The 57,455-nt window shown below is 60.2% G+C and carries 50 protein-coding genes (2 of these 50 running past the window's edge); 23 read left to right on the top strand and 27 right to left on the bottom strand.

The features are described 5' to 3' along the window. Positions 1-1,581: the 5' portion of a choline transporter BetT gene (gene betT, locus AC3ITY_RS01035; RefSeq protein ID WP_223532864.1), read on the bottom strand. It extends 375 nt beyond the left edge of the window; 1,581 of the gene's 1,956 nt are visible here — the first part of the coding sequence; it begins with the start codon at positions 1,579-1,581; its stop codon lies beyond the left edge, outside the window. A 370-nt stretch (positions 1,582-1,951) separates the two neighbouring features. Then, positions 1,952-2,878, bottom strand: a complete 927-nt coding sequence (epsC, locus tag AC3ITY_RS01030) for a serine O-acetyltransferase EpsC (protein ID WP_489307158.1) — start codon at positions 2,876-2,878, stop codon at positions 1,952-1,954. 190 nt (positions 2,879-3,068) lie between these two features. On the opposite strand from epsC, the gene AC3ITY_RS01025 reads away from it, so the two are divergent. The 13 genes from AC3ITY_RS01025 (at position 3,069) to AC3ITY_RS00965 (ending at position 16,053) form a co-directional block, all read left to right on the top strand. Then, positions 3,069-4,067 carry a D-cysteine desulfhydrase gene (locus AC3ITY_RS01025; protein WP_489307157.1) on the top strand — a complete coding sequence of 333 codons (999 nt, stop codon included), beginning with the start codon at positions 3,069-3,071 and terminating at the stop codon, positions 4,065-4,067. Between the two features lie 298 nt (positions 4,068-4,365). Continuing rightward, the gene (gene tcyJ, locus AC3ITY_RS01020) at positions 4,366-5,166 is read left to right on the top strand and encodes a cystine ABC transporter substrate-binding protein (protein ID WP_489307156.1); all 801 of its coding nucleotides are present in this window, start codon (positions 4,366-4,368) and stop codon (positions 5,164-5,166) included. Further along, positions 5,166-5,831 (top strand): cystine ABC transporter permease, encoded by a 666-nt coding sequence (tcyL, locus tag AC3ITY_RS01015; protein WP_046040764.1) that lies wholly within the window; start codon positions 5,166-5,168, stop codon positions 5,829-5,831. Before tcyJ ends, tcyL begins: the two co-directional genes overlap by 1 nt. 4 nt (positions 5,832-5,835) lie before the next feature. Next, the gene (tcyN, locus tag AC3ITY_RS01010) at positions 5,836-6,591 is read left to right on the top strand and encodes an L-cystine ABC transporter ATP-binding protein TcyN (protein WP_223457335.1); all 756 of its coding nucleotides are present in this window, start codon (positions 5,836-5,838) and stop codon (positions 6,589-6,591) included. A gap of 485 nt (positions 6,592-7,076) precedes the next feature. Further along, positions 7,077-7,841, top strand: coding sequence for a hypothetical protein (locus tag AC3ITY_RS01005; protein ID WP_489307155.1), 765 nt, complete (start codon positions 7,077-7,079; stop codon positions 7,839-7,841). Between the two features lie 258 nt (positions 7,842-8,099). Beyond that, positions 8,100-9,332 carry an SfnB family sulfur acquisition oxidoreductase gene (locus AC3ITY_RS01000; RefSeq protein ID WP_489307153.1) on the top strand — a complete coding sequence of 411 codons (1,233 nt, stop codon included), beginning with the start codon at positions 8,100-8,102 and terminating at the stop codon, positions 9,330-9,332. 23 nt (positions 9,333-9,355) lie between these two features. Continuing rightward, on the top strand, positions 9,356-10,549 hold the full coding sequence (locus AC3ITY_RS00995) for an SfnB family sulfur acquisition oxidoreductase (RefSeq protein ID WP_489307152.1): 1,194 nt from the start codon (positions 9,356-9,358) through the stop codon (positions 10,547-10,549). Continuing rightward, positions 10,549-11,901 carry an LLM class flavin-dependent oxidoreductase gene (locus AC3ITY_RS00990; RefSeq protein WP_489307151.1) on the top strand — a complete coding sequence of 451 codons (1,353 nt, stop codon included), beginning with the start codon at positions 10,549-10,551 and terminating at the stop codon, positions 11,899-11,901. The genes AC3ITY_RS00995 and AC3ITY_RS00990 overlap by 1 nt, the downstream gene beginning before the upstream one ends. Positions 11,902-11,963: 62 nt before the next feature. Next, the gene (locus AC3ITY_RS00985; RefSeq protein WP_489307149.1) at positions 11,964-12,773 is read left to right on the top strand and encodes a MetQ/NlpA family ABC transporter substrate-binding protein; all 810 of its coding nucleotides are present in this window, start codon (positions 11,964-11,966) and stop codon (positions 12,771-12,773) included. A gap of 2 nt (positions 12,774-12,775) precedes the next feature. Next, positions 12,776-13,897, top strand: a complete 1,122-nt coding sequence (locus AC3ITY_RS00980) for a methionine ABC transporter ATP-binding protein (RefSeq protein WP_489307148.1) — start codon at positions 12,776-12,778, stop codon at positions 13,895-13,897. Next, on the top strand, positions 13,887-14,531 hold the full coding sequence (locus AC3ITY_RS00975) for a methionine ABC transporter permease (protein WP_046040756.1): 645 nt from the start codon (positions 13,887-13,889) through the stop codon (positions 14,529-14,531). The genes AC3ITY_RS00980 and AC3ITY_RS00975 overlap by 11 nt, the downstream gene beginning before the upstream one ends. 362 nt (positions 14,532-14,893) lie before the next feature. After that, positions 14,894-15,250, top strand: a complete 357-nt coding sequence (locus AC3ITY_RS00970) for a DUF6124 family protein (protein WP_489307146.1) — start codon at positions 14,894-14,896, stop codon at positions 15,248-15,250. A gap of 173 nt (positions 15,251-15,423) precedes the next feature. Then, the gene (locus tag AC3ITY_RS00965; RefSeq protein ID WP_489307145.1) at positions 15,424-16,053 is read left to right on the top strand and encodes a class I SAM-dependent methyltransferase; all 630 of its coding nucleotides are present in this window, start codon (positions 15,424-15,426) and stop codon (positions 16,051-16,053) included. 95 nt (positions 16,054-16,148) lie between these two features. On the opposite strand, the gene AC3ITY_RS00960 is transcribed toward AC3ITY_RS00965, so the two are convergent. From AC3ITY_RS00960 to AC3ITY_RS00950, 3 genes are read right to left on the bottom strand one after another with little or no spacing between them, the layout of a single operon-like run. Beyond that, positions 16,149-19,199 carry an efflux RND transporter permease subunit gene (locus AC3ITY_RS00960; protein WP_489307143.1) on the bottom strand — a complete coding sequence of 1,017 codons (3,051 nt, stop codon included), beginning with the start codon at positions 19,197-19,199 and terminating at the stop codon, positions 16,149-16,151. Then, a complete protein-coding gene (locus AC3ITY_RS00955) occupies positions 19,196-20,260 on the bottom strand; it encodes an efflux RND transporter periplasmic adaptor subunit (protein WP_223536351.1) in 1,065 nt (354 codons plus the stop codon). Before AC3ITY_RS00955 ends, AC3ITY_RS00960 begins: the two co-directional genes overlap by 4 nt. Next, complete coding sequence (locus tag AC3ITY_RS00950; protein WP_489307140.1) at positions 20,257-21,360, bottom strand: efflux RND transporter periplasmic adaptor subunit; 1,104 nt, start codon at positions 21,358-21,360, stop codon at positions 20,257-20,259. The genes AC3ITY_RS00955 and AC3ITY_RS00950 overlap by 4 nt, the downstream gene beginning before the upstream one ends. Positions 21,361-21,537: 177 nt before the next feature. Here AC3ITY_RS00950 and AC3ITY_RS00945 point away from each other — a divergent pair, with 177 nt between their 5' ends. Further along, entirely contained in the window at positions 21,538-22,734 is a 1,197-nt protein-coding gene (locus AC3ITY_RS00945; protein WP_489307139.1) for an AAA family ATPase, read from the top strand. Positions 22,735-23,105: 371 nt separating this feature from the next. Here the strand turns inward: AC3ITY_RS00945 and AC3ITY_RS00940 are convergent, their stop codons facing one another. The 8 genes from AC3ITY_RS00940 to AC3ITY_RS00905 all read right to left on the bottom strand — a co-directional run bounded on the left by AC3ITY_RS00940 (position 23,106) and on the right by AC3ITY_RS00905 (position 31,702). Then, positions 23,106-23,888, bottom strand: a complete 783-nt coding sequence (locus AC3ITY_RS00940) for a MetQ/NlpA family ABC transporter substrate-binding protein (RefSeq protein ID WP_007972924.1) — start codon at positions 23,886-23,888, stop codon at positions 23,106-23,108. A 267-nt stretch (positions 23,889-24,155) separates the two neighbouring features. After that, complete coding sequence (locus AC3ITY_RS00935) at positions 24,156-25,079, bottom strand: sigma 54-interacting transcriptional regulator (protein ID WP_489307137.1); 924 nt, start codon at positions 25,077-25,079, stop codon at positions 24,156-24,158. Between the two features lie 55 nt (positions 25,080-25,134). Next, positions 25,135-25,716 (bottom strand): alpha/beta hydrolase, encoded by a 582-nt coding sequence (locus AC3ITY_RS00930; protein WP_046040744.1) that lies wholly within the window; start codon positions 25,714-25,716, stop codon positions 25,135-25,137. 328 nt (positions 25,717-26,044) lie between these two features. Continuing rightward, positions 26,045-26,446 carry an ExbD/TolR family protein gene (locus AC3ITY_RS00925; RefSeq protein ID WP_489307136.1) on the bottom strand — a complete coding sequence of 134 codons (402 nt, stop codon included), beginning with the start codon at positions 26,444-26,446 and terminating at the stop codon, positions 26,045-26,047. A 1-nt stretch (position 26,447) separates the two neighbouring features. Continuing rightward, complete coding sequence (locus tag AC3ITY_RS00920) at positions 26,448-27,173, bottom strand: MotA/TolQ/ExbB proton channel family protein (RefSeq protein WP_489307135.1); 726 nt, start codon at positions 27,171-27,173, stop codon at positions 26,448-26,450. A 44-nt stretch (positions 27,174-27,217) separates the two neighbouring features. Continuing rightward, complete coding sequence (locus AC3ITY_RS00915) at positions 27,218-28,027, bottom strand: energy transducer TonB (RefSeq protein WP_489307133.1); 810 nt, start codon at positions 28,025-28,027, stop codon at positions 27,218-27,220. A 259-nt stretch (positions 28,028-28,286) separates the two neighbouring features. Next, positions 28,287-30,647: a TonB-dependent receptor gene (locus AC3ITY_RS00910; protein ID WP_489307132.1), complete on the bottom strand. Its 2,361-nt coding sequence runs from the start codon at positions 30,645-30,647 to the stop codon at positions 28,287-28,289. A gap of 134 nt (positions 30,648-30,781) precedes the next feature. Further along, positions 30,782-31,702 carry a TauD/TfdA dioxygenase family protein gene (locus tag AC3ITY_RS00905; protein WP_150755914.1) on the bottom strand — a complete coding sequence of 307 codons (921 nt, stop codon included), beginning with the start codon at positions 31,700-31,702 and terminating at the stop codon, positions 30,782-30,784. A gap of 183 nt (positions 31,703-31,885) precedes the next feature. On the opposite strand from AC3ITY_RS00905, the gene AC3ITY_RS00900 reads away from it, so the two are divergent. Further along, positions 31,886-32,806: a LysR family transcriptional regulator gene (locus tag AC3ITY_RS00900; protein ID WP_489307130.1), complete on the top strand. Its 921-nt coding sequence runs from the start codon at positions 31,886-31,888 to the stop codon at positions 32,804-32,806. A 94-nt stretch (positions 32,807-32,900) separates the two neighbouring features. On the opposite strand, the gene AC3ITY_RS00895 is transcribed toward AC3ITY_RS00900, so the two are convergent. Beyond that, entirely contained in the window at positions 32,901-33,914 is a 1,014-nt protein-coding gene (locus AC3ITY_RS00895) for an ABC transporter substrate-binding protein (protein WP_489307129.1), read from the bottom strand. 279 nt (positions 33,915-34,193) lie between these two features. Between AC3ITY_RS00895 and AC3ITY_RS00890 the strand changes: the two genes are divergently transcribed. The 3 genes from AC3ITY_RS00890 to AC3ITY_RS00880 are packed head-to-tail and all read left to right on the top strand — an operon-like array spanning position 34,194 to position 38,229. Next, entirely contained in the window at positions 34,194-35,792 is a 1,599-nt protein-coding gene (locus AC3ITY_RS00890) for an ABC transporter permease (RefSeq protein WP_489307128.1), read from the top strand. Further along, the gene (locus AC3ITY_RS00885; RefSeq protein ID WP_489307126.1) at positions 35,789-36,604 is read left to right on the top strand and encodes an ABC transporter ATP-binding protein; all 816 of its coding nucleotides are present in this window, start codon (positions 35,789-35,791) and stop codon (positions 36,602-36,604) included. The genes AC3ITY_RS00890 and AC3ITY_RS00885 overlap by 4 nt, the downstream gene beginning before the upstream one ends. 14 nt (positions 36,605-36,618) lie before the next feature. Beyond that, positions 36,619-38,229 carry an arylsulfatase gene (locus tag AC3ITY_RS00880; RefSeq protein ID WP_489307125.1) on the top strand — a complete coding sequence of 537 codons (1,611 nt, stop codon included), beginning with the start codon at positions 36,619-36,621 and terminating at the stop codon, positions 38,227-38,229. Between the two features lie 124 nt (positions 38,230-38,353). On the opposite strand, the gene AC3ITY_RS00875 is transcribed toward AC3ITY_RS00880, so the two are convergent. Continuing rightward, the gene (locus AC3ITY_RS00875; RefSeq protein WP_489307124.1) at positions 38,354-39,427 is read right to left on the bottom strand and encodes a fatty acid desaturase; all 1,074 of its coding nucleotides are present in this window, start codon (positions 39,425-39,427) and stop codon (positions 38,354-38,356) included. A gap of 100 nt (positions 39,428-39,527) precedes the next feature. On the opposite strand from AC3ITY_RS00875, the gene AC3ITY_RS00870 reads away from it, so the two are divergent. Then, entirely contained in the window at positions 39,528-40,532 is a 1,005-nt protein-coding gene (locus tag AC3ITY_RS00870) for an AraC family transcriptional regulator (RefSeq protein WP_489307123.1), read from the top strand. On the opposite strand, the gene AC3ITY_RS00865 is transcribed toward AC3ITY_RS00870, so the two are convergent. From AC3ITY_RS00865 to AC3ITY_RS00855, 3 genes are all read right to left on the bottom strand, one after another. After that, complete coding sequence (locus AC3ITY_RS00865; RefSeq protein WP_489307122.1) at positions 40,533-41,765, bottom strand: type II toxin-antitoxin system HipA family toxin; 1,233 nt, start codon at positions 41,763-41,765, stop codon at positions 40,533-40,535. Continuing rightward, positions 41,758-42,006 (bottom strand): helix-turn-helix domain-containing protein, encoded by a 249-nt coding sequence (locus tag AC3ITY_RS00860; RefSeq protein ID WP_489307120.1) that lies wholly within the window; start codon positions 42,004-42,006, stop codon positions 41,758-41,760. The genes AC3ITY_RS00865 and AC3ITY_RS00860 overlap by 8 nt, the downstream gene beginning before the upstream one ends. 115 nt (positions 42,007-42,121) lie before the next feature. Beyond that, entirely contained in the window at positions 42,122-42,808 is a 687-nt protein-coding gene (locus AC3ITY_RS00855) for a Crp/Fnr family transcriptional regulator (RefSeq protein WP_489307119.1), read from the bottom strand. 83 nt (positions 42,809-42,891) lie between these two features. Between AC3ITY_RS00855 and AC3ITY_RS00850 the strand changes: the two genes are divergently transcribed. After that, entirely contained in the window at positions 42,892-43,416 is a 525-nt protein-coding gene (locus AC3ITY_RS00850) for an Mpo1 family 2-hydroxy fatty acid dioxygenase (RefSeq protein ID WP_489307117.1), read from the top strand. Between the two features lie 133 nt (positions 43,417-43,549). Further along, complete coding sequence (locus tag AC3ITY_RS00845; RefSeq protein ID WP_223460745.1) at positions 43,550-44,578, top strand: IS110 family RNA-guided transposase; 1,029 nt, start codon at positions 43,550-43,552, stop codon at positions 44,576-44,578. Between the two features lie 282 nt (positions 44,579-44,860). On the opposite strand, the gene AC3ITY_RS00840 is transcribed toward AC3ITY_RS00845, so the two are convergent. The 6 genes from AC3ITY_RS00840 to dibA form a co-directional block, all read right to left on the bottom strand. Then, positions 44,861-45,850, bottom strand: a complete 990-nt coding sequence (locus tag AC3ITY_RS00840) for a sulfate/molybdate ABC transporter ATP-binding protein (protein ID WP_489307116.1) — start codon at positions 45,848-45,850, stop codon at positions 44,861-44,863. A 3-nt stretch (positions 45,851-45,853) separates the two neighbouring features. Then, positions 45,854-46,723 (bottom strand): sulfate ABC transporter permease subunit CysW, encoded by an 870-nt coding sequence (cysW, locus tag AC3ITY_RS00835; protein WP_007972954.1) that lies wholly within the window; start codon positions 46,721-46,723, stop codon positions 45,854-45,856. Positions 46,724-46,735: 12 nt separating this feature from the next. Continuing rightward, a complete protein-coding gene (gene cysT / locus AC3ITY_RS00830) occupies positions 46,736-47,554 on the bottom strand; it encodes a sulfate ABC transporter permease subunit CysT (RefSeq protein WP_007972956.1) in 819 nt (272 codons plus the stop codon). Positions 47,555-47,623: 69 nt separating this feature from the next. Beyond that, complete coding sequence (locus AC3ITY_RS00825) at positions 47,624-48,637, bottom strand: sulfate ABC transporter substrate-binding protein (protein ID WP_223457271.1); 1,014 nt, start codon at positions 48,635-48,637, stop codon at positions 47,624-47,626. 74 nt (positions 48,638-48,711) lie between these two features. Further along, entirely contained in the window at positions 48,712-48,894 is a 183-nt protein-coding gene (oscA, locus tag AC3ITY_RS00820; protein WP_007975618.1) for a sulfur starvation response protein OscA, read from the bottom strand. 225 nt (positions 48,895-49,119) lie between these two features. After that, a complete protein-coding gene (gene dibA / locus AC3ITY_RS00815; protein WP_489307115.1) occupies positions 49,120-51,039 on the bottom strand; it encodes a phosphodiesterase DibA in 1,920 nt (639 codons plus the stop codon). Between the two features lie 147 nt (positions 51,040-51,186). Between dibA and desA the strand changes: the two genes are divergently transcribed. Beyond that, entirely contained in the window at positions 51,187-52,371 is a 1,185-nt protein-coding gene (gene desA / locus AC3ITY_RS00810) for a delta-9 fatty acid desaturase DesA (RefSeq protein ID WP_489307114.1), read from the top strand. 306 nt (positions 52,372-52,677) lie between these two features. Continuing rightward, positions 52,678-53,667 carry a GGDEF domain-containing protein gene (locus AC3ITY_RS00805; protein WP_489307113.1) on the top strand — a complete coding sequence of 330 codons (990 nt, stop codon included), beginning with the start codon at positions 52,678-52,680 and terminating at the stop codon, positions 53,665-53,667. Between the two features lie 111 nt (positions 53,668-53,778). Here AC3ITY_RS00805 and AC3ITY_RS00800 read toward each other — a convergent pair whose 3' ends face one another. The 3 genes from AC3ITY_RS00800 to gabD all read right to left on the bottom strand — a co-directional run. After that, positions 53,779-54,990, bottom strand: a complete 1,212-nt coding sequence (locus tag AC3ITY_RS00800) for an HDOD domain-containing protein (RefSeq protein ID WP_489307111.1) — start codon at positions 54,988-54,990, stop codon at positions 53,779-53,781. 135 nt (positions 54,991-55,125) lie between these two features. Continuing rightward, positions 55,126-56,403, bottom strand: coding sequence for a 4-aminobutyrate--2-oxoglutarate transaminase (gene gabT, locus AC3ITY_RS00795; protein WP_108219752.1), 1,278 nt, complete (start codon positions 56,401-56,403; stop codon positions 55,126-55,128). A 196-nt stretch (positions 56,404-56,599) separates the two neighbouring features. Then, positions 56,600-57,455: the 3' portion of an NADP-dependent succinate-semialdehyde dehydrogenase gene (gene gabD, locus AC3ITY_RS00790; RefSeq protein WP_489307109.1), read on the bottom strand. It continues 587 nt past the right edge of the window; only the last 856 of its 1,443 coding nucleotides appear in the window; its start codon lies off the right edge, out of view; its stop codon occupies positions 56,600-56,602.

Below are 57,455 nucleotides of genomic sequence, written 5' to 3'. Positions count from 1 at the left end.
CCGCGATGGGAAATGCACTGCCTGACTCAAACGCTGACGCCAGCCGCCCCGCCGTGAACCGGACACCGGTGCCAAGGAATGCATCTGCGCAATCTGCTTCTGCGATTCCAGATAAAACGCCTTGTGCAGCCCCCACATCATCAACAGCAAGATCAGCGAGAACGGCAGCGAGGTCAGGACCACCGCCGACTTCAACGCATCGATGCTGCCGGAAAACAGCAGCGCGCTGGTCACCAATGCGGTCATCGCGCCCCAGAACACCCGCAGCCATTTCGGCCCGTCTTCATCAGGGTTGCCGCCCTTGGCGGACAGCGTCGACAGCACCACGGTGCCGGAGTCGGCGGAGGTGACGAAGAACACGAAGCTGATGAACACCGTGACCGCGATGACGGTTTTGCTCCACGGGTAGGTTTCCAGCAGCAGGTAGAGCGTCATCGACGGATTGTCGATGGCCGACATGCCGAGCGCGCTCATGCCGTGGTTGAGCACTTGATCGATCGCGCTGTTGCCGAAGATCGACATCCACGCCAGGGTGAAGCCCAGCGGAATCAACAGTACGCCGAAGACGAATTCGCGGATGGTCCGGCCACGGGAAATCCGTGCGATGAACAGGCCCACGAACGGCGACCATGCAATCCACCAAGCCCAGTAGAACACTGTCCAGCCACCCAGCCAGTCGCTGGGTTTGTCGTAGGCATAGAGGTCGAAACTCTTCATCGGCAAGGCGCCGAGGTAATCGCCGAGGTTCTGGATCAGGGTGTTGAGCAAGTGCTGCGTGGGGCCGGCGAACAACACAAACAGCAGCAGCGCGCAGGCCAGCAGCATGTTGATGTCGGACATGACCCGCACGCCCTTGTCGACGCCGGATACCGCAACGATGATCGCAGCTCCCATCATCAAGGTGATCAGGCCGACCTGAATCCATTGGGTGTGGGCGATGCCGAACAGATAGTCCAGGCCCGAGTTGAGGTGCAGCACGCCGAAGCCCATATCCGCGCCGAGGCCGAACACCGTGGCGATGATGCCAAAGCCATCCACCGCGTAGCCGATGGGGCCATTGATGCGCTTGCCGATCAGCGGATACAGCGCCGAGCGCAGGGCCAGTGGCAGGTTATGCCGGTAGGCGAAGTAGGCCAGCGCCATGCCGACAAAGGCGAACACGCCCCAGCCATGCAGGCCCCAGTGCAGAAACAGAATCTGCATCGCCTGACGCGCCGCATCCGCCGTACCGGCCTCGCCTTGGGGCGGTTGCAGCATGTGGGTCAGCGGCTCGGACACGCAGAAGAAAAACAGGGTGATGCTGATCCCGGCGGCGAACAGCATGCCGGCCCAGGACAAATAGCTGAATTCGGGCTCGTCGTGGTCGGCACCGAGCTTGATCTTGCCGTAGCCGGACAAGGCGGTGACCACCACGAAGACCAGATACAGGGTCATCGCCAGCAGGTAATACCAGCCGACCGTGTTGGCCGCCCAGTTTTGCGCCGCCAGCAACCAGGCACCGGCCTGCTCGGGCATGGCGATGACAACGACACCAAACAACAGAATGAAACTCGCCGAGAACCAGAACACCGGCGGATTCATGCGGATCAGACCGCTTGGAGGGATGGACGATGCACTCATGTTCGGTGCACCTCGAAGGGGTAAAACGTGGCTGTAGAAATCGGACTCAGCAAAGGCAAGCCTCCTGTTGTGAGCGGGCAGCGAACCGCCTGTTTAACTTGAATGAACGTTCAAGTTAAACATGGATAGGGGGCTAAGGACTAATCGCAGGGCTCGGCGGTGGTGTTCTTACGCTAGCTCAAGGGAGGAAGTAAGTAGGATTTAAAAGCTTCGCGAGCAGGCTCGCTCCCACAGGGTTCTTGGTCGGCCACAACGTTGTGTGCACCAGAGATCCATGTGGGAGCGAGCCTGCTCGCGAAGAGGCCAGAACAGTCAGCGAAGATTCAGGAGACTACTTCTGCGCCCCATCATCATGCTGCAGATTCGCCTGGGTCAGGTTGCTGCCCGCCGGCACGCTACGGGTCAGCCAGACGTTGCCGCCAATGGTCGAGCCCTGGCCGATGGTGATCCGCCCGAGAATCGTCGCCCCGGCATAAATCACTACGTCATCCTCGACAATCGGATGCCGAGGCTGGCCTTTCTGCAGTTGACCGTCTTCGTCCGCCGGGAAGCGCTTGGCCCCCAAGGTCACGGCCTGATAAATCCGTACACGCTCGCCGATGATCGCGGTTTCGCCAATCACCACACCCGTCCCGTGGTCGATGAAGAAACTGCGGCCGATCTGCGCACCGGGGTGAATGTCGATGCCGGTGGCCGAGTGAGCGATTTCCGCGCTGATCCGCGCCAGCAGCGGCAATCCGGCGCGATACAAATGGTGGGCCAGACGATGGTGAATCACCGCCAGAATCCCCGGATAGCACAACAACACTTCATCAACACTGCGGGCCGCCGGGTCGCCGTGATAGGCCGCCAGTACGTCGGTGTCCAGCAGGCTGCGCAACCCTGGCAGGGCGAGGGCGAAGTCCTGAATGATCTGGATGGTCCGGGCTTCGACTTCAGTCTCGGCCTGGGCACTGTGGCGCGCGGCGTAGCGCAATTCGAGCCGCGCCTGGGCCAACAGTGAATTCAACGCCACATCCAGGGTGTGGCCGACGTAGAAGTCTTCGCTCTCCTCACGCAAGTCCACCGGCCCCAGGCGCATCGGGAACAATGCACCGCACAGGGCTTCGAGAATGTCCGCCATGGCTGCGCGGGACGGCAATTCGCGACCGCCCTGCTCGCCGGTGGCCCGGCCGTTTTGTGCACGCCACTGCTCACGTGCCGTGCGCAGCTGGCTGACGATGGTCTGCAATTGCCAATGGCTGGAACGCTCACTCACGGTAAAAACTCCTCACGGGCGACCGGACTGTCTGGCCGCACTGACGGCGATTACTTTACGGCAAGGGCCGCGAGGCAAATTAAGAACCAATAGTGCTGTGCTCAGTTCGATTGGCTATAAGCGATTGACGGTTGCCCCAACTTTTTGGCGTGCCTATAGTCCTGAGATCTTCAACCGCCAGTACGGACTCATGATCAAACAACAGCTCGCCCGCTTTAACCGCCTCGACCTGCTCGGTCAGCCCACCGCCCTGGAAAAACTCGAACGCCTGTCGACCTGGCTGGGCCGCGACCTGTACGTCAAGCGCGATGACCTGACGCCGCTGGCAATGGGCGGCAACAAGCTGCGCAAACTCGAATACCTGGCCGCCGATGCCTTGGCCCAGGGCGCCGACACCTTGATCACGGCGGGCGCGCTGCAATCGAACCACGTTCGCCAGACAGCCGCCATTGCCGCCAAGTTGGGTCTGGGTTGCGTAGCCCTTCTGGAAAACCCCCTCGGCACTGACGACAGCAATTACACCGGCAACGGCAACCGGCTGCTGCTCGACCTGTTCGATGCCAAGGTCGAACTGGTGGAAAACCTCGACAACGCCGACGAACAATTGCAAGCCCTGGCCAACCGACTGCGCAGCAACGGCAAGAAGCCGTACCTGGTGCCGGTCGGTGGCTCCAATGCGCTGGGCGCCTTGGGCTACGTGCGCGCCGGGCTGGAACTGGCCGAGCAGATCAAGGACACCGGCCTGAAGTTCGCCGCCGTGGTCCTGGCCTCGGGCAGCGCCGGTACCCACAGCGGCCTGGCACTGGCCTTGAGTGAAGCACTGCCGGATCTGCCAGTGATCGGCGTGACGGTTTCGCGCAGCGATGAAGATCAGCGGCCAAAGGTTCAAGGCCTGGCCGAACGCACGGCCGAGTTGCTGGGCGTCAGCCTGCCGGACGCTTTCAAGGTCGAGTTGTGGGACGAGTATTTCGCCCCGCGTTATGGCGAGCCGAATGCCGGCACACTGGCAGCGGTGAAGCTGCTGGCGAGTCAGGAAGGCTTGCTGCTGGACCCGGTCTACACTGGCAAGGCCATGGCGGGCTTGCTGGACGGGATCGGCCGTCAGCGTTTCGACGAGGGTCCGATTATCTTCCTGCACACCGGCGGGGCGCCGGCTTTGTTTGCCTATAAGGATTATCTGACGGGTTGACGCGCTTGAGCGGCAGAGAGCTTGCCTGTGGCGAGGGAGCTTGCTCCCGCTCGGTTGCGCAGCAGCCGAGCGGGAGCAAGCTCCCTCGCCACAGATGGATCGCGGCATATTCAATATAAGAATAACAAATAGTATATTTATTATTTTCCTATCTAACGGCATCATCTTATAGTCACGCCGCAGGCGAATTTGCAGCGAGACGCATAAGCTGCATTAGGGCAGGATATCGCAGTCGTCCAAATCCCGAATTTGCCAACTTTCCTAAAGCGTCTTCCATAAGAAAACACAGGGGCTTGTCATGAATTTTTCCGCATTACGTCGCAATCTGCTGATGGGCTCGCTGGGCCTGGCACTGAGCGCCGGCCTGATTGGCCAGGCGGTTGCCGGTGAGCAACTGCAAAAAATCAAAGACGCCGGCGTGATCAACGTTGGCCTGGAAGGCACCTACCCACCGTTCAGTTTCGTCGATGCAGACGGCAAACTGACCGGCTTCGAAGTCGAGTTCTCCGAAGCCCTGGCCAAAGAGCTGGGTGTCAAAGTCAAACTGCAACCGACCAAATGGGACGGCATCCTCGCGGCCCTGGAATCCAAGCGTCTGGACGCAGTGATCAACCAGGTGACCATCTCCGAAGAGCGCAAGAAGAAGTATGACTTCTCCGAGCCGTACACCGTTTCCGGGATTCAGGCGCTGGTGCTGACAAAGAAGGCCGCCGAGCTGAACATCAAGTCCGCCGCTGACCTGTCTGGCAAGAAAGTCGGCGTAGGCCTGGGCACCAACTACGAAGAGTGGGTGAAAGCCAATGTGCCGACCGCTGACATCCGCACCTACGAAGATGATCCGACCAAGTTCCAGGACCTGCGTGTCGGCCGTATCGACGCCATTTTGATCGACCGCCTCGCCGCGCTGGAATACGCCAAGAAGGCCAAGGACACCACCGCCGCCGGTGATGCGTTCTCCCGTCAGGAAGCCGGTATTGCCCTGCGTAAAGGCGAGCCTGAACTGCTGGCCGCGGTGAACAAGGCAATCGATAAGCTGCGCGCCGATGGCACCCTGAAAAAGCTCTCGGAAAAATACTTCAACGCAGACGTCACTCAATAATGGGAGAAGCTTTCCAACTCGCACTGGACTCCGCGCCCTTTCTGCTCAAGGGCGCGTACTACACGGTGATCCTCAGCCTCGGCGGGATGTTCTTCGGCCTGGTGATGGGCTTCGGCCTGGCGCTGATGCGCCTGTCGCGCTTCAAACTGGTGAGCTGGATCGCCCGCATCTACGTGTCGTTCTTTCGCGGCACGCCGTTGCTGGTGCAACTGTTCGTGATCTACTACGGCTTGCCGCAATTGGGTCTGGAACTGGATCCGCTGCCGGCGGCCCTGATCGGCTTCTCGCTGAACATGGCCGCCTACGCCTGTGAAATCCTGCGTGCCGCGATCAGCTCCATCGAGCGCGGCCAGTGGGAAGCGGCTGCCAGTATCGGCATGACCCGCGCGCAAACCCTGCGCCGGGCCATCCTGCCGCAGGCGATGCGTACCGCATTGCCGCCGCTGGGCAACAGCTTCATTTCGCTGGTCAAGGACACCGCGCTGGCCGCTACCATCCAGGTGCCGGAACTGTTCCGTCAGGCGCAGCTGATCACCGCCCGTACTTTCGAAATCTTCACCATGTATCTTGCCGCCGCACTGATCTACTGGGTCCTGGCCACGGTGCTTTCGCACCTGCAGAACCAGCTGGAAGCGCGGGTCAATCGGCACGACCAGGAGTCCTGACCCGATGATTGTCGTGGAAAAACTGACAAAGCAGTTCAAGGGTCAAGTCGTGCTCAACGGCATCGATCTTGAGGTCAAGGAAGGCGAGGTGGTCGCGATCATCGGCCCTAGCGGTTCGGGCAAGACCACCTTCCTGCGCTGCCTGAATTTTCTGGAAGAACCCACCAGCGGCCGGATCAAGGTCGGCGATATCGAAGTCGATACCAGCCGTCCCCTGAACCAGCAGCAGAGCCTGGTGCGGCGTTTGCGCCAGCACGTAGGTTTCGTGTTCCAGAACTTCAACCTGTTCCCCCATCGCACCGCCCTGGAAAACGTCATCGAAGGCCCGATCGTGGTCAAGAAGACCCCACATGCCGAAGCCGTTGCCCTGGGTAAAAAACTGTTGGCCAAGGTCGGTCTGGCGGGCAAGGAGGACGCTTACCCGCGTCGCCTCTCCGGTGGCCAGCAACAGCGCGTGGCGATTGCCCGGGCGCTGGCGATGGAGCCGGAAGTGATCCTGTTCGATGAGCCGACCTCGGCCCTCGACCCGGAACTGGTGGGCGAGGTATTGGCAACCATCCGCGGCCTGGCCGAAGAGAAGCGCACCATGGTGATCGTCACCCACGAAATGGGCTTTGCCCGGGACGTGGCCAACCGTGTGGTGTTTTTCGACAAGGGTGTGATCGTCGAGCAAGGCGAAGCGAAGGCGTTGTTTGCCAACCCGAAAGAAGAACGAACCAAACAGTTCCTGAGCAAGTTCCTGAATAACGCTCACAACTAATAATCCTGCGCAACAACGGTAATCTTCCACGGATGGAAGTTACCTACCCCCTCGAAATACGCGTCATTAATATCAAACTAAACTTATCTATTCGAGATGCATATCTTGTGCGCGCACGCGGCACATACATATGCATCTCCACAATTAAAAATCTCTAATCCAATCAGATCACCCATCGCAAGACAGTGCTTGTGACTTGCACAAACCCGCCCGTATCCCCCCGATTTCAGCAGATAAATTCGACGCAACGGCGTGGTTTACTTACTTGTGATCGTAGGAACTTTCTGAATAGCACCACGCACCACCCACAACTAACAAATCTTATTGACACCTGATCTTCCTGGCTCTTATCTAGTCTCCAGCCAGCGATACTCATCACGCTTCAATCATTATTTAAACTCAAAGTAATGAACGGTTTTCTGTTCGACTATTAGTTTTTTGATATTCCAGAAACGGACTTCGTTGCAAAACCTCAAGGAGACCTCATGAAAAGCACCTCGAACAAATCCGGGCTTGTGGCCCCGACCCTGGCGCAATCCAACAAGACCGGCATCAACGTCACTTGTGCGGCTCACTTGCTGATCGAGGTAGCGCCCTACCCCGCCATGGACGAAGGCGACCTGATCGAACTGTTCTGGGACAACTGCTACGTGGCCTCCCGCGTGCTGACGGCCAGCGATGTCGGTCGATCGGTGCAGTTGCGCGTGCCTGAAAGTTTTGTCGCCAACGGTACTTCGCGCATTTACTACCGGGTCATGCAGATTGGTCGAGACCCGGTGGTTTCGGCCAGTCGAAACGTGCAGATCAAACTCGACTGCCCTGGCGGCCAACCCTCCGCGCTGTGCGGCGATGAAAACCAGTGCCTGGCACCGGTGAGCATTCCCGAGGCGATTCGCCGTCAGGGGGTCAATCCGAGTCAGGTCAAACGCGGTGTGCCCTTGACCATCGAGCCGTACCTGAACATGGCCGTCGACGACGAAATCACCCTGCGCTGGGGCGATGTGCGCATGGATCTGCCACGGCTCAAGTCCGCCGATGTGGGCCAGCCGATTCAGGTCTGGATACCGCCGGCCATCATCCTCGAAGCCGGCGAAGACCTGCGGCTGGAGGTGACGTACTGCATTCTCGACCGGGTGGGCAACAACTCCCGCTGGGCGCCGGCCCGTACGCTGAAGATTGGTTGTGCAAATACCTATCTGAAAGTCCCGAAGAAGCAGCCCCTCAAGGCTGCTGAACCCCGCGAAAAATGATCACAACCCCTGTGGCGAAGGGGCTTGCCACAGGGATTGCGCCCCCCCCCGAGAACACCCTTCTATGTATATTCCTAAAAGTTAGTTCATAAAATATTTATACACGTTTAGGGTATATACACCGGACCACCGGACATCCTTGTTTTCATGCGCGGCCACAAGCGGCGCTTCCATAAGATGTGAGGTAGGTATGGTCCGGAACACAATCACCCCAGTGCAGATCGCCAGGGCATTGCGTGCAGCCAAGGAGCGGCACTGATGTCCAGTCTGGCAGATGCAATCGTCCAGAGTGACCTGGACATCGCCCCGCTGTTGTTGCCCGCACAAGTCTTGCGCAACGATGCTCAAGCCATCAAGGCGGCCCACGAACTGGCGCAAGTCGCCCGCCTGCAAGCGGCCAAACGTGACCGGCAGCGCAAGCTGCCGTGGGTGGAAATCGAACAGTTCACCCGCAGCGGCCTGGGCAGCATTTCCATTCCCCGCGAGTACGGTGGCCCGCAGGTTTCGTTCGTTACCCTGGCCGAGGTTTTCGCGATCATTTCCGCGGCCGACCCGGCGCTTGGGCAGATCCCGCAAAACCAGTTCGGCATTCTGAACCTGGTACTCGGCAGCGCCACCGAAGCACAGAAAAATCTGCTGTTCAAAAGCGTCCTGGATGGCTGGCGCATCGGCAATGCCGGACCGGAACGCGGCACCAAAAACACCCTGGAACTGAAGGCACGCATCACCGCTGACGGCGTCCTCAATGGTCAGAAGTTCTATTCCACTGGCGCACTGTTCGCCCATTGGGTCGCGGTCAAAGCGTTGAACGATGACGGCAAACAAGTGTTGGCGTTCATCCGGCGCGGCACACCGGGATTGCGCATCGTCGATGACTGGTCCGGTTTTGGTCAGCGCACCACCGCCAGCGGCACGATTTTGCTCAACAACGTGCAGGCCGATCCCGAACTGGTGGTGGATAACTGGCGGATCAACGACACGCCGAACATCCAGGGTGCCGTCTCGCAACTGATTCAAGCGGCCATCGACGCCGGTATCGCCCGAGGCGCCATCGACGACGCCATCGACTTCGTGAAAACCCGCGCCCGGCCATGGATCGACGCCAAGGTCGAACGGGCCAGCGATGACCTTTACGTGATCGCCGATATCGGCAAGTTGAAAATCGAATTGCACGCCGCCGAAGCGCTGCTGCGCAAGGCCGGGCAAGTGCTCGATGAAGTCAGCGCCGCCCCCTTCACCGCCGAGTCCGCCGCCCGTGCCTCGATTGCCGTGGCCGAAGCCAAAGTGCTGACCACCGAGATTTCGTTGCTGGCCAGCGAAAAGCTCTTCGAACTGGCCGGCAGCCGCGCGACCCTCGCCGAATTCAACCTCGACCGCCACTGGCGCAACGCTCGGGTGCACACCCTGCACGATCCGGTGCGCTGGAAGTATCACGCGGTCGGCGCCTATCGCCTCAACGGCACGCTGCCTAATCGCCATTCCTGGATCTGACGACCAGACATCTGGAGAAACACATGACAAGTTCTCACCACGTCGCGGTCATCACCAGCGATGAGCAAGCCCTGATCGTCGCCAGCGACCTTGCCGAAGACTTCAGACGCGACAGCGCCACACGCGACCGCGAGCGCCGTTTGCCACACCCGGAACTGGAGGTGTTTTCCCGCTCGGGCTTGTGGGGCATCAGCGTGCCAAAGGAATACGGCGGTGCCGGTGTTTCCAACGTCACCCTGGCCAAGGTCATCGCCTTGATCGCCCGGGCCGACGGCTCCCTGGGGCAGATCCCGCAGAACCATTTTTACGCATTGGAAGTGCTGCGGGTGAACGGCAGCCACGAGCAGAAGCAACGCCTGTACGCCGAAGTCTTGGCCGGTCAGCGCTTCGGCAATGCGTTGGCCGAACTCGGCACCAAAACCGCACACGATCGCGTCACCAGCCTGACTCGCGACGCCAGTGGCTATCGGATCAATGGTCGCAAGTTCTACGCCACCGGCGCGATCTACGCTCAGCGCATTCCCACCTCGGTGGTGGATGAAAACGGCGTGCAGCAACTGGCGTTCGTCCCGCGCAACAGCAACGGCCTGAGCGTGATCGACGACTGGAGCGGCTTCGGCCAGCGCACCACCGGTAGCGGTTCGGTGGTGTTCGAAGATGTCTTTGTTGCCGCTGAAGATGTGATCCCCTTTCAAAGCGCTTTCGAGCGCCCGACTCCGGTCGGTCCGCTGGCGCAGATTCTCCATGCCGCCATCGACACCGGCATCGCCCGCGCCGCGTATGAAGATGCGCGGCACTTCGTGCGCACGAAAACCCGGCCTTGGATCGACGCCACCCACGAAAAAGCCACGGACGATCCGCTGACCCTCAAGAGCTTCGGCCACCTGAGCATTCGCCTGCACGCCGCCGAGGCGCTGCTGGAACGTGCCGGTGAATACCTCGACAAGGCCCAGGCCGACACCCATGCACAGACCGTCGCGGCTGCGTCGATTGCCGTCGCCGAAGCCCGTGCCCTCAGCACCGAAATCTCCCTGGCCGCCGGCAGCACGCTGTTCGAACTGGCCGGAAGCCAGGCGACCCTGATCGAACACGGCCTCGACCGTCACTGGCGCAACGCCCGGGTGCATACCCTGCACGACCCGGTGCGCTGGAAGTACCACGCCGTCGGCAATTACTACCTCAACGATGAAAACCCGCCGCTGCGGGGGACCATCTGATGGCCAAGAAGAAAATTCTGCTCAATGCCTTCAACATGAATTGCATCGGGCACATCAACCACGGTTTGTGGACGCACCCGCGCGACACATCAACTCGCTACAACACCCTCGAATACTGGACCGAACTGGCGCAGTTGCTGGAGCGCGGGTTATTCGACGGCCTGTTCATCGCCGACATCGTCGGGGTCTACGACGTCTACCAGAACTCGGTGGACGTACCGCTGAAAGAGTCGATCCAGTTGCCGGTCAATGACCCGCTGTTGCTGGTTTCAGCGATGGCGGCGGTGACGAAAAACCTCGGTTTCGGCCTGACCGCCAACCTCACCTACGAAGCGCCGTATCTGTTTGCCCGCCGCCTGTCGACGCTGGATCACCTGAGCCGTGGGCGGGTCGGCTGGAACATCGTCACCGGCTATCTCGACAGCGCCGCCAAGGCAATGGGCCTGAGCGAACAGGTCGAGCATGACCGCCGCTATGACCAGGCCGACGAGTACCTGGAGGTGCTCTACAAACTCCTGGAAGGCAGTTGGGAAAACGGCGCAGTGCTCAACGATCCACGGCAACGGATCTACGCGCAGCCGGACAAAGTGCACAAGGTCGAGCACAAGGGCGAGTTCTATCAGGTCGAGGGTTATCACCTGTGCGAACCCTCGCCGCAGCGCACGCCGGTGCTGTTCCAGGCCGGCAGTTCGGATCGCGGCTTGCTGTTCGCCGGGCGGCATGCCGAGTGTGTGTTCATCAGTGGCCAGACCAAGGCATCGACCAAGGCCCAAGTGGACAAGGTGCGCGCCAGCGCCGTCGAAGCCGGGCGCAATCCCGAGGACATCAAGGTGTTCATGGGCCTGAACGTGATCGTTGGCGCCACCGAAGAGCTGGCCTGGGCCAAGCACGCCGAATACTTGAGCTACGCCAGTGCAGAGGCCGGTGTTGCGCACTTCTCGGCGTCCACCGGGATCGATTTTTCCCAATATGAAATTGACAAACCGATCCAGTACGTGAAGAGCAACGCGATCCAGTCCGCCACCAAACACCTGCAAAACAACGACTGGACCCGGCGCAAATTACTGGAACAACACGCCCTCGGCGGTCGCTACATCACCGTGGTCGGCTCACCGCAGCAAGTGGCGGATGAACTGGAGTCGTGGATCGCCGAAACCGGGCTGGATGGCTTCAACCTGACCCGCATCGTCACGCCGGAAAGCTATGAGGACTTCATCGAACTGGTGATTCCCGAGTTGCAACGGCGGGGCTCGTACAAGACGGCGTACGACAGCGGCACCTTGCGCGAAAAGCTGTTTCAGCGGGAGGCGCATTTGCCTGAGCAGCACACCGGCTCGGCTTACCGCCGCTAAAAGCTTCGCGAGCAGGCCTGACCAAACGACACAAACCTTATGCACTGACTGGATAACTCATCATGAAAAAGCAATACCTCTCCCACCCAGTCAAAGCACTGGCCCTGGCCCTCGGCCTGTTCAGCTCGGTGACCTTCGCCGCCGACGCCCCACTGAAAATCGGCACCACCGCCGCCTTCGCCATTCCTCTGGAAGCAGCGGTCGAAGAAGCCGGCAAACAAGGCCTGAAAGTCGAACTGGTGGAGTTCAGCGACTGGATCGCACCGAACGTCAGCCTCGCTGCCGGTGATATCGACGTGAACTACTTCCAGCACATCCCGTTCCTGGAAAACGCCAAGGCTGCGTCAGGTTTCGACCTGGTGCCGTTCGCACCTGGCATCATCAACAACGTCGGCCTCTACTCGAAGAAATACAAAAGTTTCGACGAACTGCCGCAAGGCGCCAGCGTGGCCATCGCCAACGATCCGATCAACAGCGGCCGTGGCTTGCAGCTGCTGGCCAAGGCCGGACTGATCACCCTCAAACCCGGCGTCGGCTACAAGGCCACCGAAGAAGACATCATCGCCAACCCGAAGCACATCAAGATCCTCCAGGTCGAAGCCGTGCAACTGGTACGCGCCTATGACGATGCCGATCTGGTGCAGGGCTACCCGGCCTACATTCGCTTGTCGAAAACTTTCGATGCGGGCTCCGCGCTGCTGTTCGACGGCCTCGATCACAAGGAGTACGTGATTCAGTTCGTGATCCAGCCCAAGAGCAAAACCGACCCGCGCCTGATCAAGTTCGTCGACATCTACCAGCACTCACCGGCCGTTCGCGCGGCACTGGATAAAGCTCACGGCAAGCTCTACCAAGCCGGTTGGGAAAGCTGAACATGACCGCCGCCATCCAACGGCGACTGGAGCTTCCAGAGCCTCAACGTGCTGAACAAACCGAGCTGCATCCCGAGCTCAATCGTGCTCATGTGCGCTTCATCAATCTGGGTAAAACCTACAACGGCCAGCAAGGCCCGGTGGCCGCGTTGCACGGCATCGACCTGGCGATCCAGCGCGGCGAAGTGTTTGGCATCATTGGCCGCAGCGGCGCTGGCAAGTCGTCGCTGATCCGCACCATCAATCGCCTGGAACAGCCGAGCAGCGGTCGGGTGCTGATCGATCAAGTGGACATCGGTGAGTTCGACGAAGACCGCCTGGTGGCGCTGCGTCGGCGCATCGGCATGATCTTCCAGCACTTCAATCTGATGTCGGCCAAGACCGTTTGGCAGAACGTCGAGCTGCCGCTGAAAGTCGCCGGCGTCCCCAAGGAACAACGCGAGCAAAAGGTCCGCGAACTGCTGGAGCTGGTCGGCCTGCAAGCCAAACACAAGGCTTACCCGGCGCAATTGTCCGGCGGACAGAAACAGCGCGTGGGCATTGCCCGGGCGCTGGTGCATAACCCGGAAATTCTGCTGTGCGACGAAGCCACCTCGGCGCTCGACCCGGAGACCACGCAATCGATCCTCAGCCTGCTGCGCGAGATCAATCAACGCCTGGGCCTGACCATTGTGCTGATTACCCACGAGATGGCGGTGATCCGTGAGATCTGTGATCGCGTGGTTGTCCTGGAACACGGGCGCATCGTCGAGCAAGGGCCGGTGTGGGAAGTGTTCGGCAATCCGCAGCACGAGGTCAGCAAGACATTGCTGGCGCCGTTGCAACACGAATTGCCGAAAGAGCTGCAAAGCCGTTTGCAGGCGCAGGCAAAGTCCCCGGACGATGCCGTGGTCCTGCGCTTGCAGTTCACCGGCAGCCAACGCGACGAACCGGACCTGGCGGCACTGTTCAGCTCCCTCGGAGGCCGTGTGCGATTGCTGCAAGGCGGCGTGGAACGGATTCAGGGCCATGCCCTCGGGCAACTGCTGCTGGCGGTGACCGGCTCGACTCTCGGTGCCGAGGACTTGCGTCAACGCGCCGGGCACTGGGCGCAACAAGTGGAGGTACTGGGCTATGTGGTTTGATCGCTTGCTGCAGGGTTTTATCGACACGTTCCTGATGGTCGGCGTGTCATCGTTGATCGCGCTATTGGCGGGCATTCCGCTGGCGGTGATCCTGGTCACCAGTTCCAAGGGCGGCATCTACGAAGCCCCGGCGCTGAACCGCGCACTGGGCGCATTCGTGAATCTGTTTCGCTCGATTCCGTTCCTGATTTTGATGGTGGCGCTGATTCCGTTCACCCGATTGATCGTCGGCACCACCTACGGCGTATGGGCGGCCGTGGTGCCGCTGACCATCGCGGCTACACCGTTCTTTGCGCGCATTGCCGAGGTCAGCTTGCGCGAGGTCGATCATGGATTGATCGAGGCGGCGCAAGCCATGGGCTGCCGGCGCTGGCACATCGTCTGGCATGTGTTGTTGCCCGAAGCTCTGCCGGGGATTGTTGGCGGGTTCACCATCACCCTGGTGACCATGATCAACTCGTCGGCCATGGCCGGGGCGATTGGCGCTGGTGGGTTGGGGGACATTGCCTACCGGTATGGGTATCAGCGGTTTGATAGCCAGATCATGTTGACGGTGATTGTGTTGCTGGTGGCGGTGGTGGCGGTGATTCAGTTGGGTGGGGATCGGTTGGCGCGGGGGTTGAACAAGCGGTAAGTGAAGATCCCGGCGATATTTCGCACAGGAAAATCAGCGATTCCGAAGGCCCGTTCCCTTTCCTTTGCAGGACGTTTCCTAGATCATTTCGCTCGCTTGCGCCTGCCAAATCCGGTGGCTAGTCTCGGTCCGTCACTGCTCATCAGTGATCGGGTTTAGTAGCCTGGAACAATAGGCGCATAGCGATTCCATGCTCATGTCCGGCAAATTTTGCCGCATGCAGAATATGGTGGCTGTGCGTGGGGCACCTTCGGGTGCACCGGTTTTCCTATTGACCGGCCTACTAACCTGCGTACAGCCGCCACCCAATCGTTTAGTAGGCGATAAGTGATGGCTCCCATGCAGCAATAGGAGCAATACCCATGAAAAAATCCGTTCCCGATCCGCCTCCCGAAAATCCCACCAACGAAACCGTCACCGATGATTTGCTCAGAGATCGTTCCGCGCTTTACCGCGCCATTGATTTCCACCTCACCGGCAAACAACCCACAGCGCCCGATGAAATGCGCTTCTACAACGTCAGCAAAGACGTGAGTTTTGAAGATACCCAACTCTATGTCGCCGACCTGCTGCGTTGTGCTTCGGTCACGGCGTATCAGTGTGGCGATCAACTCAAGGGCGCCGACCGGGCGATGGTGTACTCGATCTGGCATTTGCTGGAGATTGCCAAGGCGATGGTGGATCACTCCATTGAGTGTTTGGGGATGAAGAAGGGCTGACATTTTCTGTGTTTTTTAGATAGCCATCGCGGGCAAGCCCGCTCCCACAGGATAGCGAGCCGATTCAAACGCCGCGGTATCTGTGGGAGCGGGCTTGCCCGCGATGGGCTGCGCAGCAGCCCCCGACGCCATGGCGTATATTCGGTGAATCCAAATTGCCTGCGCAGCCGACCATGAAGCAAACACCCGACGACCTCGAACAGATCACCACCACGACCCTGGGCCACTACAACTCGACGGCCGAAAGTTTCCGAGAAGGCACCCGTGATCACGACGTTAGCCAGAACATCGATGCCCTGTTACGCCATATTCAGGGCGAGGCGCCTTTCGACATTCTCGATTTTGGCTGCGGGCCGGGTCGGGATTTGCAGACCTTCACCCGTATGGGCCACAAGGCAGTCGGCCTCGACGGTTCGGAAAAATTCGCGCAGATGGCCCGTGAGGACAGCGGGTGCGAGGTGTGGCAGCAGGACTTCTTGAAGCTTGATCTGCCGGCCGAGCGTTTCGACGGGATTTTTGCCAACGCGGTGCTGTTTCATGTTCCGCGTCAGGAATTACCGCGGGTGTTGAAGCAGTTGTGGGGAGCGCTGAAACCGGGTGGGGTGTTGTTCAGTTCCAATCCCCGTGGCGAGAATCAGGAAGGCTGGAACGGGCCGCGTTATGGGTCGTATCACGACCTGGCGGCCTGGCAGCAATTGTTGATCGAGGCGGGGTTTGTGGAGCTTGAGCATTACTACCGGCCGGCAGGGCTGCCGCGGGAGCAGCAGCCTTGGTTGGCGAGTGTCTGGCGTAAGGCTGTGTAGTCAAATTCGGGCACCATCGCGAGCTGGCTCGCACAGTTGAACGCGGTCAACCTGTGGGAGCGAGCCTGCTCGCGAAGAGCGCGAAGCGCTCGCCTTTACTGCGCCTCTTTCTTCGGCTCGCGAATCTTGTACCAGGCCACATACAGCGCCGGCAAAAACAGCAGCGTCAGCAAGGTGGCGATGACGATCCCGCCGATCATTGCGTAGGCCATCGGCCCCCAGAACACTTCCCGGGCAATCGGGATCATCCCCATGCTCGCCGCCGCCGCGGTCAGCAGGATCGGCCGACGTCGATGTTCGGTGGCCTGTACCACCGCATCCCACGGCGCGTAGCCCTTCTGCTCGTACTCTTCGATCTGGGTCACCAGGATCACCGAGTTACGGATGATGATACCGATCAGCGCCAGAATCCCGAGGATCGCCACGAAGCCCATCGGCGTGCCCGTCGGCACCAGCGCGATCACCACGCCGATCAGCCCCAGCGGCGCAACACTGGCCACCAGGAACAGCTTCTGCACGCTGTGCAGCTGGATCATCAGGAAGGTCGCCATCATGAACAGCATCAGCGGCACCACCTTGGCAATCGGGCCCTGGGCCTTGCCGCTTTCCTCCACCGTACCACCGGTGGCGACCTTGTAGCCCGCCGGCAGTTTGGCAGCGAAAGCGTCGATGGATGGCTTGAGGATTTTCACCAGGTCCGTCGGCTGGATCTCGTCACGAATCGCTGCCTTGATGGTGATAGTCGGCAGGCGATCGCGCCGCCACACCAGCGGTTGCTCCAGTTCGTAGCGCACCGTGGCGAATGCCAGCAGCGGAATCGACGTGCCGCTAGGCGTGACGATTTGCAGGTTCTGCAGGGTTTCCGGCGTACCGCGTTCGGAATCCACCGCGCGACCGACCACGTTGATCAGGTAAATGTCGTCATCGACCTGTGTCACCGTCTGGCCGCTGACGATGCCGTTCATCAGGTTGGCCACGTCCTCGGAAGACAGCCCCAACTGCCGCGCCTTGTCCTGGGCGATGTCGATGCGCAGGACTTTGCCCGGCTCGTTCCAGTCGTAGATGATCTCGCCAATGTGCGGGTTCTTGTCCAGCTCCGTGGCCAGGTCGATGGCATGTCGGCGCACCTGGTCGATGTCCTTGCCGCTGACCCGGTACTGGATCGGACGCCCTACCGGCGGGCCCATTTCCAGTGCCTGGACATAACTGCCGATGCCGACGAAGTCGTTGCGCAAGCGCTCACGAAGCTTCTGCATCATGGCTTCACGGGTATGGCCTTTGCTGACGATCACCAACTGCGCGTAGAACGGGTTTTGCAGTTGTTGGTCCAGTGGCAGATAGAAACGGATCGCGCCCTGACCGACGTAGGTGCTCCAGCGCACGATGTCCGGATCGTCCTTGAGCGTGGCTTCGAGGCGATCGACGGCCCGGCGGGTTTCGTCGAGCGAGGCGTTTTGCGGCAGGTTCAGGTCCACCAGGATTTCCGGGCGATCCGAAGACGGGAAGAACTGGTTCTGCACGTAGCGCATGCTGAACACCGCCAGTACAAAGCACAGCACGGTGATGCCAATGGCCCACCAGCGATTGCGCATGCACCACAGCAGCCCGCCGTTGAACGCCTTGCCGATGCGCCCGGGTTCGCCTTCATGGGGTTTCACGTTGGTGCTGAGGATGTGCACGCCGATCACCGGCGCAAACAGGACCGCCACCACCCACGACACCAGCATCGCACAGGCAATTACCGCAAACAGGGTGTAGGTGTATTCACCGGCGGAGCTGGCGTTCAAGCCGATTGGCACAAAGCCCGCCACGGTGACCAGCGTACCGGTGAGCATCGGGAACGCCGTGGAGGTGTAGGCGAAGGTCGCCGCCTGCTCCTTGGTCTCGCCCAATTCCAGACGGGTGACCATCATCTCAACGGTGATCATCGCATCGTCCACCAGCAGGCCGAGGGCGATGATCAGTGCACCGAGGGAAATCCGTTGCATGGTGATGCCGCTGTATTCCATGAACACGAACACCATCGCCAGCACCAACGGGATCGAGCATGCCACCACCAGCCCGGCGCGCACGCCAAGGCTGACGAAGCTGACCAGCAGCACGATCACCACTGCCTCGAACAAGGCACTGGTAAAGCCGCCGACGGCCTCTTCCACCACCACCGCCTGGTCGGAAACGTTGTGAATGCCGACCCCCACCGGCAGGTCGGCGGTCAACTGGTCCATACGGGCGTGCAAGGCCTTGCCGAACGCCTGGACGTTGCCACCCTTTTGCATGGCAATCGCCAGGCCGATGGCCTGCTTGCCGTTGTAGCGGAATTCCGGCGAGGCCGGATCGACATAGCCGCGACTGATTTCGGCAATGTCGGCCAGACGATAGTAGCGGTCGTTGAGCTTGAGGTTGACCTCGGCCAGGTCTTTCTCCGAAGCGAACTTCCCTGAAGTGCGCACCGAAATCCGCTCTGGCCCGGCCTCGATGACACCAGCCGGGGTCACGGCGTTCTGGCTTTGCAGGCTCTGCACCACCTGACGCTCATCGATGCCCAGCGCTGCGAGTTTGCGTGTGGAGAAATTCAGGTACAGCACTTCATCCTGCTGGCCGACCATTTCGATCTTGCCCAGCCCCGGCACGCCGCGAATTTCCATGCGCGCCTGTTCCACGTAGTCGCGCAACTGACGCAGGGTCAGGCCGTCGGCGGTGAAGGCGTAGATCGAGCCGAAGACGTCGCCGAACTCGTCGTTGAACGACGGCCCCTGTATGCCTTGCGGGAACTGGTATTTGATGTCGTTGATCTTCTTGCGTACCTGGTACCAGATCTCCGGGATGTCCTTGGAGCTGGTGGTGTCGCGCAGGTACACGTACACCGTGGATTCACCAGGCCGCGTGTAGCTTTTCACGTAGTCGAGGGAGTCGAGCTCTTCGAGCTTTTTCTCGATCCGGTCGGTGATCTGCTTGAGGGTTTCCTCCTGGGTCGCCCCCGGCCATTTGCTCTGGATCACCATGGTTTTGATGGTGAACGAAGGGTCTTCTTCGCGCCCCAGGTTGAAGTATGAGAACACACCCATCAGCAATGCGACGAACATCAGATACCAGATGAACGACTGATGCTTGAGGGCCCATTCCGAGAGGTTGAAAGGCCCTTTCATTGACTGTCCTCGTCGATTTTCACTTGTTGCCCCGGTTTGAGGCTGTTCACACCGGCACTGACCACCCGCTCGCCGTTCTTCACGCCGTCGGCCAGCACCACAGTGCTGTCGGTGCGGCTGATCACGGTGACGTCACGGGGGGAGACGGTTTTACTCTGTGCATCAATCACCCAGATGCGTGGCTTGCCATCGACCTCCTGCAGCGCGGTGACCGGCAACTCTATACGCGGCTTGATCGCCGAGCTCAGGGAGACGCTGATGGCCGTACCCAAGCGAAAGCCGGGTGGCGTTTCGGCCAGGGTCAGGCGAGCGCGACGGGTGCGTGTGGCGCTTTGAGCCTTAGGTTCGATTTCGCGGATGATGGCGGTGGTGTTGATGCTCGGATCAAGTTGCGCAGCGACCAAGAACACCACATCGCTGGGCAGTTGATCGACCAGCGTATCGGGCAGGTCGATCACCGCTTCCTTGATGTCCGGTTGCGCCAGGGTCACCACTTGCTGGCCGGCCGACACCACTTGCCCGGCCTCGGCGCTCCACTGGGTGACCACGGCTTTATGGTCGGCGCGCAGCTCGGTGTAGCCCAGTTGGTCCTTGCTCTGGTTGACGGCCGCCCGGGCCTGATCGAGTGAGGCCTGGGTGGTTTTCAGGTCCGTGTTGGCCTCGTCGAGTTGCGCTTGCGCACCGACCCCGCGGTCAAACAAGGCTTGCTGACGCTGGGCCGTGGCCTTGGCGTTGATCAGTTGCGCCTGGATTTTCGCCAGGTCGCCCTGGGCCGAGCGCAATTGGTTCTGCTGGTCGGAAGGATCGAGGGTGGCGAGCAGCGTACCCTTCTCCACCTCGGTGCCAACATCGACGTTACGGCTGGCGATTCGCCCGCCCACACGGAAGCCAGTATCGGTTTCATAGCGCGCCTGGATGCTGCCGGCGAAGCGGCCCAGGTCCTCTTCGTTCAAGGTCTGGACCTTGATCGACAGCACCGGCCGTACCGGTGCCGGCGGCGGTTCGCTTTTGGAACAGGCGCTCAGCACCAGCCCGATGGACAACGCCCATAAAGGCTTCATGGCTTGGCTCCCCACGTCAGATCCTTGTAAGTGTTTTCGGCAATTTCGACTTCCATGTCCGGGTGCAAGAGTTGTCCGCCCGCGATGATGACTTTGTCCCCGTCCTTCAAGCCGTCGCTGATGATGACCTTGCCGGTCAGGTAGCGGCTGACCGTGACCGAATGCAATTGGGCCTTGCCCTTGTCGTCGACAATCCAGACAGCGGGGGCACTGATGTTTTTGGTCAGCGCCGACCACGGCAACTCGACGACCGACTTGCCCGATCCCCTGGCCGTGGCACTCACCACCGAGCCCAACTGCATGCCGTCGGGCAGTTTGTCGAGGCCGACCTTGACCTGCACGGTGCCGGATTGCGCCGATACAGAGGGGGTGACTTCGCGCACGGTGCCGGTGGTTTTGATCGCCGGGTTGTCGAGCAGACTGAGGACGATGGTTTGATCTTTCGGCTTCTCGGCCAGCAGTGATTCATACACGTTGAATACCGCATCCCGATCGCCGTCACGGGCCAGGCTGAAGACCGGCATGGTCGCCTGCACCACCTGGCCGACTTCCGCCTGGCGCTCGGTAATGATCCCCGGTGCATCGGCGATCAGTGCCGTATAGCTCAGCTGATCCTTGGCATTGGCCAACTGCGCCTGGGCGGCGCTCAAGGCACTCTGACTACTGTGCAAGGCGGCCTGGGCCGAGTCGTATTCGCTCTGACTGGTGTAGCCCTTGGGCAGCAATTTTTGCTGACGCACGAACGCCGCCGCACTCTGCGTCACCCGCGCCTGTTCGGCGACGACTTGCGCCTGGGCCGAATCAACACTGGTCTGCAAATCTTTCGGGTCGAGCCGGGCCAGCACTTGCTTGGCTGTCACTCGATCACCGACGTCAACCGAACGCTGGATGATCTTGCCACCCACACGAAAAGACAGCTCCGTCTGTATCCGTGCCTGGATATCACCTGTGAGGGTAACCGAGGCCGCGTAATCCGCTGGTTTGACGACTTGTACGAACACCCGGGGCAGGTATTCCTGCACGGGTTTTTTCTCGTCGCAAGCCGTCAGCAGGGTGACGACACTCAAGGCCATTACTACTTTCAATCCGGGAACCACCATGCAAACTCCTTGGCCTTTTCCATGTACAACACGACAGAGAGCTTAGAACAGGATCTAAACCTTGCACGAGCGTCTTATGAAGAAAAAATCCGCACCATTTTGGCCCTGAAACACTTGCCATAGACGCCTGCGCATGCCTGACAATGAGCCCCGGTCGATCCCGCCTCAGGAACCCACATGCTCAAGACTCTCGCGGTGGCCAATTACCGCTCGATCAACAAACTGGTGATCCCGTTGGGCCGGCTGAATCTGATCACCGGCCCCAACGGCAGCGGCAAATCCAACCTGTACCGCGCGCTGCGCCTGCTGGCGGAAACCGCCCACGGCGGCGTGGTCAATGCCCTGGCCCGTGAAGGAGGCCTGGATTCGACCTTCTGGGCCGGCCCGGAAACCATCTCCCGGCGCATGCGCACCGGCGAAGTCGCCATCGAACCCACCGTGCGCCAAGGCGTCAAACGCCTGCGCCTGGGGTTTGCAGGAGAGGATTTCGGCTACTCGATCAGCCTCGGCCTGCCTGATTCCAATGGCCATTTCATGCTGCCCGGGCGCAGCTCTCCGATACCGTCTTATTTCAGCCTCGACCCGCAGATCAAACGCGAATGCCTCTGGGCCGGGGTGTTCTATCGCCCAGCCAGTCTGCTGGTCGATCGTGAAGGCCCAATGATCCGTGCCCGCGCCGATCGCAAGTGGGATGTATTGGCGCAACACACGCCGACTTTCGACAGCCTGTTCGATCAGGTCGGTAGCCTGCGCAGTTCGCCGGAAGTGCTGGAGATGCGCGAGTTCATCCACCGCTGGCGCTTCTACGATCACTTTCGCAGCGATGCCTACGCCCCGGCGCGGCAACCGCAACTGGGCACCCGCACGCCGGTGCTGCACCACGACGGACGCGACCTGGCGGCGGCCTTGCAGACAATCATCGAAATTGGCGACCCCGAGGCCTTGCGGGCGGCGATCAGCGACGCCTTCCCCGGCGCACGACTGAACATCGAACCACTGCCCGGCGGGCGCTTCGCCATCGAGTTCTTTCAGGAAGGTTTGTTGCGGCCGCTGTCGGCCGCCGAGCTGTCGGACGGAACGTTGCGCTACCTGCTGTTGGTCGCGGCGCTGCTGACGCCACGGCCGCCGACGCTGATGGTGCTGAACGAACCGGAAACCAGCCTGCATCCGGATCTGCTGCCGGCGTTGGCACGCTTGATCATCCGCGCCTCCGAGCAGTGCCAGGTGTGGGTGGTGTCCCATGCCCGGCGCTTGATTTCGGCCTTGCAGCAGGACCCCGACTGCAACTGCATCGTGCTGGAGAAAAATCTTGGCCAGACCGGGATCGTGGGCCAGCGCATGCTGGATGAGCCGGCATGGTATTGGCCGGATTGAGCGGTGCCTGATTTGCCTGGGCAATGGAAGACGTCTATTTTCCCTTGCACCGTAGGAAGGATCTTTTTTTCGAAACACAGCGCCAAGGACGAACCACTTTTGTCCAGACTCCCGGCCAAAACCTCACAAGGACGAGAACATGGCAGACGAACCAACGCCGCAACGGCTGGATCCGCAGGACATTCTGAAATTATTGATGGCGTTGCGCAGGGCGTTGAAGGCCGGGCCGGTCTGAACAACTCCAGGGTCAACAAGCTCTTTGTGGCGAGGGGGCTTGCCCCCTCGCCACTGGTAAACCAACACAAATAAAAAAACGCCGACGCTAAATCAGCCGTCGGCGTTTGAAACCTTGAAGGGGTTTGCTTCGCGAATCAGAACGCCGGCAGTACCGCGCCGCTGTACTTCTTCTCGATGAAGGCTTTCACTTCCGGGCTGGTCAGGGCCTTGGCCAGTTTCTGAATGGCAACGCTGTCCTTGTTGTCCGGACGGGCCACCAGGAAGTTCACGTAAGGCGAATCGGCACCTTCGATTACCAGGGCGTCTTTAGCCGGGTTCAGACCCGCTTCCAGCGCGTAGTTGGTGTTGATCATGTCCAGGTCGACCTGATCCAGCACGCGCGGCAACATCGCGGACTCAAGCTCCTTGAACTTGAAGTTGTGCGGATTCTTGGCGATGTCTTTCGGCGTGGCCAGGGCATTTTTCGGGTCTTTCAACTCGATCAGGCCAGCCTTCTGCAGCAGGATCAGAGCACGGCCGCTGTTGCTGCCTTCGTTCGGGATGGCAATGGTCGCGCCGTCTTTGAGTTCAGCCAGGGTTTTGACTTTCTTCGAGTAGCCACCGAAGGGTTCAACGTGAACACCGATCACGGTTTCCAGGTGAGTGCCTTTGCCTTCGTTGAAGCTCTTCAGGTACGGCAGGGTCTGGAAGTAGTTGGCGTCCAGACGCTTCTGGTCGACCTGCACGTTCGGTTGAACGTAGTCGGTGAACACCTTGATTTCCAGGTCCACGCCTTCTTTGGCGAGGGTTGGCTTGATCAGCTCGAGAATCTCGGCGTGTGGAACCGGGGTCGCGGCAACCACCAGTTTCTCGCCAGCCTGGGCCAGGCCCGCGGTCAGGGCAGCCGCCAGTGCGGTGAACAACAGAACCTTTTTCATGCAGTGTCCTTATCGAAAATCACAGTCGCTTGTGGCGACGGCTTGAACATGAGGGTGCCAGTGAAGTGCTATCGCTGGCGTGAAGCGGACAATACCGGGATTTTTTATTCCCGAACAATAACGTTTATTCAGCTTCATATTCCATTTTGTTCATACAGCTGTAGGAGCGAGCTTGCTCCGGGCGGCGTTCCGACGATGGTCGTGAACGAAAACGCGTAAAACCTGTTGCCCGCGGCGTCGGTGGGTTTCTCGCGAGCAAGCTCGCTCCTACAGAAATCCAGCGCTTGCGAGCAGTTGTTTCAAGGCGTCTTTTTCGGCATCGGAACCGTTGCCAAGAATCTGCTTGAGCTGCCGTTCGATCTGTCCCAGACCTTCATCAGGCAAATTCAAATGCTCCGGCAAAATCTCGTCGCCCGTACTCACCAGCAGCGCAAAGTGAATGATATTTTCCAGCTCCCGGGTATTGCCCGGCCAACTGTGGCGTTCCAGCACAAGCTGCGCCGCTTCGCTGATCAACGGCACTGGCAAGTCGAGACGCTGGCTGTAGATCCCGAGGAAGTATTCGGCCAGCGACAGGATGTCGCCCGTGCGTTCGCGCAGTGCCGGCAGTTCGAGCTGGCCTTCGCTGAGGTAGTGATAGAGCCGTTCATGGAATTTTCCGGCGGCGACCGCCTGGGCCAGATCGATGCTGGTGGCCGCCACCAGCCGCACATCCACCGGGCTCGGCTGCTGGGCACCGACGCGGGTGACTTCGTGGTTTTCCAGCGCGGCGAGCAGTTTGGTCTGGATCGGCAGCGGCAGGTCGCCGATTTCGTCCAGGTACAGCGTGCCGCCGTTGGCCGAACCGAACCACCCGGCACGGCTGCTCGCCGAGCCGCTGTAGCTGCCCGCCGCATAGCCGAACAACTCGGCGTCGGCGTAGGTCGGGCTGATGGCGCCGCAGTTGACCGACACGAACAACCCGCCGCGATCACTGGCGCGGTGGATATGGCGGGCCAGCAATTCCTTGCCGGTGCCGGTTTCGCCACGGATCAGCACTGACACTGAGCGCGTTGCCAGTTGCTCAAGGTCTTCACGTAATTGCCGTGACCGTGGATCGACAAACACCAGCGCCTTGGCGCGGATGCTCAGGGGACTTTTTTCGGCATCGGGAAAGGTCAGCAGCGGCTGGCCGAAGGTTTCAAAGCTCATGGCAGACTCCCGCCCAAAACCGCCGGGAGACGGGGGCGTTAAATAAAAAAAGTGTTCAAGCGCGGCGCAGGGCGTGGTGTTCCATGCGGTTTTGCAGGCGATAGAGATAGGCAAAACCCTGCTCCCAACGCTGGTGACCGGACTTCACGTTGATATGCCCTGCCCCCGCCAGAATCCCCGCTTCGGCGCCCCAGTTACGCGCCAACTCCAGGGCCCGCGGTGCACTGACGGCGCTGTCGTTGTCGGAGCTGACGATCTGGCTGGGGAATGGCAGCAGATCCGTCGGGATCGGTGCGAAGTTGCGCAAGGCCGGCGCGCAAGCCGGGCGTTCGACATCGGCCGGCGCTACGAGCAAGGCGCCGCGCACTTGACGCAAAAACTGCACGGGGGCGCTCGCGGCCCAATGGGCGACGGTGATGCAACCCAGGCTGTGGGCAATGAGAATCACCGGCGTGCTGTCGGCGGCAATCGCCTCGGCCAGCGCCGCGACCCAGTCTTCACGGCGCGGTGTCAGCCAGTCGGCCTGTTCCACCCGTGCGCTGTTCGGCAGACTGTTCTGCCAGTGGCTTTGCCAATGATCTTCTGGCGATCCTTGCCAGCCCGGCACAATCAGGTAGCGAATTGATTCGTTGCGCATGGGGGAGCTCTCCTGCTGCGTGTCTGTTCCCGGTCGAGTATAGGGAGAGGATTTATATTCGTTAAGGAATAAGAAGCTATTTATTAAGATCTAAAATGAATATTAATTTTCATCTTGCACTACCCCTGTGGCGAGGGAGCTTGCTCCCGTTCGGGTGCGCAGCAGCCGCAAATAAGCGAATGCGATTTACCTGGAAAACCTCGATACAAGACTTTGGGGTCGCTTCGCAACCCAACGGGAGCAAGCTCCCACGCCACAAAAGCACTGTCGCGACATAAAAAAAGGGCCGCACCCTGCCAAGGAGACGGCCCCGGAAAACGAAAATCTGTTAACGCGCAGTAATCACCGACAACTTGGTAATCCCTGCCCGTTCAATCGACGCCATGGCCCGGGCCACTTCGCCGTAATTCACCCCATCGTCCGCCTGCAATTGCACGCGCACCTCGGGGTCCTTGGCCTTCGCCGACTTGAGGTTGAACTCCAGCAAGTCCGGCTGTATCTCGTCCTTGTTGATAAACAGTTTGCCGGCACCGTCGATGCTCACCACCAACGGGTCTTTCTGCTCCACCGGCGCCACCGCTTCGGTCTTGGGCAGGTTGATCGAAATGGCGTTGGTCAGCAGTGGTGCGGTGACGATGAACACCACCAGCAACACCAACATCACATCCACCAGCGGCGTCACATTGATCTCGCTGAGCACCTCATCAGTGTCTTGCGTGGAGAAGGCCATATCAGGACGCCTCCTTCACTTTCTGCGCATTGCCCTGGGCTGCCGCCTTGTGTGCCGTCGGGTGGATCAGCACACGGAACGAACTCTTCTGCGCCAGGCTGTAGAAGTCGTGGGCGAAGTCATCCAGGTCCGCCGCCGTCAGTTTCAAACGACGCAAAAAATAGTTGTAAACCAGCACCGCCGGCACCGCGACGGCGATCCCTACGCCGGTGGCGACCAGTGCCGCACCAATCGGCCCGGCGACCGTTTCAAGGCTTGCCGAGCCCGCCACGCTGATGCCTTTCAGCGCTTCCATGATTCCCCACACCGTGCCGAACAAACCAATGAACGGCGAGGTGCTGCCAATGCTCGCGAGTACCGCCAACCCGGTTTCCAGCGACCGGCGCTCACGCACGATCTGCTGGCGCAAGGCACGCTCCAGACGATCCTGATGATTGATCGCCTGGCTCAAGTCCGCCGCCTGCGGCGCCTCGCCCACCTGGATTGCCGCATAACCGGCCTGTGCAACCCGGGCTGCCGCTCCGGGTCGGGTTTCGCCCAGTTCCGCCGCCGAGTCGAGGCTCGAAGCGGCCCAGAACTGTTGATGAAACCTTCGATCCTGTGCCTTGAGGCGACCGAACTGCACGCCCTTGAGCAATGCCAAACCCCAGGTCGCGACGGAAAAAACCACCAGCAGCCAGATCACCGCGCTTTCGATGGATTCAAGTGGAGATGCCAGTAACGTCATGGTGTATTCCTCGTGTAAACGTTTCGCGCGAAATTGGTTTCGGTTTAATGAATCTTGAAATCGATGGGCACGCTGACCCAGCCGTCCCGGGCGACATCACCTTGCTTGGCCGGCACGAAACTCCAGCGTTTCACCGCGTTCAGCGCGGCTTCATCGAGTGCATCGCGACCGCTGCTTTTCTGGAGCTGGATCTCGCCGGGCTTGCCGCTGGCCAGCACATGAACGCGCAACAACACCGTGCCTTCCCAGCCGCGACGCTGGGCCAGCGACGGGTATTCCGGCGCCGGGTTTTTCAAGTAACCGGCGGTGGCCGAGGCTGGTGTTACAGGCGCGGGCGCCGGCGGTGCAGGTGGCACCGGGGCCGCGACAGGCGCTGCCGGTTGTGGCGGCGCAGGTGGTTGTTCAACGGCTTTTGGCGCCGGTTTCGCTACCAGTTTGGCCACCGGCTTGGGCTTGGGAACCGGCTTCGGTGGAGGTGGTTTCACCGCCAGTTCGTCTTCCACGGGCGCAGGCGGCTCCACCACGGGCTGGACAGGTTGCGGTGGCGGCGGCTCGACCACCGGTGGCGCCGGACGCGAAAACTCGATGGTCATCGGCGGTATCTCCGGCGGCACGATGGGCAGCACGGTGGTCGGTTGCTGATTGACCCAATAGATCACCGCGCCATGCACCAGCAACGCCAGCACGCCCAGCACGATCGCTTCCCGTCGGCGAAGGACACCCTTGGGCGCGCGCTGCAGACGCAGCTGGCCCAAGGGCACCCGGTGCGGTCGGCCGAGGTCGACCAACTCACCACCGGGTGCCTGGCGCCACAGCACCTCAGGTGCACTGGCGGCGATCTGGACATTGCCCATTGTTTAACTCCCTGCGGTCTCTTTGCGAATTACCGGAACGTCGTACTGAACATCCCCCGACGACGTCTTGGTAGAGCAATCATTGGCTGGAACGCTTAGTTCTTAAAGTAATGTTTAAACTTATGTTTAGACCTTAAGCGAATATATAAAACCATCAACCCACCGCCAGAGCCCGCCGTTCAAGGGCTCCGGCGTAGTGGAAAAAAACCGATGCCTTTCCCGCATTGAAAGTATTCATCCAAGGCATGGTTTTTCGCCGTCAGAAGTCGTATCGACCGGTCACGCCCAGCGTTCGCGGTGTGCCGAGCAAGCCTTCATAACCACCATTGGCGGCCGTCCACAGCGTCGTGTAGTAGGTTTTGTCGAAGGCGTTTTTCAGCCACAACGAAACGTCCCACTGCCCTTGGTTGAAGTCGCCGCGAAGGCCGGTGGACAGGTTGACCACCGCATAACTCGGGATCTGCCCGAAGTCGGAATCCTCTACCGTGCCCACCGCCTTGGAGCGGAACGCATAGCTGGCGGTGACGTACTCTTCAAAGCCGTTGCTCAGGTTCCATTTGTATTCGCCGTTGGCGTTACCGATCCATTTCGAAGCACCGACTACTTGATGGCCGCTGAGGTCGCAGGACGCTGGAGCACCCGGCGCCAGGCTGACTTCCGGCGGGCACGGCGCGTCCTTGTAGGAGAGGTAGCTGACGTCGTTGTACGAACCATTGATGTTCAACGTCAGACCACGCAGCGGGATCAGGGTGCTTTCTAACTCCACGCCGCGTGAGCGCACCGAGCCGGCGTTGGTCAGGAACTGCACGCGGTTGACGTCGTCGTAGGCATTGGTCTGGTAGCCGTTGACCTGGGTCCAGAACAGGTTGGCATTGAGTTGCAGGCGACGGTCCCACAGGGTGCTCTTGAAACCGAGTTCGGCGTTGTTGGCGCGCTCGGTGCCGATCAGCAGCGAATCGGCACCGGCCACCGGTGCCGTGCCGACGGCCAGATTGACCCCGCCGGATTTTTCGCCATGGGACAACGTGGCGTAAGTGAGAAGGTCGTCGGTGAGGCGGTAGCTGAGGTTCAACAGGCCCGAGGGACTGGAGCTGTACTGGTTCAGATCGCCGGAGTCGAAGACGCCGGCGCGAGCACGTCGTGCCGCGGCCGCCGCACTGGTGACCGCTGCACCACCGGCTGGTGCATCACGGGTGACCCTGGCGTTTTTCTCCTCGTAGGTGCCGCGCAACCCGGCAGTGAAATCCAGACGCTCAGTCAGGTGCCAGGTGCCTTGGGCGAACAGCGCGAAGCTGTTGGTTTCGATGTGACCGTTGCCGACACTGTCGATGTTGTTCAGCGCCCCGTTGGGCGTGCCGTTCCAGATGTCCGCTTGCGGGCCGTAAAAGGTGAAGGATTTGTTGTCCAGGTCGGAACCGAAGTAATAGGCGCCAAGCACGTAATCGAAGAATCCACCGGCAGGCGACGCCAGGCGAAACTCCTGGGAATACTGCTTATCCTCCACCGAAACGCCGGCGTTGCGGAAGGCGGATACGTTCAGGCCGTCATCATTGCGCGGGGTGAAATTCCACCAGCGATAGGAGCTGATGGAGGTCAGGGTGAAGTCGCTCGGCAGCGTCCAGTTGGCCTCGACCGACGTGCCGCCCTGATGCACGGTGACGTGCTGATCGTTGTTCAGGTTGACCTTGCGGTGCGTGCCGTCGACCAGTGTCGCGCCCGCCGCATTGGCCCGTGATTGATAGAGATTGAAGCCATTGATGGTCGGCCCGGTGTTGAACAACACCCGGGTGCCGGCGCTGGAGTCTTCCTCGTTGTAGTCGCCGATCCAGCGCAGGTTGAATGACTCGTTGGGCTTGAACAGCAACTGGCCACGGAAGCCATCGCGGGAGCCGCCGTTCAAATCGTGGCCATCGAATTCGTTCTTGATGTCACCGTCGTTGCGGGTGCGATACGCGGAAAAGCGTCCGGCCAGTTCGTCATTCAACGGGCCGGAAATCGTGCCCTTGGTCTGGAAGTATCCGTCCTCGCCCACCGAAGATTCGATGCTGCGTTCCGGGGTAAAGGTCGGCGCGCGGGTGCTGATGTTGATCACGCCGGCGGTGGTGTTCTTGCCAAACAAGGTGCCTTGCGGACCACGCAGCACTTCGAGCTGCTCGATGTCCATCAGGTCGAACACGGCCATGCCGGGGCGGCCGAGGTAAACGTTGTCGATGTACAGGCCGACACTGCCTTCCAGGCCATCGCTGGCCGGGTTGTTGCCCAGGCCACGGATCGACACGCTGGACTGGCGCGCATGCATGTAGGCGACGTTGACGCTAGGCACCAACTGTTGCAGATCCTGGATGCGATAAACCCGCTGGATTTCCAGGGTCTGGCCGCTGACCACGCTCATCGGTGTCGGCACATCCTGCGAACTTTCTTCGCGACGGCGAGTGGTAACGGTCACGGTTTCCAGTTGCGCACTGTCGGCCGTGGCGGTTTTTGCGGAGGTGGTTTCAGGGGTGGTGCTGTCGGCCGCATAGCCTTGGGTCCAACCGGCGCTCCCTGCCAATAACAGGGCCAGGGGCAGGCGTTTGAGCCGTTGGGGTGAAGAGGTTGAAGCGACGTGCAACGGACTCATAAGGCGGGGTTCCCGATCAAAGTAAATTCTTTGTTGCTTGCCAGGCCGCCATCGCGAGCAAGCTCGCTCCCACAGGGGATCTCCAGTGTTCACACGGTCAGTGTGGGAGCGAGCCTGCTCGCGATAGCGTCGGCTCAGACGCCGTCGATATCCGGCCCTTTCACCGTCTGGCTGACCTGCCCGTTCACACCCACCGGTACTTCACCCTTGAGCGTCACCCGCCGCACGATGCGGTCCTGGGTCCCGTAGTCATCCACCGCGTAATGCTGGGTGGAGCGGTTGTCCCAGATCGCCACATCACCGGCCTTCCAGCGCCAGCGCACGATGTTTTCCTGGCGGATCACATGGCTTTGCAGCAAGCCGAACAGGTGCGCCGAATCGGCCTGGGAATAGCCCTTGATGCGTTTGACGAAATGCCCCAGCAACAGGCTCTTCTCACCGCTGAGCGGGTGCACGCGGACCACCGGGTGTTCGGTCTCGTAGACGGTCGAGGTGAAGATCTTGCGATAGCGCTCCAGCTTCTCGGCAGAGACGTCAGGCCTGGTGCCGGCGTAGTCGTATTCATTGCTGTGCACGGCGACCAGTTTGTCGGCCAGCTCACGCAGCTCCACCGACAACCCGTCGTAGGCGGTGGCAGTGTTGGCCCACAGGGTGTCGCCGCCGAAAGCCGGGGCCACCACCGAGCGCAGGATCGAGGCTTTTGGGTAGGCTTCGACGAAGGTCACGTCGGTGTGCCAGGAGCTGGCTCGCTGGCCCTCGGCGCCGTCCAGTTCCAGCAGAAAACGCGTGCCTTCACGCACCGGTACGGTCGGGTGCGCTACCGGTTCGCCTAGCAGGTGGGCGAACGCCTCCTGGCGCTGATCGTCGAGCTGGGTCTGCTCGCGGAAGAAGATCACTTTGTATTGCAGCAGTGCCTGTTGAATGGCTTCAACAGTGGCGGCATCCAGCTCGCCAGAAAGCTGTACGCCACGGATTTCGGCACCGATGCGACCGGCCACCGGATGGATTTCAAGCGCGTGAACAGCGGGTTGTACTGCGAAAGCGGCATTGCTCATGGGTAGACCCTCATCAGACTGCTTGCGGTTGAACCGGCCGCGAAACACTGCTCTATCTATATTCTATTTAGATCTAATAGATATCTACATGCTTCGTTGACGGAATAAGAGGTTGCATTTAAAACCTCAGTCAACCCTCGTCGCAAATGCCTTCGAGCTATTTTTAGGATGCCGGAAAAGCATATGGATCTTCGCCAGTTGCGTTACTTCATCGCCCTCGACGAACACCGCAGTTTCGTGCGCGCAGCCGAGGCCATGGGCATTACCCAGCCGGCCTTCAGCCGCAGCATTCAGGGGCTCGAACACGAGCTCGGCTGCGTCCTGGTGGACCGTGGCAACAAGGATTTGCGCCCCACCCCCGAAGGCCTGGTGGTGCTGCAACATGCCCGCAGCCTGGTGCAGGGTGCTGCGTTGCTCAGCTGCGAAGTGACGCAGATGACCAAGCTCGATGCCGGTGAACTGCGCTTCGGTTGCGGCCCGGCACCGGCGGTGAAACTGGTGCCGGATGCGGTGGCGCAATTCATCAATGCGCATCCGAAAGTGCGCACCTGTTTCGAGGTGGATAACTGGGAAAAACTCAGCCGTGCGCTGAGCCGTGAGGAGATCGAATTCTTCATCGCCGACATCCGCCATTTCGAGTCCGACCCGAACTTCCAGACCCAGGCCCTGACGCCCAAGCGCGGTGTGTTTTTCTGCCGGCCGGGGCACCCGCTGCTGGCCAAGGAGAGCCTGTCGACCAACGACATGTTCGATTACCCGCTGGCGACCACGATGATCCCGCCAGGCATTCGCAAACTGCTGGCGAACCTCAGTGGGCGGGTGGACTTTTCGCCGACCATCGAGACCGAACATTTCCCGGCGCTGGTGAAAGTGGTGCTGCAATCGAATGCGATTGGTGTGGGGACTGAAGAAGCGTTTATTGAAGACATTGCCCAGGGTTCACTGGTGTTGCTGCACTGGCGCAACCTGCCGCAGAACATCGAGAGCATGAATGCACGGTGCGGGATCGTCAGTCGCACCGGGTTCAGGCTGTCGCCGGCGGCGCGGGCGATGATCGAGACGTTGGTAGCGGTGGACAGACAGCAGATCAGCGTCGCGGTTTAGGGCCCTATCGCTGGCAAGCCAGCTCCTACAGGGAATCGGTGATCCTTGTAGGAGCTGGCTTGCCAGCGATGAGGCCCGCTCAGACGCCGACAATTCAGAGCTTCGCCGCTGCCAATTCAGGCGCTACCCAATCACTGACCTTGAACGACTTGCGAATCAGCTTCTGCTGCGAAGCCAGATCCACCGCATCCTGCAACTTGCCCAGGAACACCGGATCAAGCGTCGAAGGGAACACCTCGCTCAGTTTCTGATCCTTCAAATCCTGAGAAAGAATTACCGGTGGATAACTCGCCAGCCCCGACACCAACTGAATGTAGGCGTCCTTGTTGCTGTCCTGGGTCAGCCACTCCACGGCCTGCTGCTGGGCCTTGAGCAGTTTCGCCACCGCCTCCGGATGCTCGTCGACAAATTTCCCGGTCCCTATCAGCACCGCCTGCACGCTGCCGGCGCCACCCAGATCCTTGGTATTGAGCGGCAACTCGGCCAACCCCTTGGCTTGCAACGCCGTCAGCCCGGAACCGCCCCACGAGGCATCGATCTGCTTCGCCGCCAGTGCTGCGACCGCCGCGTTGAAGTCGAGGTTGATGACTTTCACATCCTTCTCGCTCAACCCCTGGCTGGCCAGCGCCGCATCGAAGGACAGCTGGCTGGCGGTGCCACGGAAGATGGCCACGCGTTTGCCCTTGAGGTCCTGCAGGGTCTTGATCCCCGAACCCGGCACCACGCCGAGGTAATGCTTCACCCCCCGCGCCGAGGCACTGAGCAGTCGCGTATCCAGACCATTGGACTTGCCGATGATGGCCGCCAGATCACCGAGGTAGGCCAGGTCAACTTGTCCGTTGGCGAACGCTTCGTTGATCACCGGGCCTGCGCCCTTGAAGAAACTCCACTGAATCTTGATGCCTTGATCGGCGAAAGCCTTTTCGAAGATCTGTTGATCACGCAGCACATCCACGACACCGCCACCACTGTGCAGGGGCCCGGCACTCAGGTCCGGCACGGCGATGCGGATTTCCTTGAGTTCACCGGCGTTGGCCGTGAAAGCCAGCAGCCCCGCCAGGGCCGGTGCGGCGAACAGACTGATGACACGTTTGAAGGGAAGGTTCATGGGTGCGGCTCCTTGGGGCAACGGGCGTTGAGGAGCCGAAAGTAGGCCGAAGTTGAACCAACACTTAAATACTATAAATTCACATTTTTAGATCGTTTAGATCTATATCAGCGCATCCGGGGCTCTTGGCCAGGTATGCAGGAACGGCATCGAAAATATTCTTCGAATGCATTGGATGCAGCTGAGCTGGGGGCCTTAAATGGCTTTTCTTATCTCTCAATAGCATTGATTTTAATTTTTATAGATCGTTTTTGCATACACCGACAACGGAGGTCATCCATGACCCGTGTTTCTCTTCTCAGCCTGCCGCTGGCCGCGCCACCACTGGAAAACCAGCGCCTTTGGCCCAGTCTGAATCGTCGGCTGTTGCCTTGGTTGCTGCCGATCACCCTGTTCACGCTCTGGTGTCTCGCCAGCCGCAATCACTGGATGAGCGAGCAGATCCTGCCGGCGCCGACCCTGGCCTGGAACAGCGCGGTGGAATTGTCCCAAGGCGAGTTGTGGAGCCATTTGTGGATCAGCCTGCAACGCTTGTTCTGGGGGCTGCTGGCCGGGATCAGCGCTGGTGCTGTTTTGGGTGCGGCACTGGGTTTCAGTCGTCGACTGGAGCACCTGGTGTTTCCGACCTTCGCCGGGCTGGCCCAAGTCCCAACGCTGGCCTGGATTCCATTGTTCATGGTGTTTTTCGGCATTGGCGAAGTGCTGAAACTGGTGGTGCTGATCAAGGCCATCGTGGTGCCGGTGACCCTGCATACGCTGGTAGGTGTGCGCGATGCACAACCCAAGCTGCGCGAAGCCGCCGCCGTGTTGCGCCTGCCCAGGCACCTGTTGATCCGACGCCTGGTACTGCCTGCCGCGCTGCCAGCATTCATGGCCGGTTTCCGCCTCGCGCTGGCCGCCGGCTGGACTTCATTGCTCGCTGTCGAACTGCTCGCCTCCAGTGAAGGCATCGGCTACCTGATGGTCTGGGCGCGGCAGCTGTTCATGCTCGACATCGTGTTCGTGTGCATCGTGGTGATCGGCTTGATTGGCGTGGCGATGGATCGCGGCATCGGTCTGCTGGACAGGAAACTGGTGCACTGGCCGCACCCGGCCACCGCCGAAATCCGGCGCGGGCGGCGTTATCAAGGTTGGCAGCGATTGCAACCCTGGCTGCTGCCACTGGCGCTTCTGGCCTTGTGGCAACTGGCCTCGGATCAGCAATGGATTGACGCGAACATTCTGGTCAGCCCGCTGGCCGTCCTGCAAACCACCCGGAATGGTTTGCTCGACGGCACACTGCTTGGCGGCATGGCCCTGAGCCTGGGCCGAACCCTTGGCGGATTGCTGCTCGGTGGCGGGCTCGGGTTTGCCTTGGGGTTGCTGCTGGGATTGTCGCGCACCAGTGAACGCGTACTCGGCCCAACCCTCGCCGCCATCCGCCAGATCGCCATTTTCGCCTGGGTACCGCTGCTCACCGCGTGGTTCGGTCTGGGGGAATTGGCCAAGTGGGTGTTCGTGGCCCTCGCCGCCTTTTTCCCGCTGTTTATCGCCACCCAACGCAGCGTCGCCCACCTGTCGCCGCAACTGAACGAGGCCGCGCAGGTGTTGCGCCTGAATCTGCGCCAGCGCCTCGGTCGACTGGTGCTACCGGGCGCGGCGCCGGGGATTTTTGCAGGGCTTCGGCTGAGCCTGATCTACGCCTGGCTCGGCACCATCGGCGCCGAATATTTCATGCCGTCCAACGGCGGCATCGGCAGCCAGATGATCGGCGCCCAGCAACTGCTGCGCATGGACCTGATCATGGCCGGCATGCTGCTGGTGGGCCTGACCGGTGCCCTGCTCAACCTCATTGGCCAACGCCTGGAAATCCGCGCCACTCGCTGGAGACACGCATGAACGCACCGATTGTCAGCTTCGATCACGTGGGCAAAACCTTCGACGTCGACGGCTTCGAACTGGAGGCCATTCGCGAATTCAATCTGGACATCGCCGAGGGCGAGTTCGTCGCCATCGTCGGCTCCAGCGGTTGCGGCAAATCAACATTGCTGCGGCTGCTGGTGGGCCTCGATACGCAATTTCGCGGGCAGATCAGCGTCGACGGAAAAGCCGTCACCGGCATCGGCGGCGAGCGCGGCATCGTCTTTCAGGAACACCGCTTGTTTCCATGGCTGAGCGTGGCCGACAACATCGGCCTGGGCCTGGTCAACGAGCCATTGAGCGCTGCGCAAAAGCACAAGCGCATCCATGACTTCATCGAACTGGTGGGCCTCGGTGACTTCGCCCGCGCCTATCCGCACCAGCTCTCCGGCGGCATGGCGCAGCGCGTGGCCATCGCCCGCGGCCTGGTGGCCAGCCCACGGATTCTGCTGCTGGACGAGCCCTTCGGCGCCCTCGATGCGCTGACCCGCCAGCAAATGCAGGACGAACTGTTGGCGATCCGCGCCCGGGCAAAAATCACCACCGTGCTGGTCACCCACGATGTCGAGGAAGCGATCTTCCTCGCCGACCGCGTGGTGGTGATGGAGCCGCGTCCGGGGAGGATCAAGCAAGTGGTCGACATCGCCCTGGCCCATCCGCGCCAGCGCAGCAGCTTCGACTTCCACCAATTGCGCGAAGAACTGCTTCACGAACTCACCAGCGACGATCACTACCAGCCCCCCGTGCCGGTGCAGGTCCGCGATCTGCCGCTGTCCTTCATTGCCTACTGAAAAGGAAATTCTTGATGCCGCAACGTCCCAACTTTCTAGTGATCCTGGCCGATGACCTGGGCTTTTCCGACATCGGCGCCTTCGGTGGCGAAATCAACACGCCGAACCTCGATGCGTTGGCCAACAATGGCCTGCGCCTGACCGATTTCCACACTGCGCCGACTTGCTCGCCGACCCGTTCGATGCTGCTCACCGGCACCGATCACCACATCGCAGGCATCGGCACCATGGCCGAAGCATTGACCCCGGACCTGATCGGCAAACCAGGTTACGAAGGGCACCTGAACGACCGTGTGGTCGCCCTGCCCGAGCTGCTGCGCGAGGCCGGTTACCAGACCTTGATGAGCGGCAAATGGCACCTGGGCCTGACCGCAGAACTGGCGCCTCACGCCCGGGGTTTCGAGCGTTCGTTTTCGCTGTTGCCGGGCGCGGCCAACCATTACGGCTTCGAGCCGACCTACGATGAAACGACGCCACGGCTGCTGAAATCCACCCCGGCGCTGTACATCGAAGACGACCAACTCATCGATGAACTGCCGAAGGATTTTTATTCCTCCGATGCCTTTGGCGACAAGTTGCTGCAATACCTCAAGGAGCGCGACCAGACCCGACCGTTCTTCGCCTACCTGCCGTTTTCCGCGCCTCACTGGCCATTGCAGGCGCCGGCCGAGGTGGTGGAAAAATACCGCGGGCGCTATGACGCCGGCCCTGAAGTGCTGCGCCTTGAGCGCCTGGAAAAACTCAAAGAACTGGGGCTGATCGAGGCCGATGTCGAGCCGCATCCATTGATCCAGTTGACTGCACCATGGGATGCCCTGAGCGACGAGCAGCGGCAGATCTCCGCGCGGGCCATGGAAGTTTATGCGGCGATGGTCGAGCGCATGGACTGGAACATCGGACGGGTCGTCGATTACTTGCGCCAGCAAGGGCAACTGGACAACACCTTCATCCTGTTCATGTCCGATAACGGTGCCGAAGGGGCGTTGCTGGAGGCCTTTCCGAAATTCGGCCCGCAGTTGCTGACCTACCTCAACCAGCATTACGACAACAGCCTGGACAACATCGGCCGCGCCAACTCCTACGTCTGGTACGGGCCGAACTGGGCGCAAGTGGCGACCGCGCCGTCGCGGCTGTTCAAAGCCTTCACCACCGAAGGCGGGATCCGTGTTCCGGCGCTGGTGCACTATCCGCAGCTGCCGCTCAAGGGCCAGATCAGCCACGGGTTTGGCACGGTGATGGACATCACGCCAACCATTCTGGATCTTGCCGGTGTGCGCCATCCGGGCAAGCAATGGCACGGCAAACCCGTGGCGGAAGTTCGCGGGAAGTCGTGGCTTGGGTTCCTGTCGGGCGAGACGGCGCAGGTGCATGACGAGCACACCGTCACCGGGTGGGAATTGTTCGGACGACGGGCGATTCGGCAAGGGCAATGGAAGGCGGTGTACATCCCGGGACCGGTGGGCCCGGCGACCTGGCAGCTGTATGACCTGGGCAGTGATCCGGGGGAGATTCATGACCTGGCGTCGAGCCAACCGCAGAAGCTTGGTGCCTTGATCGAGCATTGGCAGCGGTATGTGGATGAGACTGGGGTGATTCTGAGTGAGTCGCCGTTTCAGCCAGACTAAACATTACCCCCTGTGGCGAGGGAGCTTGCTCCCGCTGGGTCGCGAAGCGGCCCCCCTTATCCCGAAAACGAAGGGGACTGCTGCGCAGCCCAACGGGAGCAAGCTCCCTCGCCACAAGTACGAGTCAGACTTGAGCGGTTTGTGTCCTCACACCTACCGCCTCTTCCCTGCGCTCAAACCGGTTAGCCCGCGCAAACGTGCCGAAATCATTGAACCGCACGCCCATCTCACGCATTACCCTATGCCCCACCGGCACGGTCAACTGGCGGATGTAGAACGGCTCCTTCACCACAAAGTGATGGATGCCGTGGCTGCTGCCGAAGTTGAAGCAGAATGCCTGCAACGGCCACAGCCACCACGCGTTCAGCACCTGGCACTGCTGCTTCACGTTGCCTGGTTCCACATCACCGTAGTAATGCATGTTCGAGCTGATGAAGTGCAGGCAGAACGTGCGCAACACATTCGGGCCGATGATCACCACCGCCGCAATGTCGATCACCTGCATCACCGACAACGTGGTCGCCGACCACTCGATCGGTGCGCCCATCAGATGCGCAATGCCGTTCGCTGCGTGGAAACCGAGAAACACGTACCACGCGCCCCAATGCATCAGCGCCAGCGGTGCGTAGACCTTCAGGGTGCGGTAAATGATGCTGAACTTCATGGCCCAGGTCTTGGCCCGCAGCATGCGGATGAACGACGACATCATGTTGTCGCCAATCATCAAGAATCGCGCGATGCCCCATGGCTCGCCGTTGGTGATGGCGCGTTCTTCCATGTCGGTTTCAGAGCCCGACACCTTGTGGTGATTGAGGTGCAGATGGCGACGGATCCAGGGATTGATGGTGCTCGGCCGCGCCAGCCACACCAGCCCCATCATCAGGTTGTGCGGCACCTTCCGCTTGCGAAAGTACATGCTGTGGATCAGGTCGTGTTCCAGCTCATGGGTCAGCGAGGCGAAAAAAGCGTTGAGCAGCAGGCACGCCCACCAGGCCATGTGCCCGGTCATGTAGAGCGCCGCCGAACCGACCATACCGGCCAGGGCGAAGGCCAGAATGCCCGCGCCGAGGGCGTCCTGATGCTTGAGAATCGGGTATTGCTCGCGCAGCTCGACGCCTCTGGCCAGCACCACTTCACGGATATGGGCCGATCGTTGAGCTGCATTCAGTCGTTGGGGGCTTGCAGAAGTACGGTCCATGCTTCCATCCTCTGGTTATTGATGGTTGCATCCTGCCTTGCGATCCTTCGCAATGCGGTAGCCGAGAACGCCAACCTGTTGACCGGAAGCGCCAATCAGCATGACTGAACCGACCTCCCTCGCCAGCTGGACCCGCGCCCTGCGCAAGCAACTCGATGCCCTGGGCATCGACAGCACCGCCCTGTGCCAGCAAGCGGGGCTCGACCCGCAACTGATGGAGGACCCGAACGCGCGCTATCCGCTTTCGGGCACCACACACCTGTGGAATCTCGCGGTACAGGCCAGCGGCGACCCGGCGATCGGTTTGCGGGTTTCACGTTTCGTCAGCCCGACCACCTTCCACGCGCTGGGTTATGCGCTGGTGGCCAGCGGTAGCCTGCGGGAAGTGTTCGAGCGCATCGTGCGCTATCACCAGGTGGTCAGCGATGCCCTGGAACTGGAACTGACCCGCGCCGAGGATCGCTACTGTTTCCGCCTGAAAATCCCTTCCGGCAACCCGGCCCCGGCCCTCGAGGCCATTGATGCGTTCATGGCGATTTACGTGCGCACCTGCCGCAATCGCTTGGGCCGCGACTACGCGCCGCTGGCGACCTACCTGCGCCGCCCGGAGCCGGCAGACGCACACCAATGGCATAAAGTCTTTCGCTCGCCCGTGCACTTCGGTGCCGACGAGGATCGGCTGGAGTTCGCCCTCGTCGACTTCGACAGCCACCTGGACGACGCCAACCCGGAGCTGGCTGAACACAACGAAACCGTGCTCAAGCGCACCCTGGCGCAACTCAAGCCACTGACGTGGGAGCGCAAGGTCCGCGACGCGATTGAAGAACAACTGCCCGAAGGCGAACCCAGCGCCGAACACATTGCCAAGGCCCTGCACCTGAGCCTGCGCAGCCTGCAACGGCACCTGGCCGATGAAGGCTACCGGTTCGATACGCTGCTCAACGAAAGCCGCGAAAACCTCGCGCTGCTGCACCTGCGTGACCCGCAATGTTCGTTGAGCGAGATCAGTTATCTGCTCGGGTTTGCCGACACCAGCAGCTTCAGCCGTGCGTTCAAGCGCTGGACGGGGATGACGCCGGGGCAGTTTCGGGATGGGTTGCGGTGATCAGCCTTTGACCAGGCTGCGCGCCATACCCTCGTTCCACTGCTCCAGCATTGCTTCTCCAACCTCGGCAAAGGCACTGTTTGCCTTTATGTGTTGCCCCATCTCGCCCATCGCCATTGCCATCCCATGGATGACCTGTTGCAGCAATTCGTTGCAGCGCCCCTCGGTCAAATTGCAGGCGGAGCGACCAAATCGCATCAGCATTTTGTACTTGGGCCACGCCTTCGACCCGCCCAATAGCAACGCCATGCTATCGGTCTTGATGTAGACCGACGTGGTGATGATGTCGTAGGCAGGTGCAAGGCTGATTGACGCATCGACACCACAGTCTTCGTACAGAACACCAAAGTTTTTCAGGTGCGCGTCGCCATTCTTCAATCCCGATGACAGCGCGACGATTTTGAAAAACGACTCAAGTGCCTGATTGAGCAAAGGCGGAGAAACAAAGGCCTTGATCTGCTTGGCCGCACCTTCGTATGAACCATCGTATTTGGCTTTTGATGGCCAGGCATTGAGCACGCAGAAGTCCTCGAACCCCAGGTAACCTTTTTCATTCAGATCGAAGCGTTCAACGATAAAAAACCTGCCGTGCTCACTGAGTTCAAACTTCGGAACCTCCAGACCCGAATGCAACGCCGCCCGCATGCAGAAGTATTCATTGGCAGCCAGTTCCGGGTATTGCTCTGGACGAAAGGCTTTGACCAGATGCGTGGCCCCCCGATGGGACAGACGATCGATGGTTGACGCGCTATCACGCACCAATACTTTCGGCTGCACACCGGAAACCCCCGAATACTGGCCATAGGTCTGCAAGAGGTCTTCGAACAGACCTTGCGCACCATCATGTACAAGAAGGTCTGCCAGGCTGGTTTCAGGTGGCTGGTCTACCGGTCCCTTGGCCTTCGAAATGCTGACTCTTCCGAGCTGGTGCGGGCCAACGATGGCAAGCATCGAAAAATCGTCAAACCCTCGGACGGCCTTGCTGAAGCGACGAGTCAATTCATCGCGCAGGGCGCCTTCAGGCAGATTCATTTCAAAAACCGGTGGAACACCCGATTCCCACGCGTAACTCTCCAGCCGCACCGGCATGGTCAACGAGACAGCGTTTTGCTCTGACGCGTTTTCGACGTAGGCAAACACGGTATCAACGGGAGACGGACCACGACCAAGGGTTCCCACCGCACTGTTGGAAACGCTGATAGCCAGTCGTTCCTTTTCTTGCGGCTCATCCATGGAAATCCACCTTTTTGAGGGTGTCCAGCGTCGGCCGCATCGATTGTCGCGGCACGGCAGTCAGCTCATAACCGAAGCCATTGAGGATCGCCTCGACCTTGCGCAGACCAATTTCGGAAAGGGTGTTGTTTTCGATACCGGAGATCGTCGCCCGGCTCATCCCGTACTGCTGTGCCAATGCCTGCTGGGAGAGTTTTCTTTCCTTGCGTAAGGTTCGGATCAGCTTGCCAAGGTTTTCCATTTCACCACCATGCATCGTATACAGTGCATATTCGATAAATTTAACGATTATGCATTGTATTTAGTGCAGATCGTGGTTGAAGTCCAGCTACATTTGCTGACGCCCCTACCAGACATCAAACCATCGCCAACACCCGTAACCGCTCGGCATCGAGGATTTCAATTTCGCCGTAACTCAGCCCGATGATCCCCTGCCCCTGCAATTCCTTGAGGATCTGGTTGGTGGTCTGGCGCGACAGCGACAACATGGCGGCAAGCTGCTCCTGGGGCAGTTGCAGGACGCGGCGCGGAGGGGCGGTCTCGCCATAGCCTTCGGCGATCATCAGCAAGCGGTGCGCCAGCCGTGCCGGGGCCGGCAACAGGCTCAGTTGTTCGAGATTGATGAAGGTCATGCGCAATTTCTGGCTCATCAGTAACGCCAGTTGCCGCCAGTGCTGCGGATGCTCGTCGAGCAGCGCCAGCAAAGTGTTCTGGGGAATGTGCAGCAGCGTGCACTGGCCCACGCCGTAGGCATCGTGGGTGCGTGGCTGGCCATCGAACAGGCAGATTTCGCCAAACCAGTGCGGCGGTTCCACCAGGCTCAGCAACGCTTCCTTGCCCTGCTCGCTCACGGCACCGACGCGCACCGCGCCTTCAAGCACCGCGTACAGGCCGCAGGGCGGATCGCCGCGTTTGAACAGCCGCTGGCCCGGCGACAGGCGCCGCAGCCTGGCCGCCGACAGCAGGCTATCCTGTAGGGAAACAGGCAAATGGCTGAACCACTGACCGCTCATCAGGCGTGGACGCCAGACCTGCATATCCATGAAAACTCCTAGAGATTGTCGCCTGGCTGACAGAGCGGGAAGTGACCCCGGGGCATGATCAATCACCCCACAGGAGAACAACAATGAAAAGCCTTGTCGACCACCTCAGTCAATACGCCGCCTACCACCGTGACCCGCGCAACATCGCCTCGCACTTTATCGGCATTCCGCTGATCGTGGTGGCCGTCGCGGTGTTGCTGTCGCGGCCGGAATGGTCGCTGGGCGGCGTGTGGCTGTCTCCGGCGGTGCTCGTTTCGCTGGCATCGGCGTGGTTTTACCTGCGCCTGGAGTTGCGCCTGGGCGTGTTGATGACGGTGTTGCTCGGGCTGAGTGTCTGGGCCGGTCATGCGCTGGCACAGCAAGGCACGCTGGTCTGGCTGGGCAGCGGTGTGGCGATGTTCGTGATCGGTTGGGTTATCCAGTTTGTCGGCCATCACTACGAAGGGCGCAAACCGGCATTTGTCGATGACGTGACCGGGTTGATTGTCGGGCCGTTGTTTGTGGTGGCCGAGTTGGCGTTCATGTTGGGGATGCGGCATGAGCTGAAAGAGCAGATCGAGGCGCGGGCGGGTGGGGTGCGAGTCAATCCGAAGCGTGCTGCTGTTTAGATAGCAATCGCGAGAAGGCTCGCTCCCACACTGATTTGCGTCGTTCACAAATCCACTAATGAAATGGCTACCCCCGCTGCCCCCTGTGATCGCCCACTAAGCTTTCGCAGGGGGCTCATCGGAGATCGTTGCCATGAACAAAGTAGCTATTGCCGCCATCGACTTGGGAAAACACACCTTTCATCTACATGCACAGGATGATCGTGGTCACGAGCTGTACCGAAAAAAATTCAATCGGGTAACGCTCATGCAGCACCTGGCAAATCTCGAGCCCTGCACCATCGTGATGGAAGCCTGTGGCGGCGCCCACTTCATGGCACAGGAGGCCATCAGGCTGGGACATGCGCCCAGGCTCATCGCACCTCATCTCGTACGCCCTTACGTGAAAAGCAACAAAAATGACTTCGCTGATGCCGAGGCGATCTGCGAAGCAGCGACTCGTCCGACGATGCGTTTTGTGCCGGTAAAAACTCAGGCCCAGCAAGTGCTAGCCATGCTGAACTCCACCCGAGACTCGTTCATCAAGGATCGCACCGCAACCGTCAATCGGATTCACGCCGCGCTTCTGGAGGTTGGCGTGAGCCTGGCCCCGGGCTTCAAGTCGATCAACGCTCTACCGGAGCTGCTTGAGGCGAGTTCAATTTCTGAGCCCTACAAAAAAAATCTGATGAGACTGTATCGACATCTCAAGCATGTGGAGGAGGAGATCAAGTCGCTGGATAAGGACGTGGAATGCCAGGCCGCTGAAGATGATCTGGCGACTCGTTTGATGACTCTGCCGTGTGTCGGCCCGATCACCTCCACCGTCCTGGCTGCCGAGCTGGGCGATGGCAAGCAGTTCAAATGCGGCCGAGGCTATGCAGCTTCCATCGGACTGGTCCCCAAGCAGCATTCCACGGGCGGGAGGTCTGTCCTGCTGGGCATCAGTAAGCGCGGTGATCGCAACCAGCGACGCCTGCTCGTCCAGTGCGCTCGTGTTTACTTGATACAACTGGAGCGACAGAAAGGCGCTTTGGCGGACTGGGTCCGCCGGTTATTGGCGTCGGGACATCACTCCAATCTAGTGGTTTGTGCGCTGGCCAACAAACTGGCAAGAATCGCCTGGGCGATAGCGGCACACCACACTGAATTCGATGCGGGGCCAGCCGCGATGAACGCCTGACCCCGCTGTCACCCAAGCACCACCCACCTGGTTTTGCGATGCTGGATAACTGATGACGTGAACGGCCAACCGGCCTGACGACAACCCTGGGCTCTCACACGGCTGAAAGGCCGTTCCACTAATTAGGGTCGTTGGGCATCGATTCTCATCGAGGCGCGGGGCGACAACCCCAACTCAGACGCCGGATAGATGAAAGCAAGCCAAACACGACATCAACAACAGTATTGCAGAAAAGGGGGTAACCATAGATGTGGGAGCGAGCCTTCTCGCGAAGCTTTGGCTTTAGATGTTGGCGACCTTCTGCCAGACCTTCGGCTTGAAGAACAACGTCTCGCCCTTCGCCAATCCAACCAGGCTGTCGTGATCCTTGACCACTTCGGCCTCAATCAGATCGCTCTGCCCTTCGACCTTCAACGTCACCCGTGTAGTCGCGCCCAGCGGACGAATATCCCGCACTTCCGCCGCGTGGTGGTCTTCCAGTTCGTGGCGCGACAGCGACACCTCGTGCGGACGGAACAGCACATGCCTGTCTTCGCCCAAGTGCAGACGGTTCGAATCACCCAGGAAGTGATAGACGAAATCGCTGGCGGGGTTTTCGTACACGTCCCCCGGTGAACCGATCTGCTCGATCACACCCTTGTTCATCACCACGATACGGTCGGCGACTTCCATCGCTTCTTCCTGGTCGTGGGTCACGAACACCGAGGTCAGGTTGATGTCTTCGTGCAGACGCGCCAACCAGCGGCGCAGCTCTTTACGGACCTTGGCGTCGAGGGCGCCGAAAGGTTCGTCGAGCAGCAGCACTTTCGGCTCCACCGCCAGCGCTCGGGCCAGGGCAATGCGCTGGCGCTGACCGCCGGAGAGTTGCTCCGGGTAGCGATCCGACAACCAGTCCAGTTGCACCATGTTCAGCAGTTCGTGAACCTTGGTTGCGATCTGGCTTTCGCTCGGGCGCTGGTTTTTCGGTTTCATGCGCAGGCCGAACGCGACGTTGTCGAACACCGTCATGTGGCGGAACAAAGCGTAGTGCTGGAACACGAAACCGACGTTGCGATCACGCACATCGTGGCCAGAGACGTCTTCACCGTGGAATACGATGTTGCCCTGATCCGGGGTCTCCAGGCCGGCGATGATCCGCAGCAGCGTGGTCTTGCCGCAGCCCGACGGACCGAGCAGTGCGACGAGTTCGCCGCTCTGGATGTCCAGGCTGATGTTGTTCAGCGCCTTGAAGGCATGGAAATTCTTGCTGACGTTACGCACTTCGATCGACATGAATTATTCCTCCGCGGCGCTGGCGCGCAGGCGGTTAATACGGTTTTCGCTCCACTGCTTGAGCAGCAGGATGAAGAGCGCCAGGATCAGCAACAGGCTCGCCACGGCGAACGCGGCCACGTGGTTGTATTCGTTGTAGAGGATCTCCACGTGCAACGGCAGGGTGTTGGTCACCCCGCGAATGTGCCCGGAAACCACCGACACCGCACCGAACTCCCCCATGGCCCGCGCGGTGCACAACACCACGCCGTAGATCAGGCCCCATTTGATGTTGGGCACAGTGACGTGCCAGAACATCTGCCAGCCGTTGGCCCCGAGCAGGCGCGCGGCCTCCTCTTCCTGAGTGCCTTGCTCCTGCATCAGTGGGATCAGTTCACGGGCCACGAACGGCACGGTGACGAAGATCGTCGCCAGCACGATGCCCGGCAGGGCAAAGACGATCTGGATGTCGTGATCTTGCAACCACGGCCCGAACAGACCCTGGGCGCCGAACATCAGCACATAGACCAGACCGGCGATCACCGGCGACACCGAGAACGGCAGGTCGATCAGGGTCACCAGCATGCTCTTGCCGCGGAACGAGTACTTGCTCACGCACCACGCGGCGCTGACACCGAACACCAGGTTCAGCGGCACCGAGATCAGTACGGCGATGACCGTGAGCTTCAGCGCCGACAGCGCGTCCGGTTCAAAGATCGCGGTGAAAAACGCCCCGAGGCCGAGCTTCAGGCCCTGGGACACCACGATGAACAGCGGCAGCAGCAGGAACAGCGCAAAAATCAGCCAGCCAAGGCCGATCAGGATTCGCCGCGAAGTCGCACTGCCACGGCGGGCAGCGTTCGAGGAAGCGGCAGCAATAGACGATTGGGACATGGGTGCGCCTCCTTATGGGGTTTCGATGCGCCGCTGCAACAAGTTGATCAGCAGCAACAGGACGAAGGAAACCACCAGCATCAGTACACCAATGGAGGTAGCGCCGGTGTAATCGTATTGGTCGAGTTTGACCATGATCAGCAGCGGCAGAATCTCGGTTTTCATCGGCATGTTGCCGGCGATGAATATCACCGAACCATACTCGCCGACCCCGCGGGCAAAGGCCAAAGCGAAACCGGTAAGCCATGCCGGAAGCAGTGCCGGCAGCAGGATATGGCGGAAAACCTGCAACGGTTTTGCACCCAGGCACGCTGCCGCTTCTTCTACTTCACGGGGAATATCCGCCAATACTGGCTGTACGGTACGTACTACGAATGGAAGTGTCACAAAAGTGAGGGCAAGGGTGATGCCCAGAGGGGTGTAGGCGATCTTGAAACCCAGATCCGCTGCAAATTGACCGACCAGACCGGTAGGGGTGTACAGCGCCGTCAACGCAATACCGGCCACCGCCGTGGGCAATGCGAATGGCAGGTCGATCATTGCATCGATCACTTTTCGTCCAGGGAAGGTATAGCGCACTAATACCCAGGCCAGCAGCGTGCCGATGATGCCGTTGATGATCGCGGCACAAAGCGCCGTGCCGAAGCTGAGCTTCAACGCGGCCAGCACCCGTGGCGCCGAGATGATTGCCCAGAACTGATCCCAGGTGAGTTGAGCGGCATGCACGAACATCGCCGCCAGTGGTATGAGCACAATCAGGCTGAGGTACACCAAGGTGTAGCCCAGCGTCAGCCCGAAGCCGGGTATGACGGGGGAGATACGACGCGACATAAAAGTCCTTGGTTGAGAACGCAATAAGCCCCGGAGATAAATCCGGGGCTCGTTGATGGCTATTTAAGATTACTGCGCCTGGTAGATCTGGTCGAACACGCCCCCGTCGTTGAAGAACTTCGGCTGTGCGGTTTTCCAGCCGCCGAAGTCCTTGTCGATGCTCACCAGTTCCAGTTTAGGGAACTGCTGGGCGTACTTGGCGGCCACGTCCTTGTCACGTGGACGATAGAAGTTCTTCGCCGCGATTTCCTGGCCGGCCGGGCTGTACAGGTGCTTGAGATAGGCTTCGGCGATCTGCTCGTTGCCCTTTTTCTCGGCATTTTTGTCGACCACCGCCACCGGTGGCTCGGCGAGAATCGACAGCGAAGGCACGACGATGTCGAACTTGTCGGCGCCGCCCTCTTCTTTCAGGGCCAGGAAGGCTTCGTTTTCCCAGGCCAGCAATACGTCGCCCTGACCGTTGTTGACGAAGGTAATGGTCGAACCGCGAGCACCGGTATCCAGCACTGGCACGTGTTTGAACAGGGTCTGTACGTATTCCTTGGCCTTGGCTTCGTCGCCGCCATTGGCTTTCAGGCCATAGGCCCACGCCGCGAGGAAGTTCCAGCGTGCACCGCCGGAGGTTTTCGGGTTCGGCGTGATCACCGAGACGTCGTTCTTGACCAGGTCGCCCCAGTCCTTGATGCCTTTAGGGTTGCCCTTGCGCACCAGGAACACGATGGTCGAGGTGTAAGGCGTGCTCGCTTCCGGCAAGCGTTTTTGCCAATCGGCCGGCAGGGTTTTGCCAAGCTTGGCGATTTCGTCGATGTCACCGGCCAGGGCCAGGGTCACGACGTCGGCACGCAAGCCATCGATCACCGCCCGACCTTGCTTGCCCGAACCGCCGTGGGATTGCTGGACCTTCACGGTGTCGCCGGCGTGATCTTTCTGCCAGAACTTGATGAACTCAGCGTTGTAGTCCTGGTACAGCTCGCGGGTCGGGTCGTACGACACGTTGAGCAGCTCATAGTCCTTGGCAACGGCGGAACCGGCAAAAAGGGCGCTGGCCAGGGCGGCCAAAGCGAAATGACGAATCGACGACATGGTGAAAGCTCCTGGAATTCTTGGTGTGTTGGATTTTCTTATGGGATATCGGAAATCGCGGTGCCTGATTCGCCTCAGCCCGGCTTGTTGCCTGGCTGTTGCAAACGGAATTTTTCTTTGCGCTCGATCTGCACCACCTGGGCGTTGTGCACGGTGATTTCCACGGCGCCAAAGCGCAGATCGCGCAGGGCGCTCTGGATTTCACGCAGGATGGTGGCTTCGTCTTGACCGTCGACGCTACGCAGGGATGCGCTCATATTGCTGCTCCTTCAACTGAGAGGTTGCCTCGCAGTGTCGGCACTGCTTGCGGCTTGAGAGCAATACTAGAGAGACACAGATATTCTTAAAAAGACTATTTAAGAATGTTTATATAACCAGAAGAGATTAACTGAAGGGACAAGGGCTTGAGGTGAATAGCCCTCTTTCAAGCACACAAAAAAACCTGTGGGAGCGTCGACCGGCTGCTCCCACAGGGTTTGCGCCTATCCAATCACCGGCGCATGAGCCCAATCCAGCTGCGCCGCTGGTACCGGCCGCCCGAACCAGTAACCCTGACCAAGATCACATCCCTGTTCGAGGAGGAAAGCAGCCTGTTCGACCTGCTCGATCCCCTCGGCATGCACCTGCATGCCCATGCTTTGCGCCAGGGCAATGATCACCCGTGAAATCGCCGCATCGTCCTCATTCCACGGCAAACCGGCAACGAAGCCCTGGTCGATTTTCAACTTTTGCACCGGCAGACGCTTGAGTCGCAGCAGCGATGAATAACCGGTGCCAAAGTCGTCGATGGCCAGGCGCACACCCAGCTCGCGCAGGCGATGCATCTGTTCCAGCGCGACTTCCGGGTCTTCCATCACCGCGCTTTCGGTGACTTCCAGCTCGAGAAACGCCGGTTCCAGCCCGGTTTCGCGCAGGACCTGCGCCACCTGCTGATACAACTCACGACGGGCGAACAGGCGCGAAGAAACGTTGACCGCGACGAACGACAGCACTATCCCGCCCTGTTGCCACTGGCACATCTGCCGGCACGCCTGCGCCATGACCCAGGCATCGATTTCAGCAATCAGACCGGTTCGTTCGGCGACCGGAATGAATTCCGCTGGCGACACCAGGCCCCGTTGCGGATGCTGCCAACGCACCAGCGCCTCGACGCCAATCAGGCGACTGGTCTTGAGGTCGTGAACCGGCTGGTAATAAACCCGCAGCTCTTGCCGGTCCAGGGCGCGGCGCAATTCGAAGGCGATCTCCACCCGCTGCTGGGCGTGGGCCGTCAGCTCTTCGGTGTACAGGGCATAATCATTGCGCCCCGCGCTCTTGGCCTTGAACAGCGCAGAGTCGGCATTGCGCAGCAGTTGCTCGACGCTCAAGGCATCGCAGGGGAACAGGCTGATGCCGATGCTGGTGTTGATGGACAACTGGTGCCCATCAATAAGGAACGGCTCTTTAAGGCCATCGATGATCCGCTGGGCCAACGCAGCGGCCTGAACCAGTTGCGGACAGCTTTCGGCGAGCACGGCGAACTCATCTCCGCCCAGCCTGGCCAGGGTGATGCCCGGGCCGAACATGGCGCCCAGGCGCTCGGCCACAGCCTTGAGCAACTGGTCGCCAATGGTATGCCCGAGGCTGTCGTTGATCATCTTGAAGTGATCGAGATCGATCATCAGCAGCGCGCAGCCACGCTTGTGGGCCTGTGCCGAGGCCAGGGCCTGTTCGGCGCGGTCGGTGAACAGCAGGCGGTTCGGCAGGTCGGTCAGCGGATCGTGGTGCGCCAGGTGCATCAACTCGTGCTCGGAGTTCTTGATTGCACTGATGTCGGAAAACACCGCCACATATTGGCTCGGCTGGCCGTAGTCGTCGTGGATCAGGCGGATCGTTTGCCATTGCGGGTAAATCTCGCCGCTTTTACGCCGGTTCCAGATTTCCCCACTCCACTCCCCGACACTGGCGAGCGCGGCAAACATCGCCTGATAAAACTCAAGGGAATGTCTCCCGGACTTGAACAGATTGGGCCGCTGCCCCAGCACGTCCTCACACCCATAACCGGTAATTTCCATGAACGCCCGGTTAACATGGACGATCAAGCCCTCCCGATTGGTGACCAGCACGCCTTCGCGGGTGCAGTCGAACACGGCCGCTGCCTGGCGCAAGTGCATGCGGTCGGCATCACGCTCACGCAATTTGTCGCCGATCCCCAGACACCGCAGCAGCCGCGCCCGGGCAATGAAGATCAACCCGGCGCTGAACAGCACCCAGACATAACCGTTGATCAGTTGCCATCGCAGTCGCTCGGCAGAGCTATCGAAGAAACTGTTTAATAAATAGCCACTGATCTGCAGCCAAACCACAGAAAGCAACAGATAGAGCAGCGTTGCGCGCAAGGCATCGCGATAGGTGGCAGACATCCGGCGATCCATGTCCCTACAAAAAGGTGGGAGTTATAGTTTAAAGACACATCCAGCCACTCTTATCTGAAAGGGCGACTGGTTTTCTGTGTGGGCTTAGTGATAATGCAACGGCTGTTTTTTTCTTTATCGAGGGCCCTACAGCCTATGTGGTACGAAGGTTTTCTTGGCTTGTCGCCTTGGTCGCTGGTAGCAGTCACCCTGCTGATGACCCATGTCACAATCATCGCCGTCACGGTCTATCTGCATCGTTACTCGGCCCATCGCTCCCTGGAGCTGAATCGGGGCCTTAAGCATTTCTTCCGTTTCTGGCTGTGGCTGACCACGGCACAGAACACCCGCGAGTGGACCGCCATCCACCGCAAGCATCACGCCAAATGCGAAACCGTCGATGATCCGCACAGTCCGGTCGTCAAGGGTTTGTCCACGGTGCTGCGCAAAGGCGCCGAGTTGTACCGCGCCGAAGCGGAAAACCCCGAGACGCTGCGCATCTACGGCAAGAACTGCCCCGAAGACTGGATCGAGCGCAACCTCTACAGCCGCTACCCGCTGCTGGGCATCGCGATCATGGGCGTTATCGACCTGCTGCTGTTCGGCACCATCGGCATCACCATCTGGGCCATCCAGATGATGTGGATCCCGGTGTGGGCCGCCGGCGTGGTCAATGGCCTGGGCCATGCCATTGGCTACCGCAACTTCGAATGCCGCGATGCGGCGACCAACCTGGTGCCTTGGGGCATCCTGATTGGCGGCGAAGAACTGCATAACAACCATCACACCTACCCTAACTCGGCAAAATTGTCGGTGAAGAAGTGGGAATTCGACCTGGGCTGGGCGTGGATTCAAGTCTTCAGCTTCCTGCGCCTGGCCAAGGTCCAGCGGGTTGCGCCGATTGCCCATCGCGTCGAAGGCAAGGGCAACCTGGACATGGACACCGCCATGGCGATCCTCAACAATCGCTTCCAGATCATGGCCCAGTACCGCAAATTGGTGATCGGCCCGCTGGTCAAGCAAGAGCTGGAAAAGGTCGATCACTCGGTACGTCACCAGTTCCACAGGGCCAAACGCCTGCTTTCGCGGGAGACCAGCCTGCTGGATGACAAACACCATGTACGCATCCAGAACATGCTCGAACACAGTCAGGCGCTGAAGGTAATTTACGAGAAACGCCTGGCCCTGCAGCAGATCTGGGTCAAGACCAGCTCAAATGGTCACGACATGCTGGCGGCCATCAAGGACTGGGTACACGAAGCTGAAGCCAGCGGGATTCAGTCCCTGCGCGACTTCGCCGATCAGTTGAAAACCTACTCCCTGCGTCCTGCCGCTGTCTGATTGCAGCGCGCAGCCGCAAAACCTGTGGGAGCGAGCCTGCTCGCGAAGAGGGAATGTCAGTCGAGATCAATATTGACTGGCAGGCCGCCTTCGTCGGATCGCCGCCCGGAGCCGACTCGCTCCCACATTGGTTTATCGCCTGACTGAAAAATCGCGTCGCCAGTACCGCCCGGCGGGAGCCAGTTCCCTCGCCACAAATGGTGGGAACTTCATCCGAAAAGCCCTATCTCAAAGACACTTCGCCATCCCCGGCGGGCTTGATGTTGGCCGCGATCGCACGCGGCATGCCCTTTGAGATTTGTGTCGATGGACGAAAAAAACCTGCAAGATTCATCTCCGTCACATTGGCCCGAGGCCGCGCAGACCCTGTTGGCGCTGATGCACGCCCAAGGCGAAGTCGCACGCCTGAGCGAACGCGAACAGTTGTTCAACACCCTGCTGATGAGCGTCAACGCGGTGCTGTGGGCATTTGATTGGGAAACCCGCCAGGTGCTTTACGTCAGCCCCGCCTATGAACGGATCTTTGGTCGTTCGGCCGATCTACTGCTGGCTGAATGCAATCAATGGCGCGACAGCATTTACCCTGACGACCTGGACTATGCCGAACGCAGCCTGGCCGAAGTGCTGGACAAAGGCGCAGTCGAAGACCGCGAGTATCGAATCATTGCCGCCGACGGGCAGGTGCGCTGGCTCAGCGACAAATGCTACGTCAACCGCCAGGCTGAGCCGGGTCAACCGGTGATCATCGTCGGCATCGCCGAAGACATCACCGACAAGAAGCGGATGGAAAGCGAGTTGCACCGCCTGGCCACCACCGACGCCCTGACCCAGAGCAGCAATCGCCGGCATTTCTTCGAATGCGCCCACCGCGAGTTCGCACACGCCCGGCAACGGGGCGAGCCGCTGTCGTTCCTGATGCTGGACATCGATGACTTCAAAATCATCAACGACACCTACGGTCACCAGAAAGGCGACAACGTGTTGCAACGCATCGCCGATAGCGGCCGCGCAGCGTTGCGCCGAGGCGACCTGTTCGGGCGCATTGGCGGTGAGGAGTTCGCAGCGGTGTTTCCCGGCTGTACGCCGCAGATGGCCCTTCATGTGGCTGAACGCTTGCAACGGCAGATTCAGCGATTGCGCTTCACCCATGAAGGCCGGACGTTCGGCATCACCGTCAGCCAGGGCCTGACCAGCCTGACCGCCGCGGACGAAAACGTGGAAAACCTGTTTTCCCGGGCGGATGCTGCGATGTATCGGGCCAAGCGCGAGGGCAAGAACCGGATTGTCACGGGCTGACAGGCCCTGCAACCTCCTGTAGGAGCGAGCTTGCTCGCGAAAAACCTGAGGCACGAGAGTGATTCAGATTTTACGCGTCATCGTTTACCTCCATCGCGAGCAAGCTCGCTCCTACTTACGCAAACGCATCAACTCCGGCAAGCCAATCTTGAGCAACCGCGCCGTCCGGCTCTTCGCCAGCTCCTCGATGTCCTCATGCTCGGTCAGGCGTGCCATCTGCGCCGCCATGTTCATCACCAGCGCTTCGCGGGAATAAACCCCGCCACCGAGCTGGTAGGCCGCCGCAATCAGCTCCCGCAACTCCAGTGGCAGGCGCCAGCGCGTGCGCAGGGCCGAACCATAGGCCGCGCCAAATTCAACCAGCGCTTCGCCCACTTCCTCCAGCTCGTCCAGTTCGCCACCGGCCTGTTGCCATTCCTGCAAACAGCGCAGCAACGCCAGATCGCCGAGACGATGCAACATGCCGGCGCAATAGCAGCGCTCCTGATCCAGATCGAGCAGGCGCGCCAGCGTCCGGGCGTATTCGGCGGTGTGCAGCGACAGATCCCAGTATCGCTCGGCATAGTCGGCCAATTGCGGATCGCTGAGCCGGGCACTGCGCTTGAGCGCCAGCCCGAGAATCAGGTTCATGCTCTGCCCGGTGCCCAGGCGATGCAGTGCCTGGGATAGGGTTTGCACAGCAGCACCGTGGTGCTGGGCCGCGCTGTTGGCAGCGGCGATCAGCACGGCCGTGACCTGCGGATCGGTGCGGATTTCGTCTTCCAGTACCGTCAGGTCGAGGCCGTTGGGATTGAGGCTGCGCTTGACCGCCACTTGCACGTCGGTCATCAGCGGCGCGCCGTCGGCCAATTCCCGTCGACGCTCCAGATACACCGACAGCGTCATGCCCGGTGCCAGCGACGGCACTTCGCACGAGACCTCTTCGCCAGCGTTCAGCAGCAACCCCTGCAACCGATGGGTCAGGCTTTCCATATTCAGGGGCTTGGTCAGGTACGCGGCCGGCACCAGCGGCAAGGCCTCGCGCACACTGGCACTGTCGTTGCGACTGCTCATCAGAATGAACGGCATGGGCGGATTGCGTTTGCGCTGACGGATGTTGCGCAGGACATTCAGGCCATCGACGCCGGGCAACTCCCAGTCGGCGATGACCAGGTCATAGGGGTTGGCGGCCAATAGCTCCAGCGCTTGCTGACCATCGGCGCACAGATCCAGCCGCGCATCGCAGCGTACGTTCAACAACACTTCCTTGAGCAGATCCCGGGACCAGGGGTCAGCCTCGGCGATCAGGACTCTTGGAACGGCGGGTAAAATGACAGTTGTCATACAGCTCTCCCTGGCAATGCAGGAACCTTAGCCAATGCTGGCCATTCGATACAGCGCTAATGCGCGGGATGTGTTTCCAGGGACATGAAAAAACCCGCCGAAGCGGGTTTTTTGTGGATCAGGTCACACTGGGGATCAGAGCTCGGAGAAGCACTCTTCGATGATCGCCAGGCCTTTGTCCAGTTGCTCGTCCGGCGAGGTCAGCGGTACCAGGACGCGCAGAACGTTGCCGTAGGTGCCGCAGGACAGCAGGATCAGACCCTTGTCGCGAGCCTTGGCCACAACGGATGCCACGGCTGCGGCGTTCGGCTTGTGGCTGTCGCCGTTTTCGAACAGCTCGACAGCGATCATCGCACCCAGGGCACGGACTTCACCGATCACCGGGTACTTGGCCTGGATGGCCTTCAGGCCGGTTACCAGACGCTCGCCAACAGCCTTGCAGCGATCCAGCAGGTGCTCTTCTTCGAACACTTCCATCACGGCCAGGGCCGCGGCGCAAGCGATCGGGCTACCAGCGTAGGTGCCGCCCAGGCCGCCTGGAGCGATGGCGTCCATGTATTCGGCCTTGCCGCACACACCGGCCAGCGGGAAGCCGCCAGCGATGGATTTGGCGAAGGTGGTCAGGTCGGCAGCAACGCCCATCTGTTCCATGGCGAAGAAAGTACCGGTACGGCCAGCGCCAGTCTGTACTTCGTCAGCGATCAGCAGGATGCCGTGCTGGTCGCACAGGGCACGCAGACGCTTCATGAATTCTTTCGGAGCGACGTAGAAACCACCTTCGCCCTGAACCGGCTCGATGATGATCGCAGCGATGTCTTTCGGCTCGGCGTCGTTCTTGAAGATGCGTTCGATGGAAGCGATCGAGTCGTCGATGCTCACGCCGTGCAGTTCGTTCGGGTACAGCGCGCGGAAGATGCCGCCTGGCATCAGGCCCATGCCGGCCGAGTAAGGCACGACTTTACCGGTCAGGCCCAGGGTCATCATGGTGCGACCGTGGTAAGCGCCGGTGAACGCGATCACGCCGGCACGGCCAGTGGCGGCACGGGCGATCTTGATGGAGTTTTCCACGGCTTCGGAGCCGGTGGTCACCAGCAGGGTTTTCTTGTCGAAATCACCTGGGACCTTGGCGTTGATTTTTTCGCACACTTCCACGTACGGCTCGTAGGCCAGTACCTGGAAGCAAGTGTGGGTCAGCTTGTTCAACTGCTCGGTCACGGCGGCGATGACTTTCGGATGCAAGTGGCCGGTGTTCAGTACGGCGATACCGCCGGCGAAGTCGATGAATTCACGACCTTCAACGTCGGTTACGGTCGCGTTCTTCGCGGAATCGGCGAAGATCGGGTGAATCTGGCCAACACCACGTGGAACAGCAGCGGTACGGCGGGCCATCAAAGAAGCGTTAGTCTTGCTCATACATTCCTCATTCACCGCTCATCGGGCGGCGTGGTTCAAGGATAAAGCGACGGGGAGCAACGGCGGCAGCATGCGATGATCGACTGCCACGGCGTTCCCGGTCACAGAGAAAATTCCGGTTTTACGCACGCAAAGGGACAGCGCTCTCGTGCCCTTTGCGTTTCAAGCAATACCTTCCCGGCTTATACCTTCGAGCTTAGATGCCCAGGCAGAGGTATTTGATTTCCAGGTAATCTTCGATGCCGTACTTGGAGCCTTCACGGCCCAGGCCCGAGGCCTTGATGCCGCCGAACGGCGCGACTTCGTTGGAGATCAACCCGGTGTTGACGCCGACCATGCCGTATTCCAGGGCTTCCGCCACACGGAACACACGACCCAGGTCGCGAGCATAGAAGTACGAGGCCAGACCGAACTCGGTGTCGTTGGACATCGCGATCACATCGGCTTCGTCTTTGAAGCGGAACAGTGGAGCCAATGGACCGAAGGTTTCTTCCTTGGCCACGGCAGCGTTGTTCGGCACGTTGGTCAGGATGGTCGGCTCGAAGAAGTTGCCTTCCATCGGCTTGCCGCCGGACAACACGGTGGCGCCTTTGGAAATGGCGTCAGCGATGTGCTCTTGCACCTTGGCCACGGCTTTTTCGTCGATCAGCGGGCCAGTGGTGGTGCCGTCTTCCAGACCGTTACCGATCTTGAGCTTGGCCACAGCCACTTTCAGCTTCTCGGCGAACGCGTCGTAGACCGAATCCTGAATGTACAGGCGGTTGGCGCAGACGCAGGTCTGACCGTTGTTGCGATACTTGGAAATGATCGCGCCTTCGACGGCCTTATCCAGGTCCGCGTCGTCGAACACGATGAACGGCGCGTTGCCGCCCAGTTCCAGGGACACTTTCTTGATGTCCTTGGCGCATTCCGACATCAGTTGACGACCGATTTCGGTCGAACCGGTGAAGGACAGCTTGCGCACGATCGGGTTGCTGGTCAGCTCGCTGCCGATGTCGCCGGCGCTGCCGGAAACAACGCTGAACACGCCAGCCGGGATGCCGGCACGCTGG

The organism is Pseudomonas sp. GL_091, assembly GCF_057837725.1.
This window is presented reverse-complemented; position numbering and strand designations above follow the sequence as displayed.

Coding starts and splice junctions, on each gene's coding strand:
- AC3ITY_RS01025 (WP_489307157.1), top strand. CDS start 3,069: ATGATCAAACAACAGCTCGCCCGCTTTAACCGCCTCGACCTGCTCGGT.
- tcyJ (WP_489307156.1), top strand. CDS start 4,366: ATGAATTTTTCCGCATTACGTCGCAATCTGCTGATGGGCTCGCTGGGC.
- tcyL (WP_046040764.1), top strand. CDS start 5,166: ATGGGAGAAGCTTTCCAACTCGCACTGGACTCCGCGCCCTTTCTGCTC.
- tcyN (WP_223457335.1), top strand. CDS start 5,836: ATGATTGTCGTGGAAAAACTGACAAAGCAGTTCAAGGGTCAAGTCGTG.
- AC3ITY_RS01005 (WP_489307155.1), top strand. CDS start 7,077: ATGAAAAGCACCTCGAACAAATCCGGGCTTGTGGCCCCGACCCTGGCG.
- AC3ITY_RS01000 (WP_489307153.1), top strand. CDS start 8,100: ATGTCCAGTCTGGCAGATGCAATCGTCCAGAGTGACCTGGACATCGCC.
- AC3ITY_RS00995 (WP_489307152.1), top strand. CDS start 9,356: ATGACAAGTTCTCACCACGTCGCGGTCATCACCAGCGATGAGCAAGCC.
- AC3ITY_RS00990 (WP_489307151.1), top strand. CDS start 10,549: ATGGCCAAGAAGAAAATTCTGCTCAATGCCTTCAACATGAATTGCATC.
- AC3ITY_RS00985 (WP_489307149.1), top strand. CDS start 11,964: ATGAAAAAGCAATACCTCTCCCACCCAGTCAAAGCACTGGCCCTGGCC.
- AC3ITY_RS00980 (WP_489307148.1), top strand. CDS start 12,776: ATGACCGCCGCCATCCAACGGCGACTGGAGCTTCCAGAGCCTCAACGT.
- AC3ITY_RS00975 (WP_046040756.1), top strand. CDS start 13,887: ATGTGGTTTGATCGCTTGCTGCAGGGTTTTATCGACACGTTCCTGATG.
- AC3ITY_RS00970 (WP_489307146.1), top strand. CDS start 14,894: ATGAAAAAATCCGTTCCCGATCCGCCTCCCGAAAATCCCACCAACGAA.
- AC3ITY_RS00965 (WP_489307145.1), top strand. CDS start 15,424: ATGAAGCAAACACCCGACGACCTCGAACAGATCACCACCACGACCCTG.
- AC3ITY_RS00960 (WP_489307143.1), bottom strand. CDS start 19,199: ATGAAAGGGCCTTTCAACCTCTCGGAATGGGCCCTCAAGCATCAGTCG.
- AC3ITY_RS00955 (WP_223536351.1), bottom strand. CDS start 20,260: ATGAAGCCTTTATGGGCGTTGTCCATCGGGCTGGTGCTGAGCGCCTGT.
- AC3ITY_RS00950 (WP_489307140.1), bottom strand. CDS start 21,360: ATGGTGGTTCCCGGATTGAAAGTAGTAATGGCCTTGAGTGTCGTCACC.
- AC3ITY_RS00945 (WP_489307139.1), top strand. CDS start 21,538: ATGCTCAAGACTCTCGCGGTGGCCAATTACCGCTCGATCAACAAACTG.
- AC3ITY_RS00940 (WP_007972924.1), bottom strand. CDS start 23,888: ATGAAAAAGGTTCTGTTGTTCACCGCACTGGCGGCTGCCCTGACCGCG.
- AC3ITY_RS00935 (WP_489307137.1), bottom strand. CDS start 25,079: ATGAGCTTTGAAACCTTCGGCCAGCCGCTGCTGACCTTTCCCGATGCC.
- AC3ITY_RS00930 (WP_046040744.1), bottom strand. CDS start 25,716: ATGCGCAACGAATCAATTCGCTACCTGATTGTGCCGGGCTGGCAAGGA.
- AC3ITY_RS00925 (WP_489307136.1), bottom strand. CDS start 26,446: ATGGCCTTCTCCACGCAAGACACTGATGAGGTGCTCAGCGAGATCAAT.
- AC3ITY_RS00920 (WP_489307135.1), bottom strand. CDS start 27,173: ATGACGTTACTGGCATCTCCACTTGAATCCATCGAAAGCGCGGTGATC.
- AC3ITY_RS00915 (WP_489307133.1), bottom strand. CDS start 28,027: ATGGGCAATGTCCAGATCGCCGCCAGTGCACCTGAGGTGCTGTGGCGC.
- AC3ITY_RS00910 (WP_489307132.1), bottom strand. CDS start 30,647: ATGAGTCCGTTGCACGTCGCTTCAACCTCTTCACCCCAACGGCTCAAA.
- AC3ITY_RS00905 (WP_150755914.1), bottom strand. CDS start 31,702: ATGAGCAATGCCGCTTTCGCAGTACAACCCGCTGTTCACGCGCTTGAA.
- AC3ITY_RS00900 (WP_489307130.1), top strand. CDS start 31,886: ATGGATCTTCGCCAGTTGCGTTACTTCATCGCCCTCGACGAACACCGC.
- AC3ITY_RS00895 (WP_489307129.1), bottom strand. CDS start 33,914: ATGAACCTTCCCTTCAAACGTGTCATCAGTCTGTTCGCCGCACCGGCC.
- AC3ITY_RS00890 (WP_489307128.1), top strand. CDS start 34,194: ATGACCCGTGTTTCTCTTCTCAGCCTGCCGCTGGCCGCGCCACCACTG.
- AC3ITY_RS00885 (WP_489307126.1), top strand. CDS start 35,789: ATGAACGCACCGATTGTCAGCTTCGATCACGTGGGCAAAACCTTCGAC.
- AC3ITY_RS00880 (WP_489307125.1), top strand. CDS start 36,619: ATGCCGCAACGTCCCAACTTTCTAGTGATCCTGGCCGATGACCTGGGC.
- AC3ITY_RS00875 (WP_489307124.1), bottom strand. CDS start 39,427: ATGGACCGTACTTCTGCAAGCCCCCAACGACTGAATGCAGCTCAACGA.
- AC3ITY_RS00870 (WP_489307123.1), top strand. CDS start 39,528: ATGACTGAACCGACCTCCCTCGCCAGCTGGACCCGCGCCCTGCGCAAG.
- AC3ITY_RS00865 (WP_489307122.1), bottom strand. CDS start 41,765: ATGGATGAGCCGCAAGAAAAGGAACGACTGGCTATCAGCGTTTCCAAC.
- AC3ITY_RS00860 (WP_489307120.1), bottom strand. CDS start 42,006: ATGGAAAACCTTGGCAAGCTGATCCGAACCTTACGCAAGGAAAGAAAA.
- AC3ITY_RS00855 (WP_489307119.1), bottom strand. CDS start 42,808: ATGGATATGCAGGTCTGGCGTCCACGCCTGATGAGCGGTCAGTGGTTC.
- AC3ITY_RS00850 (WP_489307117.1), top strand. CDS start 42,892: ATGAAAAGCCTTGTCGACCACCTCAGTCAATACGCCGCCTACCACCGT.
- AC3ITY_RS00845 (WP_223460745.1), top strand. CDS start 43,550: ATGAACAAAGTAGCTATTGCCGCCATCGACTTGGGAAAACACACCTTT.
- AC3ITY_RS00840 (WP_489307116.1), bottom strand. CDS start 45,850: ATGTCGATCGAAGTGCGTAACGTCAGCAAGAATTTCCATGCCTTCAAG.
- cysW (WP_007972954.1), bottom strand. CDS start 46,723: ATGTCCCAATCGTCTATTGCTGCCGCTTCCTCGAACGCTGCCCGCCGT.
- cysT (WP_007972956.1), bottom strand. CDS start 47,554: ATGTCGCGTCGTATCTCCCCCGTCATACCCGGCTTCGGGCTGACGCTG.
- AC3ITY_RS00825 (WP_223457271.1), bottom strand. CDS start 48,637: ATGTCGTCGATTCGTCATTTCGCTTTGGCCGCCCTGGCCAGCGCCCTT.
- oscA (WP_007975618.1), bottom strand. CDS start 48,894: ATGAGCGCATCCCTGCGTAGCGTCGACGGTCAAGACGAAGCCACCATC.
- dibA (WP_489307115.1), bottom strand. CDS start 51,039: ATGTCTGCCACCTATCGCGATGCCTTGCGCGCAACGCTGCTCTATCTG.
- desA (WP_489307114.1), top strand. CDS start 51,187: ATGTGGTACGAAGGTTTTCTTGGCTTGTCGCCTTGGTCGCTGGTAGCA.
- AC3ITY_RS00805 (WP_489307113.1), top strand. CDS start 52,678: ATGGACGAAAAAAACCTGCAAGATTCATCTCCGTCACATTGGCCCGAG.
- AC3ITY_RS00800 (WP_489307111.1), bottom strand. CDS start 54,990: ATGACAACTGTCATTTTACCCGCCGTTCCAAGAGTCCTGATCGCCGAG.
- gabT (WP_108219752.1), bottom strand. CDS start 56,403: ATGAGCAAGACTAACGCTTCTTTGATGGCCCGCCGTACCGCTGCTGTT.